Source organism: Borreliella carolinensis, assembly GCF_032595855.2.
Taxonomy (GTDB): domain Bacteria; phylum Spirochaetota; class Spirochaetia; order Borreliales; family Borreliaceae; genus Borreliella; species Borreliella carolinensis.
Window position 1 is genome coordinate 403701 of sequence record NZ_CP132453.1, and the last position, 57671, is coordinate 461371.

At 30.3% G+C, this 57671-nt stretch carries 50 protein-coding genes, 4 tRNA genes and 5 rRNA genes (2 of these 59 cut by a window edge); 25 read left to right on the plus strand and 34 right to left on the minus strand.

Annotated features, from left to right (window positions below):
* The 12 genes from rpoB to QIA46_RS01960 all read right to left on the minus strand — a co-directional run.
* A protein-coding gene (gene rpoB, locus QIA46_RS01905) for a DNA-directed RNA polymerase subunit beta (protein WP_317268243.1) crosses the window boundary here: on the minus strand, positions 1-359 show its beginning. 3109 nt of this gene lie to the left of the window's left edge; the window shows 359 of its 3468 coding nt (coding positions 1-359); its start codon is at positions 357-359; the stop codon falls past the left edge of the window.
* An 84-nt stretch (positions 360-443) separates the two neighbouring features.
* Positions 444-818 (minus strand): 50S ribosomal protein L7/L12, encoded by a 375-nt coding sequence (gene rplL, locus QIA46_RS01910; RefSeq protein ID WP_316256156.1) that lies wholly within the window; start codon positions 816-818, stop codon positions 444-446.
* A gap of 70 nt (positions 819-888) precedes the next feature.
* Positions 889-1377, minus strand: a complete 489-nt coding sequence (rplJ, locus tag QIA46_RS01915) for a 50S ribosomal protein L10 (protein WP_317268244.1) — start codon at positions 1375-1377, stop codon at positions 889-891.
* Positions 1378-1381: 4 nt separating this feature from the next.
* Positions 1382-2062, minus strand: a complete 681-nt coding sequence (gene rplA / locus QIA46_RS01920; RefSeq protein WP_317268245.1) for a 50S ribosomal protein L1 — start codon at positions 2060-2062, stop codon at positions 1382-1384.
* Entirely contained in the window at positions 2062-2493 is a 432-nt protein-coding gene (gene rplK / locus QIA46_RS01925; protein WP_317268246.1) for a 50S ribosomal protein L11, read from the minus strand. Before rplK ends, rplA begins: the two co-directional genes overlap by 1 nt.
* A 51-nt stretch (positions 2494-2544) precedes the next feature.
* Positions 2545-3099 carry a transcription termination/antitermination protein NusG gene (gene nusG / locus QIA46_RS01930; RefSeq protein WP_317268247.1) on the minus strand — a complete coding sequence of 185 codons (555 nt, stop codon included), beginning with the start codon at positions 3097-3099 and terminating at the stop codon, positions 2545-2547.
* A 23-nt stretch (positions 3100-3122) separates the two neighbouring features.
* The gene (gene secE, locus QIA46_RS01935) at positions 3123-3293 is read right to left on the minus strand and encodes a preprotein translocase subunit SecE (protein WP_002556990.1); all 171 of its coding nucleotides are present in this window, start codon (positions 3291-3293) and stop codon (positions 3123-3125) included.
* Positions 3294-3320: 27 nt separating this feature from the next.
* Positions 3321-3393 (minus strand) — tRNA-Trp (locus QIA46_RS01940).
* A gap of 8 nt (positions 3394-3401) precedes the next feature.
* The gene (gene rpmG / locus QIA46_RS01945) at positions 3402-3581 is read right to left on the minus strand and encodes a 50S ribosomal protein L33 (RefSeq protein ID WP_002556991.1); all 180 of its coding nucleotides are present in this window, start codon (positions 3579-3581) and stop codon (positions 3402-3404) included.
* A 27-nt stretch (positions 3582-3608) separates the two neighbouring features.
* Positions 3609-3681 (minus strand) — tRNA-Thr (locus QIA46_RS01950).
* Positions 3682-3754: 73 nt separating this feature from the next.
* Entirely contained in the window at positions 3755-4603 is an 849-nt protein-coding gene (locus QIA46_RS01955; protein ID WP_317268248.1) for a hypothetical protein, read from the minus strand.
* A gap of 13 nt (positions 4604-4616) precedes the next feature.
* On the minus strand, positions 4617-5648 hold the full coding sequence (locus tag QIA46_RS01960; protein ID WP_317268249.1) for a hypothetical protein: 1032 nt from the start codon (positions 5646-5648) through the stop codon (positions 4617-4619).
* 339 nt (positions 5649-5987) lie between these two features.
* On the opposite strand from QIA46_RS01960, the gene QIA46_RS01965 reads away from it, so the two are divergent.
* Complete coding sequence (locus QIA46_RS01965) at positions 5988-6647, plus strand: ankyrin repeat domain-containing protein (RefSeq protein WP_317268250.1); 660 nt, start codon at positions 5988-5990, stop codon at positions 6645-6647.
* Between the two features lie 9 nt (positions 6648-6656).
* On the opposite strand, the gene QIA46_RS01970 is transcribed toward QIA46_RS01965, so the two are convergent.
* Complete coding sequence (locus QIA46_RS01970) at positions 6657-8207, minus strand: hypothetical protein (protein WP_317268251.1); 1551 nt, start codon at positions 8205-8207, stop codon at positions 6657-6659.
* 105 nt (positions 8208-8312) lie between these two features.
* Between QIA46_RS01970 and QIA46_RS01975 the strand changes: the two genes are divergently transcribed.
* Entirely contained in the window at positions 8313-9515 is a 1203-nt protein-coding gene (locus QIA46_RS01975; protein ID WP_317268252.1) for a dicarboxylate/amino acid:cation symporter, read from the plus strand.
* Positions 9516-9526: 11 nt separating this feature from the next.
* Here QIA46_RS01975 and proS read toward each other — a convergent pair whose 3' ends face one another.
* Both proS and QIA46_RS01985 read right to left on the minus strand, forming a co-directional pair.
* Positions 9527-10993: a proline--tRNA ligase gene (gene proS / locus QIA46_RS01980; RefSeq protein WP_317268253.1), complete on the minus strand. Its 1467-nt coding sequence runs from the start codon at positions 10991-10993 to the stop codon at positions 9527-9529.
* A gap of 52 nt (positions 10994-11045) precedes the next feature.
* Positions 11046-11723 (minus strand): DUF2259 domain-containing protein, encoded by a 678-nt coding sequence (locus QIA46_RS01985; RefSeq protein WP_317268254.1) that lies wholly within the window; start codon positions 11721-11723, stop codon positions 11046-11048.
* A gap of 165 nt (positions 11724-11888) precedes the next feature.
* On the opposite strand from QIA46_RS01985, the gene QIA46_RS01990 reads away from it, so the two are divergent.
* From QIA46_RS01990 to QIA46_RS02000, 3 genes are read left to right on the plus strand one after another with little or no spacing between them, the layout of a single operon-like run.
* Positions 11889-12305: a hypothetical protein gene (locus QIA46_RS01990; protein WP_317268255.1), complete on the plus strand. Its 417-nt coding sequence runs from the start codon at positions 11889-11891 to the stop codon at positions 12303-12305.
* Positions 12302-12913: a DUF3996 domain-containing protein gene (locus tag QIA46_RS01995; RefSeq protein ID WP_301341552.1), complete on the plus strand. Its 612-nt coding sequence runs from the start codon at positions 12302-12304 to the stop codon at positions 12911-12913. Before QIA46_RS01990 ends, QIA46_RS01995 begins: the two co-directional genes overlap by 4 nt.
* 10 nt (positions 12914-12923) lie before the next feature.
* On the plus strand, positions 12924-13535 hold the full coding sequence (locus QIA46_RS02000; protein WP_317268256.1) for a DUF3996 domain-containing protein: 612 nt from the start codon (positions 12924-12926) through the stop codon (positions 13533-13535).
* 49 nt (positions 13536-13584) lie between these two features.
* On the opposite strand, the gene manA is transcribed toward QIA46_RS02000, so the two are convergent.
* Positions 13585-14700 carry a mannose-6-phosphate isomerase, class I gene (manA, locus tag QIA46_RS02005; protein WP_317268257.1) on the minus strand — a complete coding sequence of 372 codons (1116 nt, stop codon included), beginning with the start codon at positions 14698-14700 and terminating at the stop codon, positions 13585-13587.
* Positions 14697-16574: a fructose-specific PTS transporter subunit EIIC gene (locus QIA46_RS02010; protein ID WP_317268258.1), complete on the minus strand. Its 1878-nt coding sequence runs from the start codon at positions 16572-16574 to the stop codon at positions 14697-14699. Before QIA46_RS02010 ends, manA begins: the two co-directional genes overlap by 4 nt.
* Before the next feature lie 171 nt (positions 16575-16745).
* Here QIA46_RS02010 and QIA46_RS02015 point away from each other — a divergent pair, with 171 nt between their 5' ends.
* Genes QIA46_RS02015 through QIA46_RS02025 form a run of 3 tightly spaced genes read left to right on the plus strand, consistent with a single transcriptional unit; the run spans position 16746 to position 19026 of the window.
* Complete coding sequence (locus QIA46_RS02015) at positions 16746-17375, plus strand: hypothetical protein (protein WP_317268259.1); 630 nt, start codon at positions 16746-16748, stop codon at positions 17373-17375.
* Positions 17372-18250 carry a DNA/RNA non-specific endonuclease gene (locus QIA46_RS02020; RefSeq protein ID WP_317268260.1) on the plus strand — a complete coding sequence of 293 codons (879 nt, stop codon included), beginning with the start codon at positions 17372-17374 and terminating at the stop codon, positions 18248-18250. The genes QIA46_RS02015 and QIA46_RS02020 overlap by 4 nt, the downstream gene beginning before the upstream one ends.
* A complete protein-coding gene (locus QIA46_RS02025; RefSeq protein ID WP_014023646.1) occupies positions 18247-19026 on the plus strand; it encodes a hypothetical protein in 780 nt (259 codons plus the stop codon). The genes QIA46_RS02020 and QIA46_RS02025 overlap by 4 nt, the downstream gene beginning before the upstream one ends.
* Here QIA46_RS02025 and QIA46_RS02030 read toward each other — a convergent pair.
* Complete coding sequence (locus QIA46_RS02030) at positions 19014-19634, minus strand: diacylglycerol/polyprenol kinase family protein (protein WP_317268261.1); 621 nt, start codon at positions 19632-19634, stop codon at positions 19014-19016. The two genes, QIA46_RS02025 and QIA46_RS02030, sit on opposite strands and share 13 nt — an antisense overlap.
* Positions 19635-19882: 248 nt before the next feature.
* Here QIA46_RS02030 and QIA46_RS02035 point away from each other — a divergent pair, with 248 nt between their 5' ends.
* From QIA46_RS02035 to QIA46_RS02055, 5 genes are read left to right on the plus strand one after another with little or no spacing between them, the layout of a single operon-like run.
* On the plus strand, positions 19883-20740 hold the full coding sequence (locus QIA46_RS02035; protein ID WP_317268262.1) for a protein-glutamate O-methyltransferase: 858 nt from the start codon (positions 19883-19885) through the stop codon (positions 20738-20740).
* A gap of 32 nt (positions 20741-20772) precedes the next feature.
* The gene (locus tag QIA46_RS02040; RefSeq protein ID WP_317268263.1) at positions 20773-21900 is read left to right on the plus strand and encodes a chemotaxis protein CheB; all 1128 of its coding nucleotides are present in this window, start codon (positions 20773-20775) and stop codon (positions 21898-21900) included.
* Between the two features lie 24 nt (positions 21901-21924).
* Positions 21925-23139, plus strand: coding sequence for a TraB/GumN family protein (locus QIA46_RS02045; RefSeq protein ID WP_317268264.1), 1215 nt, complete (start codon positions 21925-21927; stop codon positions 23137-23139).
* 36 nt (positions 23140-23175) lie between these two features.
* On the plus strand, positions 23176-23832 hold the full coding sequence (locus QIA46_RS02050; RefSeq protein WP_071983393.1) for an adenylate kinase: 657 nt from the start codon (positions 23176-23178) through the stop codon (positions 23830-23832).
* The gene (locus QIA46_RS02055; protein ID WP_317268265.1) at positions 23811-24860 is read left to right on the plus strand and encodes a hypothetical protein; all 1050 of its coding nucleotides are present in this window, start codon (positions 23811-23813) and stop codon (positions 24858-24860) included. The genes QIA46_RS02050 and QIA46_RS02055 overlap by 22 nt, the downstream gene beginning before the upstream one ends.
* A gap of 18 nt (positions 24861-24878) precedes the next feature.
* On the opposite strand, the gene rrp1 is transcribed toward QIA46_RS02055, so the two are convergent.
* From rrp1 to QIA46_RS02095, 8 genes are all read right to left on the minus strand, one after another.
* Positions 24879-25802, minus strand: a complete 924-nt coding sequence (rrp1, locus tag QIA46_RS02060; RefSeq protein ID WP_317268266.1) for a cyclic-di-GMP-producing response regulator Rrp1 — start codon at positions 25800-25802, stop codon at positions 24879-24881.
* Positions 25803-25804: 2 nt separating this feature from the next.
* A complete protein-coding gene (locus tag QIA46_RS02065; protein WP_317268267.1) occupies positions 25805-30286 on the minus strand; it encodes an ATP-binding protein in 4482 nt (1493 codons plus the stop codon).
* Positions 30287-30384: 98 nt separating this feature from the next.
* Positions 30385-30495 (minus strand): 5S ribosomal RNA (rrf, locus tag QIA46_RS02070).
* A gap of 23 nt (positions 30496-30518) precedes the next feature.
* A 23S ribosomal RNA gene (locus tag QIA46_RS02075) occupies positions 30519-33447 on the minus strand.
* Positions 33448-33628: 181 nt separating this feature from the next.
* Positions 33629-33739: ribosomal RNA gene (rrf, locus tag QIA46_RS02080) — 5S ribosomal RNA — on the minus strand.
* 23 nt (positions 33740-33762) lie between these two features.
* Positions 33763-36691 (minus strand): 23S ribosomal RNA (locus QIA46_RS02085).
* A 200-nt stretch (positions 36692-36891) separates the two neighbouring features.
* Positions 36892-37731, minus strand: a complete 840-nt coding sequence (locus QIA46_RS02090) for a Cof-type HAD-IIB family hydrolase (RefSeq protein ID WP_317268268.1) — start codon at positions 37729-37731, stop codon at positions 36892-36894.
* A gap of 131 nt (positions 37732-37862) precedes the next feature.
* Positions 37863-38423: a DNA-3-methyladenine glycosylase gene (locus tag QIA46_RS02095; RefSeq protein WP_317268269.1), complete on the minus strand. Its 561-nt coding sequence runs from the start codon at positions 38421-38423 to the stop codon at positions 37863-37865.
* A 357-nt stretch (positions 38424-38780) separates the two neighbouring features.
* Here QIA46_RS02095 and QIA46_RS02100 point away from each other — a divergent pair.
* A tRNA-Ile gene (locus tag QIA46_RS02100) sits at positions 38781-38854 on the plus strand.
* Between the two features lie 1000 nt (positions 38855-39854).
* On the opposite strand, the gene QIA46_RS02105 is transcribed toward QIA46_RS02100, so the two are convergent.
* The 4 genes from QIA46_RS02105 to rsmI form a co-directional block, all read right to left on the minus strand.
* Positions 39855-39928, minus strand: a tRNA-Ala gene (locus QIA46_RS02105).
* A gap of 166 nt (positions 39929-40094) precedes the next feature.
* Positions 40095-41630 (minus strand): 16S ribosomal RNA (locus QIA46_RS02110).
* A 208-nt stretch (positions 41631-41838) separates the two neighbouring features.
* Entirely contained in the window at positions 41839-42387 is a 549-nt protein-coding gene (locus tag QIA46_RS02115) for a 2'-deoxyribosyltransferase (RefSeq protein ID WP_317268270.1), read from the minus strand.
* A gap of 94 nt (positions 42388-42481) precedes the next feature.
* On the minus strand, positions 42482-43177 hold the full coding sequence (rsmI, locus tag QIA46_RS02120) for a 16S rRNA (cytidine(1402)-2'-O)-methyltransferase (protein WP_418905858.1): 696 nt from the start codon (positions 43175-43177) through the stop codon (positions 42482-42484).
* Positions 43178-43364: 187 nt separating this feature from the next.
* On the opposite strand from rsmI, the gene QIA46_RS02125 reads away from it, so the two are divergent.
* Positions 43365-43682, plus strand: a complete 318-nt coding sequence (locus tag QIA46_RS02125) for a hypothetical protein (RefSeq protein WP_317268272.1) — start codon at positions 43365-43367, stop codon at positions 43680-43682.
* Positions 43683-43711: 29 nt separating this feature from the next.
* Here QIA46_RS02125 and QIA46_RS02130 read toward each other — a convergent pair whose 3' ends face one another.
* Positions 43712-44101, minus strand: a complete 390-nt coding sequence (locus QIA46_RS02130) for a DUF1893 domain-containing protein (RefSeq protein WP_002557021.1) — start codon at positions 44099-44101, stop codon at positions 43712-43714.
* A gap of 113 nt (positions 44102-44214) precedes the next feature.
* Between QIA46_RS02130 and QIA46_RS02135 the strand changes: the two genes are divergently transcribed.
* The 3 genes from QIA46_RS02135 to QIA46_RS02145 all read left to right on the plus strand — a co-directional run bounded on the left by QIA46_RS02135 (position 44215) and on the right by QIA46_RS02145 (position 46397).
* On the plus strand, positions 44215-44802 hold the full coding sequence (locus QIA46_RS02135; RefSeq protein ID WP_317268273.1) for a YigZ family protein: 588 nt from the start codon (positions 44215-44217) through the stop codon (positions 44800-44802).
* 126 nt (positions 44803-44928) lie between these two features.
* Entirely contained in the window at positions 44929-45681 is a 753-nt protein-coding gene (locus QIA46_RS02140; protein ID WP_317268274.1) for a ParA family protein, read from the plus strand.
* A gap of 2 nt (positions 45682-45683) precedes the next feature.
* Positions 45684-46397 carry a hypothetical protein gene (locus QIA46_RS02145; RefSeq protein ID WP_317268275.1) on the plus strand — a complete coding sequence of 238 codons (714 nt, stop codon included), beginning with the start codon at positions 45684-45686 and terminating at the stop codon, positions 46395-46397.
* Between the two features lie 266 nt (positions 46398-46663).
* On the opposite strand, the gene QIA46_RS02150 is transcribed toward QIA46_RS02145, so the two are convergent.
* The 3 genes from QIA46_RS02150 to gyrB form a co-directional block, all read right to left on the minus strand.
* A complete protein-coding gene (locus QIA46_RS02150) occupies positions 46664-47446 on the minus strand; it encodes a ParB/RepB/Spo0J family partition protein (protein WP_317268276.1) in 783 nt (260 codons plus the stop codon).
* A 117-nt stretch (positions 47447-47563) separates the two neighbouring features.
* A complete protein-coding gene (gyrA, locus tag QIA46_RS02155) occupies positions 47564-49996 on the minus strand; it encodes a DNA topoisomerase (ATP-hydrolyzing) subunit A (RefSeq protein WP_317268277.1) in 2433 nt (810 codons plus the stop codon).
* Positions 49997-50007: 11 nt separating this feature from the next.
* A complete protein-coding gene (gene gyrB / locus QIA46_RS02160) occupies positions 50008-51912 on the minus strand; it encodes a DNA topoisomerase (ATP-hydrolyzing) subunit B (protein ID WP_317268278.1) in 1905 nt (634 codons plus the stop codon).
* 187 nt (positions 51913-52099) lie between these two features.
* On the opposite strand from gyrB, the gene dnaA reads away from it, so the two are divergent.
* The 7 genes from dnaA to jag all read left to right on the plus strand — a co-directional run.
* Positions 52100-53554 (plus strand): chromosomal replication initiator protein DnaA, encoded by a 1455-nt coding sequence (dnaA, locus tag QIA46_RS02165; protein WP_317268279.1) that lies wholly within the window; start codon positions 52100-52102, stop codon positions 53552-53554.
* A 239-nt stretch (positions 53555-53793) separates the two neighbouring features.
* A complete protein-coding gene (dnaN, locus tag QIA46_RS02170; RefSeq protein ID WP_317268280.1) occupies positions 53794-54951 on the plus strand; it encodes a DNA polymerase III subunit beta in 1158 nt (385 codons plus the stop codon).
* A gap of 89 nt (positions 54952-55040) precedes the next feature.
* Positions 55041-55340: a hypothetical protein gene (locus QIA46_RS02175; protein WP_317268281.1), complete on the plus strand. Its 300-nt coding sequence runs from the start codon at positions 55041-55043 to the stop codon at positions 55338-55340.
* 91 nt (positions 55341-55431) lie between these two features.
* Positions 55432-55587: a 50S ribosomal protein L34 gene (gene rpmH, locus QIA46_RS02180; RefSeq protein WP_075552119.1), complete on the plus strand. Its 156-nt coding sequence runs from the start codon at positions 55432-55434 to the stop codon at positions 55585-55587.
* Positions 55568-55918 carry a ribonuclease P protein component gene (rnpA, locus tag QIA46_RS02185; RefSeq protein WP_301341591.1) on the plus strand — a complete coding sequence of 117 codons (351 nt, stop codon included), beginning with the start codon at positions 55568-55570 and terminating at the stop codon, positions 55916-55918. Before rpmH ends, rnpA begins: the two co-directional genes overlap by 20 nt.
* Positions 55915-57549 (plus strand): membrane protein insertase YidC, encoded by a 1635-nt coding sequence (gene yidC / locus QIA46_RS02190; RefSeq protein ID WP_317268282.1) that lies wholly within the window; start codon positions 55915-55917, stop codon positions 57547-57549. Before rnpA ends, yidC begins: the two co-directional genes overlap by 4 nt.
* 11 nt (positions 57550-57560) lie before the next feature.
* A protein-coding gene (gene jag, locus QIA46_RS02195) for an RNA-binding cell elongation regulator Jag/EloR (protein WP_317268283.1) crosses the window boundary here: on the plus strand, positions 57561-57671 show its 5' portion. 618 nt of this gene lie beyond the right edge of the window; the window shows 111 of its 729 coding nt (coding positions 1-111); its start codon is at positions 57561-57563; its stop codon lies beyond the right edge, outside the window.

Consider the following 57671-nt stretch of genomic DNA (forward strand, 5'->3'; position numbering starts at 1 on the left):
CCCATGTATACGTCTTTTTGCCTTATTTCCCCAGTAGTCAAAAATTGCAAATTCAGTCTTACTTTTAAAACAGCCTCATAACTTTGACCCTTTCTTTTACATTCTTTTTCTGTAAAATTAAGTGCATCATTTTCCATATAGTATCTTTCATACTCAAGAGCAACATCGCCATTTCCACTTTTGATGGGAAATATATTTCTAAAAACAGATTCAAGGCCTTCATTAAGTAAAGGTTTTTTATTTTTTAATTTATCAAGTTGTAAAAATTTTTCATAAGAATTTAATTGTATTTCTATCAGGTTAGGTAGGTCTAAAATCTCATCAGCTCTTCCTTGTCCCAGATGAACTCTTTTTATCATTAAAAGACTCCTTTTTTAAGACATAACAAGCCGCATATCATAACGACATGCGGAATATAACAACTTTGATATATTTTTAATTTTTTATTTAACTTCAACTTTTGCGCCAACTGCCTCAAGTTTCTTTTTTAATTCCTCAGCATCTGACTTAGAAAGACCTTCTTTAATAGCTTTAGGAGCAGCTTCAACTAACGCCTTAGCTTCTCCAAGACCAAGTCCCGTAATAGCTCTAACCTCTTTTATAACATTTATCTTGCTATCCCCAAAAGACATAAGAATTACATCAAATTCAGTTTGTTCTTCAGAATCAGCTGAACCTGCTGAAACAGCTCCCCCCACACCAGCAGAAACAGCTGCAGTTACTCCGAACTTTTCCTCAATAGCTGTTACAAGGTCAACAACTTCCATAGTTTTTGCACCCTCAAGCCAGGTTAAAATATCTTCTTTATTTAGTGCCATATTAACTCCTTATATATTTTCATTTTACAGTGATAGCATGCACTCAAAAATTAAGACTAACACTGCCATGTTAATTTTTAACATCAGCCAAAGCTTTCAATGTTCTTGCAAGCTTAGAAACTGGCGCTTTTAACACGCTAGCAAATAAAGAAATAGATTCTTTTTTGGTAGGAAGTTTGCTATAAGTTTGAACTTTAGCCTCATCATAAAACTCTCCTAATACAAAACCGCCCTTTACTTTTAAAGTACTACTTTTTACAAAATCATAAAAAATTTTTGCTATTACATTAGCCTCTTCTAATGCAGTAACAACAACCGTAGGGCCAACCAAACAAGAATCAACAACATTAATATTCTTTTCTTTTAAAACCATCTTCATTATATTGTTTTTAACAACTTTTAATGCTCCATGTTCTCTCTCTATTTTATTGCGAAGTTCTGTCAACTGAGCTACATTTAAACCTCTATAATCTAAGAAAAAAAGATTTTGTTTGTCATCTACAAATTGTTTTAATAAATCAAACATTTCCAACTTTTTAGAATTTATCTTTGCACTCATAATGTTACCTCCAAACAAAATTAACTTTTATAGAAGGCCCCATAGTAGATGAAATATAAATACTATCTATAAAAGCTCCCTTTAAATCACTCGGTCTTTTTTTAATAACTTCCTTGATAAATTCTTCATAATTTTCTTTTATCTTTTCATTATCCATAGAAGATTTACCAAAAGAAAAGCTTATTACGCCATTTTTATTTGCTCTAAATTCTGTTCGCCCTTTTTTAAGACTGTTGATTGCATCTTTAAGATTATTTGTGACTGTTTGGGTCTTTGGATTGGGCATTAACCCCCTTTTTCCTAAAATAGGGCCAAGTCTTCCAACATCCTTCATCATATCAGGAGTTGCAACAACAATATCAAATTCATCCCAACCACCTTTAATCTTATTTATAAGATCATCATCGCCAACATAAGTTGCACCAAAAGCTCTAGCTTCATCTGCTCGATCACCTTTTGCAAAAACAAGTATTCTTTTTGGCTTCATAAACTGATTTGGCAAAACTATAGTGTCTCTAACAGTATGATTCTTTTTTAAATTAAGGTTAATAGATATATCTATGGTTTCATCAAATTTGGCAAATTTAATTTCTTTCAACAGTGAAATTGCATCTTCAATGTTATAAAATTTATTCTTATCTACTTTGGAAAAAGCTTCAATATATTTTTTACCTTTTTTTGACATTACTTCTCCACCTCAACACCCATTGAACGTGCACTTCCTGCAATAATTTTAAACGCTGCTGACTCTGACTTTGCATTTAAATCAGGCATTTTAATTCTTACTATCTCCATCAACTTTTCTCTTGATATAGTCCCAACTTTATCTGTATTAGATTTTTTAGATCCTGATTCTATCCCAATAGCTTTTTTAATTAAAATCGAAGCTGGGGGAGTCTTTATAATAAAAGAAAAACTTTTGTCGCTATAAACAGTAATAATAACAGGAACCACAATGCCAGGATCCATCTTTGCGGTTCTCTCATTAAATTCTTTTACAAACTGAGGACCACTAACTCCATGAGGACCAAGCGCTTGCCCTATTTTGGCTCCTGGAGCCGCTTGAGCAGCTGGAACCTGTAATTTAATCCAAGAAATTGCTTTTTTTTTTGCCATATCATCTCCTTATGGTAATAACGCCTTCAAAGCTCCCATTAGTATTAAATTTTAAATCTTTTCTATATGCTGGAAATCAACTTCAACAGGCGTTGATCTTCCAAAAATTTGAACTGCAACTTTTAATTTCTTTCTTTCATAATCAATAGAACTAATAAGACCTTCAAAAGAGTCAAAAGGTCCACCTTTAATCCTAACCCTTTCTCCTTCTTCAAAGTCATAAAGCATAAAAATGGATTTATTTGCTTTAATCTCACCAGTAAGCATAAAAACATTTTTTACTTCTTCATCATTAATGGGAATAGGCTTTTGCCCCTTACTAACACCAACAAAATTAATAACACCTTGAACTTTGATAATATTAGCAACAACATCTTTCCAGCCTACTTCCGGAAGATCTAGCTCAATAAGAATATAGCCTGGCCAAATTTTTCTCTCTCTTATTCTTTTCTTACCATTTCTTATCTCTTCTACTTTTTCAATAGGAGCCTTAACATCTAATACTAGATCCCCAAAAACACCTTCGCTTATTAAAAGTCTTATGTCCTGCTCTATTTTTTTCTCATATTGAGAATAAGTTTGAACTACATACCAAGCTCTAGACATAATTTACCCTTCTTACAATAAAACTAAAATACATAAGTTACAACAAGAAACATGAGATAATCGACTATACCCAAGAAAATTGAAACAAATAATACCAGCCAAAAAACTTGTTTTCCATTTCCAACCACTTCATTATACTTAGGCCACGTCACCTTCTTAAGCTCTAAGATACTATCTTTGATAAACCTAAACACTTTAAAGCCTCACTTTAATTCTAACAACAGGTCAGGAGGGATTCGAACCCCCAGCATACAGTTTTGGAGACTGTCGTTCTACCATTGGAACTACTGACCTATTATTTATTATTTTATTTTTCCTTCCTTGTGAAGAGTATGTTTTCGCAATTTTGGACAATATTTCATCAATTCCAACTTTTCCTGCTTATTGCGTCTATTCTTAGTAGTGGTATAATTTCTAATTCCTGTCTCTTCACAAATCAAAGATATAAGCTCAACCGCTCCTTTGCCCTTCTTTTTACCCATACAACAAAACTCCTAACTACCAACAAAAGCCCCCAATCGGACTTGAACCGACGACCCCCACCTTACCATGGTGGTGCTCTACCAACTGAGCTATAAGGGCACTAATTCCCTATAAAACTCTTTATTATCTTAGTGGATTGTTTGGAAAAAAACAAGCACTAAATTTAATTTTATTATTTTATTACAACAAGTTTTCCATCTTGCAAAAGTTTAATGTTGTTACTATTTGAAAACAACTTATTAATAGAATGCTCATCAAGTATAATATCTGTATTATTTTTACCATAAATACTTTTGGCAACTAACTTTAAAGGACGATGTCCAACTCTATTTTTATTATTATAAAGAACATCATTGCTATACTCAAGCATTCCCCATTTTTTCAAAGCCTCTGAAGAAACCATTCTCTTATCAAAATATGGCCTAATGTTTTCATCATAAATTTTGATAAAAAAAGAGTCTTCTAATTTTTTAGAACCAAAAGCATTATTGTAAACTTCACCGACATAAATCACAATTCCTGTATAATTGGTTTTATCAACATCAGAATTTACCAATGGATAAAAAGCTTTATAAGGCTTTTCATGTGAAAAAAATAAATTTATAAAATCGGGGAAAAGACTAAGCTCATACCTAACAGTTAGACTTCTTAAATCTTCTGAATATTTTATATAAGATCTTTTCAAAATGCTATTAGGACCTGAAAAATTAAGTATTAAGCTGGGATTCAAGTCAAAATAATTCTTAAAAGTATTTTCAGAATCCATAATTATCTTAAAAAGAGATTCTCTTATTAAAGAGTCTTTAAAATCATTAATGGTTGCTATTAATTTAGACGCCGTATTTAAACCTACTGGTCTAAATTCATTTTCATTAATTTCCTTAACAATGTCAAAACAAATAACCTTCCTATCCCAATCAATTATTCTGTGCACACTTGTCTCAGCAGCTTCATCTTTTATTATAGAAACATTAGAATAAAGTAGAAATAAACAACTAAAAAGAACCTTAATAAAATGCATTATCTCCTTCCTATTATTTTTTACCTAAATAAACGCCTATCCAAGTCCAACCATTATTAATTTCTGGATCTTTAGGATAAACAATTCTTTTAAAAACAAAATACCATTCCCGAATATGATCCCATCCGCTTGATTCAAGATAAGATATATCATCACTAGAATCTGCCTCAAGATGCTTTGCAAATTGTATTCCGTTTTTCCTTCTCCCTCCAAGCCTAATCATCGTAGTTAAAAAGCTATTAGTATTAATAGAATTGCTCTTTCCGCCCTTTTGATCCCAGCTTTGAATAAAAAAATTATTTTTATCCCTTATATTAAGCAATTTAGAAGTATCCCCAGAAAGAATAAAATTTTTAACATCGTGGATCAAATCTCCTAAATTTCTATAAACAACAAACTCTGGATTATTAAAGTAATTAACTTTTGTAACAACATTAAAATAGTCTCTAGAATCTATTTTTAAATGTGATCTTGGAATTGAAAGAAATTTTTTATAGTAAAAATAAGATTCATCGTAATCTTGAGCATCTTCCAAACTTAATGCAAGATTATAAAAATAATTACCCTTTTCCTCATTATTTAAATTATCAATCCCTGTATTCAATATAAATTTGTAATAATTGATTTTATTGATTGAATCAATATTTAAATTGACAATCTTTTTAGCCGCCCTTGTTTTAACTGAACAGTTCTCATAAACATAATCATCAAAATTATCAACAACACACCTGTAAATACTAAAAGCTACAAAATCTTCTCCCATGGAACTATAAATATTGCCCATTAAATAAAGATACAAAGGATAATATTCTCTAGATTCATCATCAATAATTCCGCTATTTACAATTTCTAAAGCGTCCTCATAATTTTTATTTGCAACATATATATTAACCACCCTATCAATAATAAGAAATTTATCTAATCTATTTTTATTAGAAGACTTTAAAAGATGAGTAAGATTTTGAATCTCGCTTTGTTTTTGGTTACAAGAAGAACACAAAAACAAAATCAAAATAAATTTAGCAATTTCGGCCAATAGATTCATAAAAGTATTTTACAATATAAATTATACATAATAAAATGCACACCTCAATTTAAAAAATTGTCAAAATTCTTATAAAGACCAAATTAACATGGCTACATTTTATATTAAAATCAATACAAAAACAGCAAAACAACGAATCTAAAGCCTAAATTTAAAATTTAATATAAACTCAATATTTAAAAAATAATAAAAATCATTTCATAACTTACAATTGTAAACGCAAAAACGTTGAAAAATAATCTTATAATGCCCTATAATAAATGTTAATTTAATGCCTATTTAAAAAAGCAATCGTCTAAAATTAAACGCTTTATTAAAGGAATATAAAACTCGCAAAACATGAAAAAAGAATTCATTATACTTTTACTATTATTACAAATAATAATGAATTTAAATTCAATAAATATCAATACAAGCACTTCAATAGTAAAAGAATTGCAAAAAAAATTATATGTCTTCAATAGTAAGGAATATCAAAAAGATAAAGACACTTTAAATGAATTTATAAATTCAATAAATATAAACGACAAAGAAATCTTACAAGGTTTAGAAAAAGTTAAAAATGAACTTTTTATAATATCTGTTTTTTTCAACAATAAAAAGGGGGTTTTAATTGCACTAAATTTTGGAGCAGAAATAAACTTTAGATATAAAGTATCTCCAATTTCAATTTCAATAATAAACAATGAATTTGAAATCATAAAAATATTGGTGGATTACGGAATAAGCCTTAATCAAATAGATGATACCGGTTATTCTCCGATATTTTGGGCAATATATACTAATAACGAAAAAGTATTTGAATTTTTAAAAGAAAGCGGAGCTGATTTAAGTTCCACACTTAAAAATAGAAAAACACCAATGCAAGCCGCAATAGAAACAGAAAATATAAAATTAATTAAATATCTGGAAAAGAAAAAAATTTATATTGACGACAATTATAAAAAAGAACTTAAAACGCTTAAAAACAAAGAAATAGTTCGAATTTTAGTAAAATAGAAAATAAATTTAATACCCATCAGATACTTGAATATTTTTATCTTTATCAATAAGGTCTTTGTATATAAAAGATTTTTTAGCAAGTGACTCTTTTAAATTTTTAGAAAAGGGTAAATTTCTCCACATTATGCCGCGCACCAATTTCTCAAGTTTTTGAATTCCTTTACTTTCTTTTTCTATCCAAAGAAAATAATCTTCTAGAAAAAAATTTTTAACATTTCCCTTTTTAATAAATTTAACATAATAATCGTAATATTGACCTGTAATTCCTGTTTCCATCCATCTAAAAGAAGCTTGTTCTTTTGCAAGTTCCCAAACAAAATCACCAATACCTAAAATAACCGCTTTTCTTAAGTTTTTAGCATACATAGGGATTAATACTTTACCCCTGCCATTTGCTCTGTTTTTAACATCAATCGATTCCCAGCAAATTCCTTTATCACCATAAGAAGGTATTAATATAAAATAAGGAACTACTCTGATCAAATCTCCTCTATATGCTTTTTGAAAAAGTCTAGGCTGAATATCTTCGATTTCCCAAACAAGCTGCATAATTCTTTCTCTGCTTCCAAAAAATTGAGGGTTAGCAACTATATTATTTTTCAAAAGAATAGGAAAATGATTGCCTCTTGGCCCTATTGCAAGTTTATTGGCGCTTCTGATAACTTCAACTTCATCATGTGCAATAGCCGATTCAACAGACATCCCAATATTATTCATTTTATTTTGAATTTCTAAAAGCTCTCTGTTAGTGTCTTCAATTTTATTAATAAAAACATTAATATCTCGATTTGATTTAATAAGATCATCAACATAATTATTAGCAAAATTCAAAGGCTTTAAAATTGAATTGGGATAAGAACTCTGCACTCCGTATTCAGTCATATAAGTTAAATCGTTTTGAATATTATTTGAAAACAAAAATTCAAACATACTTCTTAACTTATTAAGAGCCTCTTCTCGGATTTTATCAGTTCTCTTAAGACTGCTTTTTGCAAAATCAATATTTGCCAAAAGTTTTTCTTTCTTATTAAGTAAAATTTTTTCCAAATCTTCTTCTTTAAAATTATCCGTTGGCAAATCGGTTGCTAATCTACTAAGCTTAAAACTATTAACCCCATAAAGCCATTCATCAAAATAAATAAAAGACTCATTATAATGATTGTCCCAAATGGTTTTTGAAATCAATAGCTGAATTTCAGATCCAAGTGCATTTGGAATAAGGGCAGCAAATCTAAATAAAATTTTCTGCTCCATAGTCAATTGTGAAATGTTTTTTGCAATTGATCTGAGAAAAGACCAATAAATGTTAATCACTTGATTATATTTTAAAACCCTATCAACCTCTTCTGACTGTGGATTTAAATAGTCTACTAAAACTTTATGAAGCTTAAAACCAATTTCTTTACTGCTTGAAATAAGATTTTTATAAAAATCCTTAGTAAAAAAATTCTTATCATGCTCTTCTAAAGTTGAAATATTAGGCAATCTTGAATCTAAATCTGTATCTACAGAATCAGGATACTTATACAAAAAACCCCCAAAAACACCCACAAGCAATATAACAACACAAGTACAATTGTAACTCTAAAGTTTATATTTACAAAAAAATTTAGTACTATTTATTATAACAGTGTACCTTAAATCTCTGAAAGGGGAAGTCGTATGAATATAAAAATCAATTTTTTTTTCACTCTGCCTATTGGAATCTTTTTAGGATTATTTTTCCCTCTTGGGATTTATAGCTCTTTATCACATGCTTTTATAAGATTGTCATATTTGTCTCTTATTCCCTTTTTAATATTTTCAATTCCATTAGGAATTGAAAATATTATTGAAAATAAAAACTTTAAAAAACTTTTTGGCAAAACAATTTATTACGGAATTTTAACTAACATATCTGGAGTTGTTGTATCAATAATAGCTGCAACAATATATCTTCCGCAAAGAATCCCAATACTAGAAAAAACAACACAAAATACACATTTCTTTGAAAAAGAAGCTTTACTAGAAACATTTTTCCCAAAAAATATTTTCAAGATATTTACATCTAGTAATCCAAATCTACTAAGCATATATATGATCTCAATAATAATAGGTACAAGCTTTTACTATGCAAAACAAAAAGGAAGAATAGCCAGAGAGCTAATGTTAAGCGCATCTAATCTTTTTTACCATGCAAATGGGTTTATTGTAAATATATTAAATATAGGAATCATTTTTATAACAGCAGATTATGCTGCAAACTTAAAAAACTTTAAAGATTACCAAAATTACACAAATAGCATAACATTCTTTTTGGCATGGACAATTGTAATTTTATTCGTGATATTGCCAACAATTAGTTATAGATTAACAAAAAGTTTTAAAATGATATATAAAGGAATCCTTGTATCATTTCAAAACATAATATTTTCAGGACTTGCAAAAGATTCTTATTCACCTTATGTGATGTTAATAGAAGATATTAAAAATGAAAGAATAAATATAAAAAAATCCATAATTATAAATATACCTTTAATAAATTTTGTATCTAAATTTGGCACTATTTTTGTTTCAGTAATATCATTTTTCATAATCTTAAAATCATATTCTAGCTTGCCCATTTCTATCTATGAAATAAGCTATATGAGCGCTTTATCATTTTTTTTTGTATTTGCATTTCCTCATATACCAAATAGCCTAATTTATATAATTACAATGCTTTGCTCTACCTATACAAAAGGAATAGAGCTAAATGTTTCTAACATAACGCCAATGCTACCGATATTAATCTCTTTAGCCTTACTAATCGATTTTGCTTTTAACATTGCAATCATTCATATAATAAATTTCAAAGAGTTGAAAGATCAAGAAAAAATTAATTAAAGCCAAACAAATTAATAAGATTTGGCAAATAAAACAAAATATTTGGCCCTAGAAGAACAATAAATACAAGTCATGCCCGTTAAATCTCTGGTATTAAAATCATCAGGAATACATCTTATTGTGGCTTTAGTTTCATTTTTAATAATATTTTCACAATTCAAACCCCCACACCAACAAGAAAGCACAAATCCAGAACAATCATTCACATGGGCTTTGAATACCTCATAACTATCCTTGCTGCTTCTAAAAATCTCCTTGGTATTTAAGGTCCTAAAATTCAATGCTTTTTCAAATAAATCTTTTTGCATTAAATCAAGCTCCAACTTGACCTTGCTTATAAGAGAATCAAGTGATATTTGATACTTAAATTTTTTGTCTTTATCTCTTCTTGAAATAGTAACAGAATTTAAAAGAACATCATTTATCCCTACTTCAAGGCGTATTGGAATTCCTTTAAACTCGGCAGATGAAAATCTAAATCCTGGGGTACTTCTAATATCCTTATCAATTTCAACCCTAAATTCTGCTTTTTTTAAAGTACTCACAACACAATCAGAATAATCCAAAATTTTTTTATTAATTTCATCTTCTTTTTTAAAAATAGGAATAACAATAATTTCTATTGGAGCAATGCGGGGTGGCAAAATTAAACCTTTCTCATCAGAATGAGCCATAATCAAAGCACCAATCAATCTGGTAGAAACACCCCAGCTACTAGCAAATACATGCTGCATCTTGCCATCTTTGTCTTGAAATTTCACATCAAATGCTTTTGCAAAATTTAAACCTAAATAATGGGATGTAGCGGCCTGAAGTGCTTTTTTATCCTGCATTAATGCCTCAATTGAATAAGTAGAAACAGCACCCGCAAATTTTTCTTTTTCAGATTTTTTACCACAAAAAACCGGAATAGCTAAATAGTCTTCTATAAATCTTTTATATACATCTAAAATAAGTAAGGCTTCTTCTAATGCCTCCTCTTCAGTAGCATGAGCAGTATGCCCCTCTTGCCACAGAAATTCGGTAGTTCGCAAAAAAGGCCTTGTTCTCTTTTCCCAGCGAACAACATTTGCCCATTGATTAATTTTAATAGGAAGATCTCTGTAAGACTTAATCCACTTGCTATACATATTCCAAATAATTGTCTCAGAAGTAGGCCTTAAAACTAAAGGCTCTGCCAAACTCTCTCCACCAGCATCCTTAATAATAGCAAACTCGGGCGAAAATCCATCAATATGGTCCTTTTCTTTTTCTAAAAAACTATAAGGAATAAGCATGGGAAAATATGCATTCTCATGTCCTGTCTCCTTAAATTTTTTATCAAGTATGCTCTGAATTTTGCTCCAAATAGAATACCCATAAGGCATAATTACCATACATCCTTTTACAGGGCTATAATCAGCAAGCTTTGCTTTCTGAACTATATCTAAATACCATTTAGAATAATCATCTTCTTTTGATGCTATAAAATCACTCATACATTATCCTTAATAAAACATTACACTTATTTTAAAAACTAAATAATTATATTCAATATTTTTTAACTTCAACCATAAAGCGCTTATACCTATTCCCATAAGAATTTAACATTATTTTTTCTAAAACAAAAATAATTCCATCTTCATTTGGGAATAAAACAATCTCCCTTATTCTGTAATCAATAACATTCTTTCTATAATAATTTCCTCTTCCAACAGTCAAATGTTTTTCTAGAGCCGAATTACAATATCTTACAGATAAAAAAATATTAAAAGAAGAAGAAAGTTCTTGAGAATTAATATCCTTATTTACAAAAACTTGATATTCGTTTCCTGTTTTAAAATCAACAAAATTTAAAAAATCTGTTTCTGGAATTTCGCTCTTTACATAAAAATAAATTTCACGCCCTCTTCTTAAATGATTAATTTTAAATTCTTTAACTTTAAAATTAATAATCTTTAAAAGCTCATAAAGACCTTTATCATAACTATCTAAATACTCAATGTGCTCCTTAAAAATTTTAGAATGTACTCCAGAGTTTGCAAAATTATTTTTAACAACATCAACAAAGTATGCAGAAGAGTAATAATATCCATTTTCAAAACCATACTCGCCAAACATAAAACATTTATCATTATTAGAAAATCCTAAATTTTTAAAAAAAATATTTTCTGAAAACCCCAATAAAAAAGAAAAAAAATAAAAAAAAACGATATACAGTTTAATCATAAGCTTTGTATAAATTTAATAACAATAAATTATGTACTAAATCTTATTTATAATTAATTTACTCTTACTTAAAATAATATCAAAACAACATTTCAAATTCAAAACTTTGATATACTATTTGTTTATAGATTAAAAATTTAATATTCAAATTTTTGGGATAAATTTTTGAAAAAAAGAATTAATAGCCTAAAATTAACTTCAAAGGCCTTAAGGCAAATAAAGTTTTTTTTCAAGAGCTTTAATATAAAACATTGCAAAAAAACTTATTTATTGCAAATTAATAAACTTATATTTTTTTCAAAGGCCAAAAAATCACCACAAAAATATATTTCCAAAAATCCTATACAAACAAACAAGATTAACATCAATATACAGTCAAGTAGTATAATAATACCTGTATTTGTGATTAAAAATTTTTTGATAACCAAAACTTTGATACACAAAACAATAAAAAATTTAACAATAAAGTTTTGCTATCAAAATAAGCAAATAAATATCGATATTTTTAATTTTTTATGCTTTATTAAAAATATTGTAAAAATAATATCTAAAATTGAAAGTAAAAAAGGAGAATTTCAATGAGAATGCTATTAGCAACAATAATACTTATATTAACAACGGGCTTATTAACTGCCCAATCAAAAAGCAAAAGTATAACCGAAGATGACTTTGATTTTGACAAACTTCTTGCAAAAGAAGAGTCTGTACGCCGTTTATTTGGCATAGGTTTTGGAATTGGATATCCACTTACAAACATTACAATATCTGTTCCATATGTAGACATAGACCTTGGCTACGGAGGATTCGTAGGCCTTAAGCCCAACAATTTCTTACCCTATGTTGTGATGGGCGTAGATCTTTTATTTAAAGATGAAATACATAAAAACACTATGATTTCTGGAGGCATTGGAATAGGTGCAGATTGGTCAAAAGGAAGTCCTGAAAAATCGAATGAAAAAACTGAAGAAGAGGAAGAAAATGAAGCACAACAAGTAGCTTCTCTTCAAAATAGAATAGGGATTGTGATAAGGCTACCTTTGGTAATAGAGTACAGTTTTCTTAAAAATATTGTGATTGGATTTAAAGCTGTTGCTACTATTGGAACAACCATGCTACTTGGCAGTCCGATGTCATTTGAAGGAGCTAGATTTAATTTCTTGGGCACAGGCTTTATAAAAATATACATATAATGGAGAATAAATGATAAAAAATTTTAAAAAAATACATATTTTAACACTAATATTAGGTGTAGTACACCTTTCTTTTGCATCTGACAATTATATGGTCAGATGCAGCAAGGAAGAAGATTCAACTACCTGCATCGCAAAGCTTAAAGACATAAAAGAAAAAAAAAGTTATGACTTATTTTCAATGGGTATCGGAATAGGAGATCCTATTGCAAACATTATAATTACAATTCCTTATGTAAATATTGATTTTGGATATGGAGGTTTTATTGGCCTTAAGTCGAACAATTTTGAAAATTATCTAAACGGCGGAATAGATATTATTTTTAAAAAACAAATTGGACAATATATGAAAATCGGCGGTGGCATTGGAATAGGTGCAGATTGGTCAAAAACATCCCTTATACCTCCTGATGAAGAGGAGGAAACGGATTATGAGAGAATAGGTGCGGTTGTAAGAATTCCTTTTGTAATGGAATATAACTTTGCAAAAAATTTATCCATAGGATTTAAAATTTATCCTGCACTAGGGCCAACAATATTGCTAACAAAACCAAGCATTTTATTTGAAGGAATTAAATTCAATTTTTTTGGATTTGGATTCATAAAATTTGCATTTAATTAACCAAATAATTAATTGGTAATTAAAATTAAGCTCATAAGCAAGCTTAATTTTAATTAAAACCAGCAATAAAAGCTTGGCCATCCCCATCAACAAACAAATTTTCGGCTTTTTTGCCTATAAATATGCTCTCGCCTTTCTTAAGGTTTAAGGATTTATTTATAATCACGCACCCATCTAAAACCAGCAAGATCATTGCACTATTTCTATTTATACAAATGTTCTCATTCATTTTTTTTTGAATTAGTTTCAAATTAGTATTTGGGAGTCTAAACACGCTAAAATTATCTTGAAAATCAGGACTTAGAAATGACAACCTTCCTTCCTCAAATTTACCAACTCTTAACATCTCTTTTTTATCAATATACTTGGTAGTAAGACCGGACCTAATAACATTGTCAGAATTGGTCATAAGCTCGATACAATCTCCCTTAAGATATGCGTGAACCTCCTGACTATTTGTATAAACAACTTCTCCCGGCTTTAGTTTAAAAATATTCATGCCCAAAAACACTAAAAGTCCAACATCTATACCATAAATATTGTAAATTTCATTAAACCAATAGCCCCTAAAATTATCAATAAGATCCAAATTTTTTAAAACTTTTTCAATAATCTTCTCAAGTTCATGCGCTTGCAAATCAAAAATGGTCTTCACAAAATCTTTATGTGATTGAAAGTCAAAATCTAATTTCAACATTTCACAAATTTTTTCAATCTCACCCAAAGGTAAAAAACCTTTAAGCGCATAAAAATCACTCAAGGCATATATAAGTTCAATTTTGGGGTTTTTATCTTTATATATCCTTTTAGAATCATTAATATCTATCCCTTTATTATTCTCTAATTCATACCCTTTTAAAGCAATGTCTTTAGAAGGATGGATTTGGATAGATAAAGGTTTATTTGCAGACAATACCTTAAATAAAAAAGGAAATTCGCCATCACAGCCTAAAAGCTCTTTATGGTCTTCTAAAAAATCGCTTAAAAGAACATATTCATTTTTATATAAAATCTTGCTAGAAAATGTCTTGTGTGCTCCAAGCCACATTTCAGCCTTAGGCTTTCCATCAATCTTATCTCCCAAAAGATTGGGAATAAAATTAATTCCTCCCCAATCATATTCTTTAATATTATTTTTCATTAAAAAAATATTATCTTCATTCATTCAGATTCCTTTAATTTTAAAGATTTCAAAAAAATTACCAAAGCTGTTGCAACTGCAACTCCAACAGCAATTGCAATAATAAACTCAAATTTATTATCAATAACAGGAAGCACTATTGGTCCTCCGTGTGGAGCATGATTAGCAACACCTAAAAAAGCAGCAATAATGCTTGCCACAGCTCCTCCTACCACTATTGAAGGAATTACTCGTCCAGGATCACTAGCAGCAAAAGGAATAGCCCCCTCGCTAATACCAATAAATGAAATTAAAAAGGCTATTTTGCCAGATTCTTTTTCTTCATTTTCAAATAATTTAGGCGCCAAAAAAGTTGCAAGCCCCATAGCCATAGGAGGAACAGGAATTGCTGCCGCTACCATTCCCATTATTTCTGGCACTTGAGGAATCAGTCCTACACCAAAAAGAAATGCCACTTTATTAAAAGGCCCACCCATATCAACAGTAATCATTGAACCTAATACTAAGCCTAAGAAAATTTTGCCCAACACGCCAAACGTTTCTGAATTGCTTTGCAAAGATTTAAGCCCACTCTCAAGCACCCCCATAAATTCTCCAACATAAACACCAATATACAACATAAAAAACCCAACAATAATAGTGCTTATTAGCGGAATTACAAATATGGGCATAACAGGTCTTAACCATTCAGGAACAGATCTTCTTGCTAAAAATCTTGCAACATAGCCTGCAAGAAACCCTGCAAATATTGCACCCAAAAACCCTGCTTTTACATTTCCAGACATTACTCCGCCAACAAGACCGGGCGCAAGACCGGGCTTATCAGCAATTGACATTGAAATAAAACCAGCAAGCACAGGAAGCATCAGCCCAAAAGCAACAGAGCCAATATCTGCAATCTGCTTATAAAATGGGTGCTCAGAAAAATTAGGCCCATCAGGTCCAATCCCAACAAAAGCAATGCTAAGAGCAATTAAAATTCCCCCACTTGCAACAACAGGAATCATTGGAGATACTCCACTCATTAAATATTTATAAAAACTACCCTTACCTGTTGCAATCGAAGCCTGAGAAGCGCTATTAGCACCAGAGTCTTTGCTTTTAAATACTGGCGCATTAAAAGATTCATTAATAATATTTTCTGTATTGTTTATCGCTTTTACAGTTGAAACTTTATAAACTCTCTTACCTTCAAATCTCTTCTCATCAATATCCTTATCAACAGCAAGTATTACAACCGCTGCATTCCTGATTTCCTCTTCAGTTAGGGCATTTTCAATGCCAATAGATCCTTGGGTTTCTACTCTAATGCTGTAACCCTGCTTTTTAGCTTCATTTTCAATTTTCTTTGCTGCAATATATGTGTGGGCAACTCCAACAGGACAAGCAGTTACAGCTACTATTTTTTCTGCTTTTGTAGCTCCAAAAACCTCTTCTTTGGCTTTTCTTTGAACATTTTCTATATAATAATAAATGTCATCAGTAGTAACAAACCCGCTTAAAGCATTTTGAAAAGCATCATCTTCAAAAAGTTTAGCTATAAAAGCAATCGCTTTAAGATGCTCATTGCCTTGTTGCTTTTTTGACATACAAATCAAAAATATTAAATTAACAGGAGGATTCTCTTCAGACCACTTAACCCCAGCGCCCTTAATACAAAGCAACGAAATAAAACTGGTCTTAACGACATCCCCTATAAAATGAGGAATTGCAACCCCATTTTCCCAAGAAGTGTCACCTATCTTTTCTCTATCAAGAATTCCTTGAAGAAACTCTTGTTTATTGTCTATATATCCCTTATCATTGATTTTTTCAACTAAAAAATCAATTACATCTTCTTTTGAATTTACTTCTGGCAAAATAAATACAAGATCTTTTTTCAAAAAATTAAAAAACATATCTGTGGACTCCTAGTAATTAAACATATTGTATAATATACAATAAAATTACATACTACAGCCACCTAATATAAAAAATATTTTTTAAGCTAACCAAGAAATTCTTTCCAAATACACCTAATAATATTGAAAAGGAAAAACAATTTTTATATTATTTAAAATAATCTGTTTATGAAAAAAAATCCAAACATTTGTATTTTATTAACATTGCTTATCATTCCCACTTTAAATGCACTTGCAAACGAAGAAGACAATGCTAATGAAAAAAATAATCAACCCAAACAAAGTTCTAATTTTTTTAGCCCCAAAAGAGGATTCACATATTCAACAGGAATTGGAATTGGAATTGGATTTTTTCTAAATTCAAATATTAAACACCTTATTTTTAGACCCTATTATACATTTTCTAATAATACTTTTGATTTTTTAATTGTTGCTATGATATTAACAAAAGAAAGCCTTAATATCCCCCAAAAAATGCAATACTTTAAATCTTATATTGGAGGAGGAATAAACTGGCACATTGCAAACTTAATTAAAAAAACAAAATATTTTTCAGCTACCATTGGCATAGGTGGTCGTTTTTACCTATCTACAAACTTTATAGGAGACATTCGATTTTACGAAAAATTGCCTTATGTGATAGAGCCTTATATGTTTATTGAAATTTCTTCTAAAAAGGCAATTCCTTTAATGGGGTTGGACTTTAAAATTGATTTTTTATTTTTAGATACATTTAACATTTCTTTTAATTTTACTATTAGATATAATTTTAAGGACGAAAACAAGTTGGAAATATGAAAAAAAGGTCAAAATTTCTTCTTTACTGCTATATTTTATGCCTAACAGGATTTTTATTTTTTTCCTTAAATCCCAAAGCCTTAAAACAAATTAAACACAAAATTTCTGACTATTTAGAAATAATAGAAAATAAATACATTACCATTACAAAATCTATTCCAATAACAGAATCTCAATTAATACCAAAGGGATATCTTACTACTCAAATAATAAGCAAAAAACACTACACCTTAGGGTATGCTGAAAGCGCAAGACAATCCGAATGGGCTGCTTATCCACTTAAAAGAGAAATGGTAGAACTAGCATTAACTTTGTTAAAATCAAAAAAAATTAAAAGAAGCACCAAATTCTTTGAAGACACCAACATCAGGGGTACTTTCCCAAAACTTGAAGATTACTTTAAAAGCGGTTATGACAGAGGGCACATAGTAAGTTCTGCAGACATGTCTTTTTCTGAAAATGCAATGAAAGATACATATTTTTTATCAAATATGTCACCTCAAAAAAGCGAATTCAATTCTGGAATTTGGTTAAAACTTGAAAAATTAGTAAGAAAATGGGCAATCTCAAAAGGATATATATATATCATTAGCGCTGGAATTTTAACAGAAAATAAAGGATTTATTGGTAAAAACAAAATTTTGATACCTAAAAATTTTTATAAAATAGTACTGACAATTAATAATAATTATTATGACATAATCTCTTTTATTATCCCAAATGAAAAAGCAAAAGACTTGGATTTGAAAAATTATGTTGTTAGCGTCGATTCAATTGAAAAAAAAACAAAAATAGATTTTTTTGAAAAACTTGATTCAAAAATTAAAAAAAAGATTAAAAAAATACAAAATATGCATTCTTGGAAATTTAAATGAAATCAATATTCGCAAAGTTAAACTCTTCTATTAATCTCTTTCTTTTTATAATTTTTATTTTAGCAACACTCGTTATACTGACTTTCTCTTATAAAATAAAATATAATGAAAATTATCAAAATTATATTCTAGAAATTTACAATAATAATTTTATAATATTGGTTAATAAATTAGCCATATTTATTGCTGGAATCATAGGCTCGCTGTGGTCATATATTAACTACAAAAGAACCAACAATATACAATTTATATTTTTCTATTGTTTTATTAGTTCATATACATTAGAACCTATTTTGGTCTCTGAAGATTTTTTTTTAAAAAATAACCTAAATTCAAGTTATTATTTATTTACAAAATTTATCCTTTTTGTAAATACTTTTTCATTATTAAATTTATTTTTTCTAAGTTTATATATATGTGATTTCAAAATAAAATCAATACATTATACAATTTATATTATTTTGATCTTTGCCTGCATATATAGTTACACAATGCCTATTAATTCGTACGAAAATAGTCAAAACCACGGCATTCTTAAAATCGAAAGTACAAAATTTTACATAGACGCATTCTTATTGCTTATTTTAACAAACTTTATAGTAGCCTTTTTAAGAAAAAAAAGCTTTGATTATTTTTTACTTTTTGTTTCAATGCTCTTAATATTAAGTGGAATTTATTTGAATTTACTAAAAATACCTTATGCCTTTCTCCCAATCTCAATTGGCATACCAATCTACTTAAAAAAATCAGGAAAAATTTTCTTTTACTGGCTATAAAAAAAGGAAGTTAAAAAATAGGACGAAATTGAAACAACAAGTGGTAAAAATAAATTGTCATAATTAGCAGAATCAAAAAGCTCTACCAATACTGCTAAAATCCCAAGAATTAAAGCTGCTGTTAAATAAGGAAAAAAATAATAATATGAAAAAAAAGTAACACAAAATACAACAAGACTTCCAGAAATCGTTTTATTATTTACAAGCTTAAAAGAAGGAATTAACTTCCCAACAAGACTTGCAAATCCATCGCCAAGACATACCGAAAATATTCCAATATAATTAAAAGGATGCATAGCCAAACAATATGACATCAATATGCCTAAAAACAAAAAAACGGGCGAAAAAGATACTTTATTGGGCAATATTTTTCTTGATTTTAATATTATGTTTGAAATATTTTCAAAAAAAAGTAATTTTTTGTTAGTAATTCTAAAAATTTCAGAACTTAAATATAAAATCATAAAAAGTATATTAGAAACAAGTCCTATCCAAAAATTTATTCCATAAAAAACCAAAACTATTAAGCTAAAAACATGAAAAAATTTTCTAAAAATTTCATACTTAATATCTTCTCTAAGAATTGTTCTTTTAATCCTATTAAACATCGTTTGATTTTTTTAAATGCATATTAAATAGACATTTGCAAATATTTTTTCCAACATTCATTAAATTCCTCATTTATTATTGCAAATAAATTAAAATAAACAAAAACATTTTTATAAAAATATGCCTTATAATAAAATTACTTGTATTAATTTTACAATTTTTTTCAAAAAAAATATTCTTACCTAGAGATTTATTATAAATAGGTAATACTTATTTATAAAGAGAAGAATTAATCGGGTTCCCAAAAATGCTAGAAATTGAAGATAAACTATTTTTAAAATTTTGCGATTTTATATATAACAACAGTGGAATTCGTTTTGATGAAAAAAATAAATTTGTTCTTCAAAGCAGAGTGAATGACGCAGTAAGAGATCTTGCTCTTGAAAGCCCATCACAACTTTATAATTTAATAATTAGTGAAAAATTAAAAAAAGAATATTTCTTGGATTTAGTCACAACTAATTTAACAAGATTTTTTAGAAATTCACTACATTTTCAAACTTTTGAAAAATTTGTAATTCCCAATTTAATTAATATTAAAAACGCAGAAGAAAAAAATAGGATTATTATCTGGTCTGCAGGATGCTCAACAGGAGAAGAACCTTATTCATTAGCATTTGTACTCAAATCAAAACTTCCAAAAGAAATAGATTTTGTTATTATTGCCTCTGATTTAAGCTTAAAATCTTTAATGATAGCAAAAGAAGGATATTATTCATCAAATAAATGTGAAAATATTCCTAAAGAATACAGGCACTATATATATCCTCATTCAAACGGATATAAAATTAAAAATGAAATTAAAAATCATATAAGATTTGACTATCATAACCTAAACTTTGAAAGTAATTTTTCACAAATTGATGTTATTTTTTGCAGAAATGTATTAATATACTTTGATGAAAAATCAAAAATTAAAGTACTTAAAAAATTTTACAACAATATGTCTAAAAATAGTTATTTATTCATAGGGCACTCAGAATCACTTTTTGGGCTCAACCTTCCTTTTAAATTTTTAAAAACACCTTGGGCAATAATATATGAAAAAAAAGATACTAGCGGTCAAAAAGAAAAATCCAAATCACAAAATAAATATAAGTTATAATTAAACAAGAATAAAATAGGGAAAAAGTAACGGTGGAAACAAAAATTTCTGTACTTATCATAGAATACTTTGCTGTAAAGAGAAAGCTTATATCAGACCTTATCAATTCGTCTCCAAAACTCCAAGTCATTGCAACTGCTTCTAATGGCAAATTTGCAACAAATAAACTTAAAAAACATAACCCCGAAGTAATATTAATGAATTTAGAAGAAAATAATATTAAAGACATTCTATTTTTGGAGAAAAAAAACAATATAACCAAAACAATACCAATTGTCGTCACTTCTTCAAATCAAAACCTAATAAATATTGCCGCTTTAAAGGGTGCCGATGCTCTTATTTTAGTATCTAAAAATAAAAAATCACATGAAATCAAAAAAGAACAAATTATTAATTCGCTTTTGGTCTATGGATCGATATCTATAAAAAACAAAATTGTTTGCAATAAAAATGTGAATACAAAAAACTATGAAAGAGCTAATTTTTTTTTAAATCACAAAAATGACATTTCTTCATTAACTCAGCTTGAAGAACATGCAAAAGCAAAAATATTAAATGAAAAAGAAATAAAAAAACTTAAACTGCGAAAATTTGACATAATAGCAATTGGAGTATCAGCAGGGGGCCCCGCAGCCTTAAAATCAATATTACCAGAAATACCTGAAAGCTTTCCCCCAATAATAATTGTTCAACACATGCCTAAAGGATTTACAAAAGAATTTGCAAAAAATCTTAACAATCTTTGCAAAATAAACGTAAAAGAAGCCACGAATAACGAAATATTAAAGCAAGGACATGCATACATTAGCTCAGGCGGATATCATACAAAAATAAAAAAAATCTATGGCAACTATCAAATACAAACCCTTGATGGCAAACATATAAATGGTCACAAACCATCTATTGGGGTATTATTTCAATCTATAGCAGAGATTGCAAAAGACAAGGCAATTGCTCTAATAATGACTGGAATGGGAAATGACGGATCAAGAGAAATTGGAGATATAAAAAAAGCTGGGGGACTAACTATTGCGCAAGATCAAGAAAGTTCCATGGTTTTTGGAATGCCAAAAATAGCAATAAAGGAAAACAATATAGACTATATAGTTCCACTAAACCATATGGTAAAATTATTAAAAGCTATACTAATTAATAGCTAAATTTTTTTAAACAAGGAATATTTTTTGGACAATAAACAAGAAAACACCAAAACAGAAGACTGTTTTTCTCATGTAAGCAAATTTAATATACACAATAAAACAATATATATACTTGGAACTGCTCACGTGTCAAAAAAAAGCTCAGAAGATACTGCAAGTTTAATAGAAATCTTAAAGCCAGACTATATTGCCGTTGAACTTGATGAGGCTCGCTATCATTCGATCTTAAACACTAATGAAAATGAAAAATGGAGAAACTTAGATATAGATAAAGCCTTAAAACAAGGAAGAGCCTTCTTTCTCATAATAAACATAATTCTTAGCAACTTCCAAAAAAAATTAGCAAAAGAACAGGGAATAAAGCCTGGCGAAGAAATGAAAACAGCTATTTTAAAAGCTAAAAAACACAATATTCCACTAATTCTTGCTGACAGAAAAATTGAGACAACTCTAAAAAGAGCTTGGGTATCTATCCCAATATTTGAAAAAGCAAAAATAATCTCAAGCCTTTTTTCCCTAACAGATGCAAAAATTACAAAAGATGAAATTGAAAAACTCAAAGAACAGGACGCTCTTTCAAAAATAATGGAAGAACTTTCCAAAGAAATACCCAAAGTAAAAAAAGTTTTAATTGATGAAAGAGACGAATTTATTACAAACAAAATACTTGAAGGAACAGGCATTATTCTTGCTGTTGTGGGCGCAGGTCATGTAAGCGGAATAATTAGAACTTTAAAAGAAATAAGTCAAAATAATAAAATAATAAACGTTGAAGAACTCGAGATAATCCCCAAAAAACATTTTTCATTTAGCAAGATGCTATCCTACTTTATTACAATTTCAATCATTTTACTAATAGTGGGCTCTTTTTACTTTAAGGGGTTTGATTTTGCTTACAAAAATTTAAAGCTTTGGATAATATCTAACTCTCTTTTTTCAGGCATAGCATCCATTTTATTAAAATCTAATCCTTTAACGATTTTAACAGCTGTTGTAGGTTCTCCAATATTCTCCTTAATACCATTTATAGGAACAGGAATGGTAGCCGGACTTGTTGAAGCTTATATAAACAAACCAAAGGTCAAAGATTTTGAAAATCTACAAGAAGAATTGTCGACAATAAAAGGATATTTCAAAAACAAAGTTACAAGAATTCTATTAATAGTGCTTTTTGTAAATCTTGGATCTACAATTGGAACAATTGTAGGACTTAAATTTTTATTAAATGTTTTCAAATAAACCCTTAAAATAATAAATAGTTACACAGGAGTATATATGGGGCTTGTATTCTTAGGTCCTCCAGGTTCTGGAAAAGGGACTATTTCAAAAATTATTTCTAATGAATTTAAATACCAACATATTTCAACAGGAGATTTATTTAGAGAAAATATTTTAAATTCTACGACTCTTGGGAAAGAAATAAAAAAAATTGTTGAAAGGGGAGAACTGGTTCCTGACCTAATTACAATAAAAATAGTAGAAGATAAAATTAAATCTATTAAAAATAACAAAGATTTTATTTTAGATGGATTTCCGCGCAATATTTGTCAAGCTGAAGCTCTTGACAAATTTTTGCCAAATGTAAAAATAATAAACTTTTTAATTGATGAAGAGTTGGTAATAAAAAGACTCTCGGGAAGAAGAATTTGCAAATCTTGCAATAATATTTTCAATATATATACCCTAGCCACAAAAAACATTGGTATTTGCGATGTTTGCGGAGGAGATCTTTACCAACGAGAAGATGACAAAGAAGAATCCTTAAAAACAAGGCTTAAAGAATATAAATTACAAACAAAACCATTAATAGAATTTTACTCAAAATGCTCTAGACTTAACAATATTGATGCATCAGTTAAGATTGATGAAATGAGAAAACAAATAATTAAAATAATGTTAAAAAAAATTAAATGGAAAAGGTATTCAAAATAAAAATGTTAAAAAAAATTTGCTTTTGCTTGTTAATTTTGCAAGCAAAAATAATTCTTGCTCAAAATCAGCAGAACCTAGAATTCAATAATGAATATTTTTACCTTAATTTTCAATCTGCTTATTATCCTCCCCATGAAATGGGAACAAATGTAAGCAGCTTTTCGCGAAGCTTTAAACAACCTAACTTCCAAAATATTAAACCAAGTTTAAAAATTCCAGTCAATTATTGGGGGGGAATAAAACTAATATCATATTTGGGCTACTATAAAAATTTTAAAGCTTTGCACAATCCCAATTCTATATTTTTTAAAAATAATGGCATAGACATAGATTTAAATATTGGATTGTCTCCTGTAAGCGTCTCATTTAAAAGTAAAGTAAGCTTTACTCCTATTGCTTTTTTAAATTTATATGCATCAAATGAACTTGGTATAGGTTGGCAAGCTTTTGGATTTAAGGGAGTTGGCGTACACATTGAAAATGGAAAATATTCAAATGCTGTTGAATTTTATTCAGAAATAATAGCAGGGGGACGATTCCAATTTGACTTAAACGCTATTTTTCAAGGAAAATGGACACATATTATTACAGTTATTGGAAATGATTTTACATACTTAATCAATCCCCATGCAAAAAACGGCCAACTTTGGAAATATAAAGCAGATGATGGTAAAAATATAAATGGTATGTTAATAAAACCTTACGCTCTTTTAGCTTACAAAATGCCAATAACTCTTAACACTATAGGGCTACTTTACGAGGGAAAAACACAAATTGGCAAAGACAGAAACATAAGCCCTTGGAGAAACAAGGGCTGGGGAAGTGATATTTTTTATCACAACATTTCTATTGTTGCTAATTTTGAAGTTATCAAACCTTTAACACTTGGCCTTCAATTTAAATTATCTACAAGCCCCACATACACAAGTAACACAGCTGGACTGGCTGATATTTCAAAAAGAATAGCAACCGGCAATTCTTATTTTTATTATGATTCCATTGGAATCTCTATAACTTATAAATACTAAAGTCTAATAAATATAAATTTAATATCTAAACTGATTTCTTCCAGAAACTTTAGCCTCATAAAGCTTGCGATCAGCAAGCTTTATGATATTGGTAAAATTATTATCAATAGGAATTTCTTGAGCAAGGCCAATTGAAACAGTCACAATGCTAGAAACACTACTGTGCTCATGAACTATTTTTAAGAACTTTATATCATTAATCATTGTTTTAATAATGCCAATCATTTCATTTAGACTCTTGTTAACAGAAAAAAAAATAAATTCTTCTCCTCCATATCGAGCAACATCTATTTTATATTTTAAAGAAACCTTATATAGAGCTTTAGCGATCAATTTAAGACATTCATCACCATTTGTGTGACCATAATTATCATTGTAATTTTTAAAATTATCAATATCCAACATCCCAACAATTATTATTTCTTTGCTTTCTAAAGCTTTCATCCATGATTTAGAAAATTTATCCATAAAAAATCTTCTATTTGGAATTTGAGTAAGCCCATCAATTCTAGACAAGCTTTTAAAATAATCTCTTAACCTCTTTAATTCAAGATGCGTTTTAACTCTAGCATCAATTATTCGACTATTAAAAGGTTTTAAAATATAATCTACTCCACCAACGTTAAATCCTTCAAGTTGAGCATCTGTAGAACTCTTTGAACTAATGAAAATTACAGGGATCTCTTTAGTATCAGGATCACTTTTTAACTTCTTGCATACCTCATAGCCGCTAATATCTGGAAGTCCTATGTCAAGAAGCACAAGATCCGGACTATCTTTTTCAACCTGCTTTAAAGCATCAAGCCCATTTGTTGCAACCTCAATCTCATAAGCATCTTGCAATATGCTTACCAATAAATCTAAATTGGTGGGAGAATCATCCACAATTAAAAGCTTCTGACTCTCTGCTTCAAAAGCTTTATCTTTAATTATCATTTCCACTGCTAATATCTCTTATTATTAAGCATTTCAATAATCTCTTCAAGAATCTTAGAGCTCTCAGCAAATCTATATAGCCTTAAATTCCTGCGAAGATCACTAAATAATACCTTAATATTATCGTCTAAAACATACTTGTCAATGCTCTCAAGAATTTCTCTGTATTCTCTTGGCTTTCTAGTCTTAATGCCAATTAAAAGTTTATTGAGAAGGTTTAAAAATTGATCATTATTTTTAAAATATAGCTTATTCTCATTAACAATCTTAGAATAAACTAAAACATTTTCCTTTATGTCGCTTATTAGTTGACATAAATCATCTTTTACAAAAAAATACATTTTTTTCAACTCATCAATTGAATTTTTGCTTGTTTCAATTTTTTGAAAATCTTTATACAATTCACTACGCATATTAGAAAGAGCTCCAGAGATTGAATGAGATATATCCTTAACTAAAGACAAATTTTCCTCATCAAAAGCTTTTTCTAAATCAATAATATTAATAGAGATAAAATCAACAAGCCCTCTACATAATTCAGAATATGATGCATATGAAAGATTTAACTCTTTTAAGGCCCTATTAACATCTAGATTGGGAAACTTAACAGGTTGATTGAAATCTTCATTCTTCCAAATATCATTAACTTCAAATTGCAAGTATTTTTTTAATATAGTTTTAATTGAACTTATGTGTATTGGTTTTGAGATATAATCATTCATACCACTTGCAAGACACCTGTCTTTATACTCTTGTAAAGCATGTGCTGTTACAGCAACCAAAACACACGGTTTTAAATTCTTATCCTTTTCAAATTTTCTAATTTCCTTAGCCACTGAAAATCCATCATATCTTGGCATTCGTATATCAATAAAAGAAATAGCATATTTTTTATCTTTTAAAGATTTTAAAGCCTTTACTCCATCATCTACAACATCAATAAAATTCTCATCAATGCCTATTACAACAAGAATATCTTTCAACACTTTTTGATTTACCTGATTATCTTCAGCTATTAAAACATTAATGGGTTCTTTTATCTTAAAAGCACTATCTATTGGAATCAAGTCTTCAAAATTCATTTCTGGGTTACGCTCTTTTTTATAAATAGAACATATACTAAGCCCCATTAAAGGCTTTTTAACATACATATATTTTAAATTTTTCAAAGCTTTATTATCTAAATAATAAAATAAAAAAATAATTTGCACATCAGAGCTTAGTCTTTCAATATTATTGGCAAATCGAATACTCTCTTGAATATTATCGTTATTTACATTTACATAAACAAAACTATAAAAAGGATATTCCTTGAAAACTTTATAAGCATCCTCAAAAGACGCTACATAGCGCACATTAGAAGAACACCCCAATAAAATCGAACAGTGTTCAAAAATTTTAATAGCTTTTTGGCTTAAAAGCACATTTAATACTTTATTATCATCATTTATTGATTGAGATTTATTGATTGACAAATTTTTATTTTTAAGCTCGCCGCCCAATAAAAAGGGCAACATAAATGAAAAAGTGGTGCCCTCCCCCACCTTACTATCGACAGCAATGCCAAGGCCACCCATTAGTCTTACAAGCTCTCTAGATATTGACAATCCCAATCCTGCACCCTCATGAACCCTTGAAGAAGAATCGTCCTCTTGTTTGAATATTTCAAATATCTTAGAAAAATTCTCTTTTTCAATACCCTTGCCTGTATCTATTACCTTAAATTCAACTGTAACTAAAGTCCTATTGCCATCAGCTCTTGTTCTACATATTTCTTCATAGTTTAAAACAACAACACCATCATCTGTAAACTTAAAAGCATTTCCTATTAAATTAATTAAAATTTGTTTAATTTTTGCAATATCACCTTTTATATAATTTTTAAAAATAGATTTAGAATAAGAGAATAAATCAATATTTTTCTTTGCGCATTGAGATTGAAAAGTTTTTAAAACCATTTCCATTTCACTCTCTAAATCAATCTCTTGACTCTCAACATATAATTCATTGACATCTATTTTAGACAAATACAATATATCATCAATTAAAGAAAGCAAAGAATCAGATGAATAATTTATCATCCTAACATAGTCTTTTTGAGCATTTGTAAGAGTGGTTGTATCTAAAAGCTCAGTAGCCGCCATTATTCCGTTAATAGGGGTACGAATATCATGACTGACGTTAGCTATAAAAATGGTTTTAGCAGCATTGGCAGCCTCTGCAATCTTTTTTTCATTCATCACAAAAGAATATCTTCTTTTTTGCTCAAATGATAATCTGAACATAAATATTATTACAAATCCTAAAAAAGTAAAATAAAATAAAATGACTGTTGACACTAGAAATTTAAAATTATTAACCCTGCTACCTTTGGATTTATAATAAATATCAAATTTCCAATCATTTAAATACATCTGACTGCCAACATTAGAACGCATAACAACTTTTTGAATAATTTCTTTCAAGATATAATCCTGATTATAAATAGCAAGACTCAAATCAAAAGCCAAGTCTCTAAAAGTAGGAAGTTTCTCAACATCAACAATATTTAATTCTTCAAAAACAGCAGCAGCTGTATACTCATCGCTAATAATCCCATCTACCTTTCCCTTATAAAGAAGAAGAAGGGCCTCTTTAAAGCTACTTACCAGAATAAGCTTTGATTTAATATTAGAGGCCAAATTCTTACTATATAAAAATTCAAGTACAGCAAACCTTTCCAAAGTTCTAGATGGAAGCACCCTTTTTTTATTTGAAAAAATATAAAGTGGAATCCTAGAATTTAATTTTATATTGAAAACATTATCTAAATTTGAATCGGTTGCATTAGTATTTAGCATATCAATTTTTCCAGATTTGATTAATTTTTTAAGATCTAAACTATTTTGCGCTTCAATTATGTTAAATTCTAAACCTGAAAACATTCTAATCTTATCAAGCAAGAATTGATTTATTCCTTTATAATTATTTGCTTCAACATAATCTATTGGATACCAATTTTTAACAGCAAGATTTAATTTATTATTTTTTGATAACCAAATTTTTTCTTCTATATTAAATTTAACCTTATTCATAATTTTATAACTATTTATTCTAGAACTATTAATCTCTTCTTTATCTAACCAATTTTTATCTATTTGAAGTAAAGATTCAAATGAAATATCATCAAATATAGAATTAAGAATATATTTAATAACCTTGTAAACCCTGTTATCAATAGCTAATACTAAAAACCTATTTTTATTAAAAATCGAATCGTAAGATTTTAATCTGCCATTATATCCATTTAATTTTAATAAATATTTTGTTGTTATTGAATTTTCTATAAATCCATATGAATTATTAACAATATCTGTAAAGTTATTAACAATATCTTTATTCTTATTTAATTGAATGTTATTAAAATTAAAATCAATAAACTGAGAGTTTATTGAACCAGCAGCACTATTTAGGTCTTTAGAATAAAATTTAAAATTAAGAGGATATATTGGCTTACTTACTACATAATTAACATTTTCAAATACACTATCATTGCTAATAATTCCTCCAAAAATGCCTACCGACTTTCCATCTAATGATTTCTTAATATCCTCTTTAGGAAATCCCTTAAAAATAGGCTTAAAGATATGTTGCCTTGAGAGAAGATTCCACAAATCCACTAAAATGCCAGATAATTTTCCCTGTGAATTAATAAAACTCAAAGGAGGATAATCATTATATAAACCAACATCAACAAAATTTCCCTTAGAAGTATTATCTAAAAAAGAAATAATAAGTTCTTCGGGCATTTTCATCAAATAAGAAAACAAATCTAAATTCAAAGTCTTTACTATTTCAGGCGCATTTCTACTAATAGCCACTCTATTTTTGATACTATAAAAAACATCTCCAGGAAAAATCACAAGGTCTTCACCTAAAAACCGCTTTGCAATATAATGTAAAGTCTTACAATCACCATATATATAATCAACCTTATTATTTTTTAAAGCCAATACTAACTCTTGAGAACTATCAGCCAAAAAAATAGTGTTAGCACTTTTTAGCCTTAAGATATCTTCATATATTGTATTTTTAATAACTCCTATATTAAAATTGGATAAAAATGTTGAATGGGTATTTTTATATTTTTTATTAGAGCTTTTAGAAAATAAAATTGAAATGCTCCTAGCAAGCTCATTTTTAAAATAAAAAAAATCATTTAATTTTGTGTTATAAGTCAATCCTAAATATATTGCTTTGTCTTCAATTTCACTTTCATTTAAATTATCAATATGCTCAACTCTGATATCAGCATTATTGTCTTTTGCCCATTTATCTAAAATAGAAAAAATAAGCCCTTCATATTCTCCTTTATTATTCTTATAGTAAAAAGGAAAAAATTGATCTATAAGCTTAAACTTGAAAAAATCCTTGGAAAATAAATTGGTATTGACAAAGCAAACCAAAAGTAAAATTAAAAAATTAGTACTTAAAAAGTTTGCTTTTTTCATTTTATTTTAAAATTTCCTTATTAAAATACAATACTTTTATCCCCGTATAAAAATAAATATACACAATAAATTTAAGGTTTAAAATATAAAAATAAAAACCCTGGCAATAACCTACTCTCCCGCGAACTCGCAGTACCATCAGCGAAAAAGAGCTTAACTTCTGTGTTCGGAATGATAACAGGTGTTTCCTCTTTTCTTTAACCACCAGGGTTTTTACAAGGAAGACAAAAATATGGCCAAAGATACGGGTAATTAGTATTAGTCAGCTTAATATATTACTATACTTACACCTCTAACCTATCAACCTGGTATTCTTCCAGGACCCTTAAAGGATATCTCATCTTGAGGAAGGCTTCCCACTTAGATGCTTTCAGCGGTTATCCTTTCCGAACGTAGCTACCCAGCACTTACCCTTGGCAGGATAACTGGTACACTAGAGGTTCGTCCATCTCGGTCCTCTCGTACTAAAGATAGCTCCTCTCAAATATCCAACGCTTGTGGCAGATAGGGACCAAACTGTCTCACGACGTTCTGAACCCAGCTCGCGTACCGCTTTAAATGGCGAACAGCCATACCCTTAGGACCTGCTCCAGCCCTAGGATGCGATGAGCCGACATCGAGGTGCCAAACCCTTCCGTCGATGTGAACTCTTGGGAAGGATAAGCCTGTTATCCCCGGAGTACCTTTTATTCGTTAAGTGACGGCGCTTCCACTTGCCACCGCCAGATCACTAAGACCTACTTTCGTATCTGTTCGACTTGTCAGTCTTACAGTTAAGCTACCTTATGCCTTTACACTTACAAAGTGATTTCCAACCACTCTAAGGTAACCTTTGCGCACCTCCGTTACTCTTTAGGAGGCGACCGCCCCAGTCAAACTACCCACCTGGCACTCTCCTCATATTTCTATAAGTTAGAAACCTAATTAAACAAGGGTGGTATTTCAAGATTGACTCCACTACCCCTAACGAGATAGCTTCAAAGTCTCCCACCTATCCTACACATATTTAATCAAATCTCAATACCAGGCTATAGTAAAGGTTCACGGGGTCTTTCCGTCTAACCACAAGTAATCGGCATCTTCACCGATACTTCAATTTCACCGAGCTCCACGTTGAGACAGCGTCCAAATCGTTACACCATTCGTGCGGGTCGGAACTTACCCGACAAGGAATTTCGCTACCTTAGGACCGTTATAGTTACGGCCGCCGTTTACTGGGGCTTAAATTCAATGCTTCGAATAAACTAACATCTCCTCTTAACCTTCCAGCACCGGGCAGGTGTCAGTCCCTATACTTCTCTTTGCAGATTTGCAGAGACCTGTGTTTTTGGTAAACAGTCGTTTGGACCATTTTTATGCTACCTAATTGCTTAGGTCGTACTTATTCCGAAGTTACGTACGTATTTTGCAGAGTTCCTTAACGTGGATTCTCTCGCGCGCCTTAGAATTTTCATCCCACCTACCTGTGTCGGTTTGCGGTACGGTCCCTTATAGCCTAACCTTAGAAGTTATTTCTTGGCACCTTGACTACCTACATTTCGTGCCACCTAAATAGCACTCATCATCACATCTTAGCTCTCTTAACGGATTTTCCTATTAAGATCATCACCTTAATGCTTAAACTAGGACAACCATCGCCTAGCAGTAGTTAACCTCATGCGTCACTCCATCGAAACTATAAGAGGTACGGGAATATTAACCCGTTTCCCATCGACTACACTTTTCAGCTTTGCCTTAGGGGCCGACTAACCCTGGGAAGACGACCTTTACCCAGGAAACCTTAGGTTTTCGGCGAATGGGGATCTCACCCATTTTTTCGTTACTCATACCTGCATTCTCACTTCTGATACCTCCATCAAACTTTCCAGTTTAACTTCTCTGGCTTACAGAACGCTCCCCTACCATCTTAACGAAAGTTAAGATCCAAAGCTTCGGTAATGTGTTTAGCCCCGTTACATTATCGGCACTTAAGTACTCGACCAGTGAGCTATTACGCACTCTTTAAAGGTATGGCTGCTTCTAAGCCAACCTCCTGGCTGTTTACGTACCTAAACCTCCTTTTCCACTTAACACATTTTTGAGACCTTAGCTGTTGGTCTGGGTTGTTTCCCTCTCGACTATGAACCTTATCGCCCATAGTCTCACTCCTATTCATCATTTAATAGCATTCGGAGTTTAACTGAGTTTGGTACCCTTTGACAGGCCCTAGCTCAATTAGTGCTCTACCTCTATTAAACTAAAATAAGGCTGAACTTAAATCCATTTCGGGGAGAACCAGCTATCTCCGAGTTTGTTTAGCCTTTCACTCCTATTCACAGCTCATCCCTGCCTTTTTAAACAGACTAGAGTTCGGCCCTCCACTTGGTTTTACCCAAGCTTCAGCCTGGCCATAAATAGATCACTCGGCTTCGGGTCTACCACATCTAACTAAATCGCCCTTTTAAGACTCGCTTTCGCTTCGACTCCAGCACTTCTATGCTTTAATCTTGCTAGACATGATAACTCGCAGGTTCATTATGCAAAAGGCACGCCATCACCGCAATTAATTACGGCTTTGACTGCTTGTAAGTCTACGGTTTCAGTTCTATTTCACTCCCCTCCCGGGGTTCTTTTCACCTTTCCCTCACGGTACTCTTCACTATCGGTAGCTTTTTAGTATTTAGCCTTGGAGAGTGGTCTCCCCAGCTTCAAACAAGGTTTCTCGTGCCTCGTCCTACTCAGGAACATTTTAAAAAGATATTTACATTTAAATTACAGGACTATCACCTTCTTTGGTTAATCTTTCCAGATTATTCTTCTATATAAATATTTTGTAACTTTTTTGCTTATCACAGACTAAGCTTAAACGTCCTACAACCCCATAAATGCAACGCTCTGCAGCTTGACACATTTAAAGTTTGGGCTACTCCCTTTTCGCTCGCCACTACTAAGGGAATCTCTTTGATTTCTTTTCCTCAGGGTACTTAGATGGTTCACTTCCCCTGGTATCGCCTCTATTATTTAAATAATAGATAGCTAGCATCTTGCTAACTGGATTACTCCATTCGGTAATCTTGGGATCAATAAATGTTTGCTTCTCCCCCAAGCTTTTCGCAGCTTACCACGACCTTCTTCGCCTTAAAGCTCCTAGGCATTCACCATAGACTCTTATTACTTTGACCATATTTTTATCTTCCATCTCTATTTTGCCAATTTGTTTATGCAACATAAAATAATATATATCTTTGTTTAATTCATGTCAATATATATTTTATTTTTTATATAATTTAAATAACATATTCAAAAACACTAACATTTAAAAAATATAAAATAAAATTAAGGTTTAAAATATAAAAATAAAAACCCTGGCAATAACCTACTCTCCCGCGAACTCGCAGTACCATCAGCGAAAAAGAGCTTAACTTCTGTGTTCGGAATGATAACAGGTGTTTCCTCTTTTCTTTAACCACCAGGGTTTTTACAAGGAAGACAAAAATATGGCCAAAGATACGGGTAATTAGTATTAGTCAGCTTAATATATTACTATACTTACACTTCTAACCTATCAACCTGGTATTCTTCCAGGACCCTTAAAGGATATCTCATCTTGAGGAAGGCTTCCCACTTAGATGCTTTCAGCGGTTATCCTTTCCGAACGTAGCTACCCAGCACTTACCCTTGGCAGGATAACTGGTACACTAGAGGTTCGTCCATCTCGGTCCTCTCGTACTAAAGATAGCTCCTCTCAAATATCCAACGCTTGTGGCAGATAGGGACCAAACTGTCTCACGACGTTCTGAACCCAGCTCGCGTACCGCTTTAAATGGCGAACAGCCATACCCTTAGGACCTGCTCCAGCCCTAGGATGCGATGAGCCGACATCGAGGTGCCAAACCCTTCCGTCGATGTGAACTCTTGGGAAGGATAAGCCTGTTATCCCCGGAGTACCTTTTATTCGTTAAGTGACGGCGCTTCCACTTGCCACCGCCAGATCACTAAGACCTACTTTCGTATCTGTTCGACTTGTCAGTCTTACAGTTAAGCTACCTTATGCCTTTACACTTACAAAGTGATTTCCAACCACTCTAAGGTAACCTTTGCGCACCTCCGTTACTCTTTAGGAGGCGACCGCCCCAGTCAAACTACCCACCTGGCACTCTCCTCATATTTCTATAAGTTAGAAACCTAATTAAACAAGGGTGGTATTTCAAGATTGACTCCACTACCCCTAACGAGATAGCTTCAAAGTCTCCCACCTATCCTACACATATTTAATCAAATCTCAATACCAGGCTATAGTAAAGGTTCACGGGGTCTTTCCGTCTAACCACAAGTAATCGGCATCTTCACCGATACTTCAATTTCACCGAGCTCCACGTTGAGACAGCGTCCAAATCGTTACACCATTCGTGCGGGTCGGAACTTACCCGACAAGGAATTTCGCTACCTTAGGACCGTTATAGTTACGGCCGCCGTTTACTGGGGCTTAAATTCAATGCTTCGAATAAACTAACATCTCCTCTTAACCTTCCAGCACCGGGCAGGTGTCAGTCCCTATACTTCTCTTTGCAGATTTGCAGAGACCTGTGTTTTTGGTAAACAGTCGTTTGGACCATTTTTATGCTACCTAATTGCTTAGGTCGTACTTATTCCGAAGTTACGTACGTATTTTGCAGAGTTCCTTAACGTGGATTCTCTCGCGCGCCTTAGAATTTTCATCCCACCTACCTGTGTCGGTTTGCGGTACGGTCCCTTATAGCCTAACCTTAGAAGTTATTTCTTGGCACCTTGACTACCTACATTTCGTGCCACCTAAATAGCACTCATCATCACATCTTAGCTCTCTTAACGGATTTTCCTATTAAGATCATCACCTTAATGCTTAAACTAGGACAACCATCGCCTAGCAGTAGTTAACCTCATGCGTCACTCCATCGAAACTATAAGAGGTACGGGAATATTAACCTGTTTCCCATCGACTACACTTTTCAGCTTTGCCTTAGGGGCCGACTAACCCTGGGAAGACGACCTTTACCCAGGAAACCTTAGGTTTTCGGCGAATGGGGATCTCACCCATTTTTTCGTTACTCATACCTGCATTCTCACTTCTGATACCTCCATCAAACTTTCCAGTTTAACTTCTCTGGCTTACAGAACGCTCCCCTACCATCTTAACGAAAGTTAAGATCCAAAGCTTCGGTAATGTGTTTAGCCCCGTTACATTATCGGCACTTAAGTACTCGACCAGTGAGCTATTACGCACTCTTTAAAGGTATGGCTGCTTCTAAGCCAACCTCCTGGCTGTTTACGTACCTAAACCTCCTTTTCCACTTAACACATTTTTGAGACCTTAGCTGTTGGTCTGGGCTGTTTCCCTCTCGACTATGAACCTTATCGCCCATAGTCTCACTCCTATTCATCATTTAATAGCATTCGGAGTTTAACTGAGTTTGGTACCCTTTGACAGGCCCTAGCTCAATTAGTGCTCTACCTCTATTAAACTAAAATAAGGCTGAACTTAAATCCATTTCGGGGAGAACCAGCTATCTCCGAGTTTGTTTAGCCTTTCACTCCTATTCACAGCTCATCCCTGCCTTTTTAAACAGACTAGAGTTCGGCCCTCCACTTGGTTTTACCCAAGCTTCAGCCTGGCCATAAATAGATCACTCGGCTTCGGGTCTACCACATCTAACTAAATCGCCCTTTTAAGACTCGCTTTCGCTTCGACTCCAGCACTTCTATGCTTTAATCTTGCTAGACATGATAACTCGCAGGTTCATTATGCAAAAGGCACGCCATCACCGCAATTAATTACGGCTTTGACTGCTTGTAAGTCTATGGTTTCAGTTCTATTTCACTCCCCTCCCGGGGTTCTTTTCACCTTTCCCTCACGGTACTCTTCACTATCGGTAGCTTTTTAGTATTTAGCCTTGGAGAGTGGTCTCCCCAGCTTCAAACAAGGTTTCTCGTGCCTCGTCCTACTCAGGAACATTTTAAAAAGATATTTACATTTAAATTACAGGACTATCACCTTCTTTGGTTAATCTTTCCAGATTATTCTTCTATATAAATATTTTGTAACTTTTTTGCTTATCACAGACTAAGCTTAAACGTCCTACAACCCCATAAATGCAACGCTCTGCGGCTTGACACATTTAAAGTTTGGGCTACTCCCTTTTCGCTCGCCACTACTAAGGGAATCTCTTTGATTTCTTTTCCTCAGGGTACTTAGATGGTTCACTTCCCCTGGTATCGCCTCTATTATTTAAATAATAGATAGCTAGCATCTTGCTAGCTGGATTACTCCATTCGGTAATCTTGGGATCAATAAATGTTTGCTTCTCCCCCAAGCTTTTCGCAGCTTACCACGACCTTCTTCGCCTTAAAGCTCCTAGGCATCCACCATAGACTCTTATTACTTTGACCATATTTTTATCTTCCATCTCTATTTTGCCAATTTGTTTATGCAACATAAAATAATATATATCTTTGTTTAATCCATGTCAATACTTATTCCAATATTTTAATAAATAAATTTACAAAAATACATTATAAATAAAAATTTATATTTTAAATAGAAAATTCTGCTAAAAATAAACCAAATACATTAAACACTCGAATACAAATTAATACTTAATATTAAGCTCAAAAAAATCAATTAAAAACTTAGCAACACCATCCTCATTATTACTAAACTTTGTCATTTCGTTATTCGCTAAATTAATTTTAAGAAATTCATTGGCATTTTTCATTAAAACCCCTTTGCCAAGATTTTTGAGCATCTCATAATCATTATTATTATCTCCAAAAGCTAAAACATCATACAATGGAATGCTTTCAAGAAAAGCAATATTTTCAATAGCATTATACTTATTAGCATTAATATTGGTAACCTCTAATAAATCTTTAGAAGAAAAAAACACCCTTATGTCCTTGAAATCCTTATCCCTAATCTCATTGTCAAGTTTATTGAGAATTGCCAAATCATCACAATAATAAACAATCTTAGAAACAGAGTCAACGTTTAATTTAGTCAGATCTCCAATAGTAACATTCAGGCCTAAATCCCTAATAAAATGTTTCATAATAGGACTTTTAACATATGCATTAGAATACCAAGTATCAAAAGTATAAAGATTAACATCAACATTGTCTTTATGTATCTTGAGAATTTCTTTTGCCAAGCCATAACTCATTGCATGTCTAAAAATTAAATTTTCTTGCAAAAACACTTCCGCCCCATTCGCCGTTACAAGATAATTTTCATTAATACTCATTTTTTTTAATTGATTCCTAATATTTTTAACTTCACTTAATCTTCTACCGGTTGCAATAATTATTTTAAAATCTTTCTTCAAAGCCAAAAGAACTTCAAGGGTTAAAAAAGTAATCTCATGATTGTTGTTCAATAAAGTGCCATCAAGATCAAAAACCAGCATTTTATATCTCTTATAATTAGAATTCATATATAAATCTCTCTTGTAAAATATACTATCACAAGTAATTTATTCTCAATAAATTACTCTTAAAGAATAAAATAATCAAATTTAATAATATTATATTTTTAAAATTTTTTTAAAATATATTTAAATGAAAATCAACGCCTTGAAACAAATTTGTTATCTTTGATATAAAATCTCCAAGGCTTGTTTATATCACTATCTTGTGCATAATTAATATTGATTCTTTTTGAACAAACTATATTAAAATCTAGATTCATGCCTCTTTGTAAAAAAAGCTCATTATTTCCAATAAGATCAACTTTATTAAAAGCTAAATCAATGTTTAAAAATTTTGTAAGTTTTCCAGGACCATTGGTAAGAATACTTTTCTCCCCCAATAATGGAGAAATGGGCTCTACACTTCTAATTAAAACAGCTTGGGGATTATTTTTATCTGCAGTCACAATGTTAAACATGTAATGCATGCCATATATCATATACACATAAGAATATCCCCCAATGCTATACATAGAACTTGTACGATTTGTTATCTTGCCGCCATAAGAATGACAGGCACTATCTGTTATCCCCATATAAGCTTCCGTTTCAACAATTCTGGTAACCACTTCTTCTTTGTCGATCTTTCTGATCAACAAATTACCAAGCAATAACTTTGCAACGATAGTAGCATCTTGCAAAAAAAAATATCGATCCATAAACCCAATTTTAAAACAAAAAAATAATAAAAAAAATTATTGCCAAAACACACATGCAAAACATAAAAGTATATTGCCCACAATAAAAATAAAAACTAAAATAATTTAATTATCCAATTAATACTATTTTAATAAATTTTTTAGATTTTTAATCCAAAAAAACTTAAAAAGCTAAACTGATTCAACTTAAATCATCTTATATGAAAATGCTAATCTAAAATATAAAATAGAGGACATTGATACATATGTAAAAAATTATAAACTATACACAATATCTCTTATATCTTTTAAAGGTATAAGAGATATTGACAAAGTCATAAGATTTAAATAAAATTTGTAAAAGAATTGTATGTTTAAGGGATCATAGCTCAGGTGGTTAGAGCGCAGGTCTGATAAACCTGAGGTCGGATGTTCAACTCATCCTGGTCCCAATGTATTTCATCGTTTTAAATATGGCAATATTGCTTTAAGCTATAATTAATAATATAAAAGCCCTTCACCCTAAAATTGTACCTGCTATCAAACAATAGCTTAATTAAATATAAAGCCAAATACTGCCAAACACCTGCTAAAGATTTATTTTTTCTAAATTTTAAACTAAAAATTTACCCTGACTTCAAAGATTTTTTCATCAAAATAAAAGTACAAAGAATCGTCAATAGAATTAGCCTTAATTTGTCTTTCTTCTACAAAGAGGCTAATTCAGCCATACCGGAAAATGCGATCGCCTTGTTGCTACTTCACCCTCCTCCTCCTTAAACATACTTAAAGCGCCCCCCTTACGGGTTAGAATAACAACTTAAGCCATCTTCAACTCAAATGGTGTGACGGACGAGTGTGTATAAGGTCTGAAAACATATTCACCGTATTATTCTGATATACAATTATTAGTGATTTTAACTTCATGAAATCGAATTTCAAACTTCAATCCAGACTTAGCTCGCTTTAAGCTTTTGCTTCAAATCACTGTTTCTCTTCGCTTTGTACAGAACATTGTAAACACGTGCGTAGGATATAAGAGTAACAACTTGAACACAAGCCTTACCCTCCACCTTATAACCAAAATCTTATACAAATCCCCATCATTACATAGTGGTAACGATAACAAAAGTTGCGACTCGCTACAAAACTTGCCCCCCCAGACATCACGCTTTAACGACTCACATTAATTCCTAATTAAAAGCTAGTAATGAATGTGGGATGTTTAAAATAGACTACTAGAAAATGTAATCTTGTTTAATTCTTATGATTTAATGACACACCGTAAGTTTTTATAAGAGGCTTGCTTTTGTTTTTAGACATTCTTCTTAGTATCAAAAGATCCCACCTTTAACCCAGAAATTCTAACTTCCTCTATTTCATCTTTAAAATAATCTCTCTAACAAAGTTACTTGAAAAAATGCTTAATCACAATCCAAGGCAAATGCCAAATGGAGGTTAAGGGACTCGAACCCTTGACCCTCGGCTTGCAAAGCCGATGCTCTAGCCAACTGAGCTAAACCCCCAAAATGATCTAAACTTAATAGAGCGCTTTAATATCATTAATAAAAAGCTTAATACATAAATTTCTATTAAACTTAAAAAAATAACACCGGTTTAAAAAATTCTTTTATCAAAAGAAGAGAGTAGGGAAGAGTTAATGGAATTAGCCTTAGTTTATCTTTCTCTTAGAAAGGAGGTGATCCAGCCGCACTTTCCAGTACGGCTACCTTGTTACGACTTCACCCCCCTCACTAAACATACCTTAAATACCTTCCTCCCTTACGGGTTAGAATAATAGCTTCGGGTATCCTCAACTCGGGTGGTGTGACGGGCGGTGTGTACAAGGCCCGAGAACGTATTCACCGTATCATTCTGATATACGATTACTAGCGATTCCAACTTCATGAAGTCGAGTTTCAGACTTCAATCCGGACTGAGACCTGCTTTATGCGTTTTGCTTCACATCACTGTTTCGCTTCGCTTTGTACAGGCCATTGTAGCACGTGTGTAGCCCAGGACATAAGGGCCATGATGATTTGACGTCATCCTCACCTTCCTCCGACTTATCACCGGCAGTCTTATCTGAGTCCCCACCATTACATGCTGGTAACAGATAACAAGGGTTGCGCTCGTTGCGGGACTTAACCCAACACCTCACAGCACGAGCTGACGACAACCATGCAGCACCTGTATATAGACCCCAAACGGGGAATAATTATCTCTAACTATATCCTATATATGTCAAGCCCTGGTAAGGTTCCTCGCGTATCATCGAATTAAACCACATGCTCCACCGCTTGTGCGGGCCCCCGTCAATTCCTTTGAGTTTCACTCTTGCGAGCATACTCCCCAGGCGGCACACTTAACACGTTAGCTTCGGTACTAACTTTTAGTTAACACCAAGTGTGCATCGTTTACAGCGTAGACTACCAGGGTATCTAATCCTGTTTGCTCCCTACGCTTTCGTGACTCAGCGTCAGTCTTGACCCAGAAGTTCGCCTTCGCCTCCGGTATTCTTTCTGATATCAACAGATTCCACCCTTACACCAGAAATTCTAACTTCCTCTATCAGACTCTAGACATATAGTTTCCAACATAGGTCCACAGTTGAGCTGTGGTATTTTATGCATAGACTTATATATCCGCCTACTCACCCTTTACGCCCAATAATCCCGAACAACGCTCGCCCCTTACGTATTACCGCGGCTGCTGGCACGTAATTAGCCGGGGCTTATTCATAAATTAACGTCATCACTTTATCATTTCCTACAAAGCTTATTCCTCATTTATAAAAGAATTTTACAATCTTTCGACCTTCTTCATTCACGCAGTGTCGCTCCGTCAGGCTTTCGCCCATTGCGGAAGATTCTTAGCTGCTGCCTCCCGTAGGAGTCTGGACCGTATCTCAGTTCCAGTGTGACCGTTCACCCTCTCAGGCCGGTTACTTATCATCGCCTTGGTAGGCATTTACCCTACCAACTAGCTAATAAGACGCAGACTCATCTACAAGCGAAGCTTTAAAGGCTTCCTTTCATCAATCAACAAATTAATTGACCTTATTCGGTATTAGCTACTATTTCTAGTAGTTATCCCCATCTCATAGGTAGATCATCCACGCGTTACTCACCCGTTCGCCACTGAATGTATTGCTACATTCCGTTTGACTTGCATGCTTAAGACGCACTGCCAGCGTTAGTTCTAAGCCAGGATCAAACTCTTCGTTATTCTTACTTTTTATTTAAAAAATTAACAGGTTTTGTTTATTCTTTTGGCTTTTAACCTTACTTAACTCTTCCCTTCTCTCATCTTCCAATAATCATTTCAACCTTTAATACTTTAACAAAAGAAGAAACATATTGTCAATACCTTTTCATTATTTTATTAATATAAAATGTAAAAAAATAAATTTTATTAATAAGCCGTGCTAAAAGCATTAACAACCACATTTTTCATTAACAGGCAAAGTTGTAAAAATTTTTTTCAATTTATTTCCCAATTTAGCTTTTAAATAATCAAAGAAGGTTCTGAAATTTTCATTATCTCCTTTAAACTTAATCCACAATTCTTTAAAAGTCAAAATTCCTTCCCTAAGATCCTTATAATTAGAAAAAGCAGCATTACAGTCACTATACATTAAATTATAAAAATCAGAATCTTTTTTATCTTTAAAAAAATCTATACTTGGTATTTTTTTAGCAAAGGCAAAACCTCTCTCATAGGCCGTACCCGCATCAACATAATTAACCAAGGCCAAAACAATATCACTACTAACTAGCTCTTTTAAATCTATTTCTCTTATCTTCTCTCTTATATCTCTATTTGCAAAGTTATCATCAACCTTCTCAAGCAATCCCATCTTTTTAACAGCATGATGTTCTGGAGAAAACACATCTAAATTAAACTCTTCAAGAAATTTCAAAACTTCATCCCTTAGTTTAATTTCCTCTTCGGTAAAAAATGGAGAAGCTAAATAAATCTTCATAAAAACCCCTATCAAAATTCAAGTATAGCATAATAAATTAATCAGATAAAATCAACAATAAATAAATTTTTGAAATCTAAGTAGAAAACATTTATTATGAACGGCTTCTGCTGACTAAAATAGTAAACTCTCCTTTAACCTTATCCTTGCTCGATTCAAAATATTTTTTTAATTCTAAAGGTCTGCCAATTTGATATTCTTCATAAACTTTTGTCATCTCGCGACCAACAAGAACCTTCGCATCTAAACTAACAGAAGAAATTTCAACAAGCAATTTCAAAATTCTATGGCCAGATTCAAGCAGAACAAAAGCATCTCCTCTTTTATATAGTTCAGCAATTCTTTTAAATCTTTTAAGACCTTTGTTGGGCAAAAATCCCTCAAAAAATACCGACTTATCTCTAAAAGGATTAACACTTACAATTGTATTAAAAGAACTTACTCCGGGAATCGGACAAACTTTATATCCTTCTCTAAAAGCAGCAGCAACCAATAAACTACCAGGATCACTAAGCCCCGGAGTACCGGCGTCACTAACAAAAGCAATAGAATTTCCTTTTGCCAAATAATCCAATAGCAAGCCTATCTTCTTGTTTTCTGTCACAGCATTGCAAGAAATCATTTTTTTGTTAATTTTATATCGCGACAAAAGTTTACTAGTGACTCTCGTATCTTCTGCAAAGATAACATTTACCGATTTTAAAACATCAATTGCTCTATAAGTAATATCTTCTAAATTGCCTATTGGCGTACCAACAATATATAACACGGCTCCTTTTAATTCCTCCAAAAAAACAAAAATAAATATATTAAAAACATTTTTCTTAATTATAAAAATCTAAAACCCTTTATTCACCTAATACAAAAATAAGATATAAGCTAAATTTTATATGTCTATCAAAATACTTGCTTTTGTATTACATTTAGTTATATCATTAAGTATTAATGATTAAAAAGTTAAAAGAAAGGGAAAATTTATGTTTGCATTAATTAGAAAAATATTTATGATCTATTTTCTATGCATCACTCTTACAGGTTTTGCCATGATTTTTATTGACAGCAAATTTACCGAGCAACCTGATGCTAAAGAAAATCAAAACAAAATTAATCAACATACAATCGAACCTAATTTAATAATGTTTACATCTTCTATAGGAGGATTTTTAGGTATTTATGCTGGAATTTGGATTTTTAACTATAATAAAAGCAATTTTTACCTAAATTGGGGAAATTTAATAATATTAATATACAATATAGCCCTAATTATTACTGTATACTCAAAATCACGTAGCTAGCTAAAACATAGATCAATTATTTTCATAATTTATAAATTATTGACTATAATGCCTCTTTTAATCATATACTTATAAACCTCTTCGGGATTTTCCAAGCTTTCAATCAAACTTTCTGCCCTATCATTTATTTTTTCTACCAATTTTTTATAAGCCACTTTTATTCCTCTGCTTTCTAAAAAATCCTTTGCGGGTTGAGAAACAACCCCGGCCTGAACGTTTTGAAGCCCTATATTATAAATAATAACGGCTGCTGCCTTGCCTACAACTTTATCATAAATTTCAAGTCCTTCTTTATTCTGGATATATTTATTGATAAAATTATCTACTTCTAAAAGGGGCTTTAATCCCCTTTCCATGTTAGAATAAAGTATTTTATGATCTTTAAATAACCTTAACGTTGGATTCAAGCCTGATATCATTTTTACCTCTTTTCTGGATATTTATAACAATCAATAATAAAAACAAACACTATTAATAATATACATAAACAATAAATACTGCAATATCTAAAAAGATAGTATACTTACGTTATATGATATTAGTGCCAAAAAACAATAGTAATTCTAAAATTGAAATAAGGAAATCCATCTTTGTTTCATATATTTTTAACATTGAAAAAAAAGACGATATAAATAAAACTATTAAAAAATATAAAATAAAATTTAAAAATGCTACGCATGTGGTTTATGGATTTAGAATAGGAAATAAAAACTCGTTCTTAAATGGAATGAGTGATGACAGAGAGCCTAATTTAACGGCTGGAAAACCAACACTAGATGCCATAATACATAATAATTTAACTGATACTTTAATAATCACATTGCGATATTTTGGAGGTACTTTGCTTGGCAGAGGGGGATTAATCAAAGCATATTACAAGTCTGCCAAAGAGGTTATTAATAATACATCTACAATAGAAAAAGAGGAATTGGAAATTTTAAGCTTAAATTTAACTTACAACCAATACAACTCACTATTAAAAATGAAAAATAAACTTGAAATAGAAATAATAGATTCAAACTTTTCAAACAAAATAAACACTTCAATTAAATTCAAAACAAACAATAAGCAAAAAATATCAGAATTTTTTATAGAAAATGGCTTAATTCAAAAAATTTAAAAGTTTCATAAAGAATAATATGCATGCCAAATAATCAAATATTTAAAAAATATCTAAAATATTATTATTTTTTCTATTTATGTTTTAAAATATAAAAACAAAAACAAATAAAAAGAGAAAATTTATATGAAAATAATATCTGTAATCAATCAAAAAGGGGGCGTAGGAAAAACCACAAGCGCCATTAATGTTTCTTATTCAATGACCCTGCTTGATAAAAAAATTCTTCTAATAGATATTGATTCACAAGGAAACTCCACTAGCGGCACAAACACCTCGGAGAATATAGCCGAAAACTCAAGTTATGAACTAATTAATAAAAAAATAAAAGTCAAACCTTTAAACCATTTTAAATTAGACATAATTCCTTCTAGCATTAAATTAGCTTTGCTAGAAAAAGAATTAATAAATGAACTTTCAAGAGAAAATTTTTTAAAAAATGCATTAACACTGTATGAAAAAGATAAATATGATTTTATTATTATCGATTGCCCTCCTACACTTTCAATATTAACTATAAATGCCCTTATTGCAAGCAATTATTTGTTAATACCAATTGAAACAGAATTTTTTGCATTTGAAGGCATAAATCAACTAATAGATACAATAAATACTGTAAAGCAAATAAATAAAAATTTAGAGATTACGGGTGTTTTTATAAATAAATACGACATAAGGAATAAAAGTAAAGAAAAATATATAAGTTTATTAAAAAAAGTTTTCAAAGAAAAACTTTTAAATACAAAAATAAGGAAAAATATAAGCATTTCAAAATCCCAAGAAGCAAAAATGCCTGTATATGAATATGACAAAGAAAGCAATGCTGCAAAAGATTTTTTAGAACTCTCAAAAGAAATAATAAACAAAATTAAGGAATAGCTATGTCTGACAATTTAGAAACTTTAATGTTTCTAATGGGTAAAAAATTAGAAACATCTTCGAACAATTCAGAAAATATTGAAAAAAAAGAAATTCTTTCAATTGAAAGAAAAAACTTTGACTACAATAAGCTAGATAAAGATATTTCTGATTTTTTAAAAAAAAAGCAATATGAAATTTTCAATATTTTCAACAACACTTATACAAAAATTGGAAAGATACTTAAAGACGCCCAGGACAAATTAAAAGGAAACAATCAATATAATGGACTTTTTTATCAGTGGTTCAAAAGCATGGGATTTAAAAAAGACAAGGTTTACGCCTTAATATCAAGATACAATCTGCTTATCGAAAATTCCGACAAGCAACTTAATATAGAAAAATTACCTTTATCATTATCATATGAAATATCCAAAAAATCTTGTCCCTCTATTTTAAAAGCTGAAGTTCTAAATGGCAAAATAAATTCTTTAAAAGAATTTAAAATTGTTTATAAAAAAAGTTTTGATTTAAAAAGCACTCAAAAATCATTACTTAAAAACCCCGAAAAATATGAAAACGACATAAAAGAAGCGCTGGATTTCATATTAAAAAATATAAAAGAATTTAAAAATATAGAATTTAAAAAATTAAAGCAAGAAAATTTAAAATTATTTTTTCATTCTATTTTAGAAATAAAGAAAAAAATAAAACATATTAAAAATAATTCTATCTAACTTTAGCGCTGCGCCAACAAGAATATATAAAATATATTCTTACTATTCATTTTTCAAATATTAAATTATTTTTTACTTTTATATTTAGTTATACATAACAAAATATAAAACTTTTCCCTTCATTTAAAGCTTAATATTTTTTATAGAAACTAAACAATTTTAAAACAAACTTAAAAAATTTATGTGTTGTGCCAAATACCTAATAAATCAAAAATCTCATAAAATTAAGAAAAGATATTTTACAATCTTTAAATTATACAAACAATTTAGCTAATATGACCAAAAAAAGAAACAATTCTTCTTAAATCACCCGAAGTAAAATACTCTATCTCTATTTTGCCTTTATTTTGATTTCCTTTAATATCTATTTTTGTTTGGATTTTATCAAATAAAAATTCTTTTATATTGCTTAAAAAAGGATCTTGTTCTAGTTCTCTTTTTTTTACTATGGATTTGTATAAATTTTTAACATATTTTTCTGCATCTCTTACAGAAATTTTTTTTTTCAATATCATTAAATAAAGATTATACCTATCTTGCTTATCCTTTAAGGATAAAATAATTTTAGCATGCCCAAAAGAAATTTCTTTCCTATGTACTGCATTTAATATTTCTTGTTCAAGATCTAAAATCCTAACTAAATTTGAAATATAGGTCCTACTTTTGCCAATTTTTTCAGATAAATCCTTTTGAGTTAAAGAATATTTATTCATTAAATTTTTATAGGCATAAGCCTCCTCAACAGGCGTAAAATTTTCTCTTTGAATATTTTCAACCAAAGGCATAAAATCTCTACAGGATTCTTTTATGTTAACTTCGATAACAGGAATATTTGTCATCTGAATAAGTTTAGCGGCTCTAAACCTTCTTTCTCCTACTATTATTTTATATCTATCATTTGCTTTACAAACAATTAAAGGTTGCAAAATTCCATTTTCTTTTATAGAAATGCTTAGCTCTTCTAATTCAACAAGACTAACAGATTTCCTTGGCTGATCATCATCAATATCTAAAAGATGAATATCTATCATTTTAAAAACTCCATCCATATTATCAGAACCTCCTACAACACAAAATTTTACCAGGTTATAATATTGAATTACAATTTAAGAATAAAAAAAAGAATGTTCCACGTGGAACATTCTTAAATAAGAAAAACCAATTCTTTACTTAATAAATTTTGAAACAGAAATCAAGCTGTCATTATCAAGGGACAATACTTGAATTCCTCTAGCATCTTTACCTTGTTCAGATACTTTTCCAGCTACTGTTCTTAAAGCTTTTGAACGTTTACTTACAAGCAAGACTTCATCATCCTCTGAAACTGCTATAGCATCAACAACACTACCCGCTTTTTTATCAGATTTTTTATAACTAGTATAACCAGTGGCGCCTCTTTTAAGCTCAGATATTTTAGACATACTTAATCTTTTTCCATACCCATTTTCAGAAATAATCAAAAGATAAGGATTTTCTCTAACTGCTAAAACTTTAACAAAAACATCGCCATCTTTTAATTTCATTCCACAAACACCTTGGGTACCCCTATTGGTAAGCCTAACATCTCTTGAATTAAATATAAACGCACTACCCTTTTTAGAAAGACAAATTATTTTTTCATCCTTAAAAACAATCTCTGCACTTGTAACAAAATCTTTATCATTAAGTTTAATAACAATAACACCTCGTGACTTTACTGTTTTAAAATCTGCAGATTCAAATCTAGCTATCTTTCCACTTGCAGTTGAAAGCAACAAATAAGCATCATCAGTAAAATCCTTACTATTCTTAATAGTTAATATTTCTTCTTGATCTCCCAAATTAATAAGTTCACTAATATTTTGACCTTTTGAAGCTCTTGAAGAATCTTTTATTTCATAAGCATTGATTAAATAAAGCTTTCCTTCATTTGAAATCATAAATAAATGATCATGAGTATTAACACACAAAGCAATAACAATCTCATCTCCATCATTTAAATCAAACGAACTGAGACCTTTTCCTCCCGTACCTTGCAATTTATACTCATTCTGTGAAAGTCTTTTAAGGAACCCCTTCTTTGTAAGCATAACAACAATATTTTCTTTTTGCATTAAATCCGACATACTAGTTTTTAAAACCTCCTCATCATAAATTATTTTAGTTCGACGTTCATCGCCAAATTTCAAACCTAAATTAATAGTTTCTTCTTTTATAATATTAATAATTCTTACTGGATTCAAGAGAATATCTTCATAATCTTTTATTAAGCTTAACAGCACATTAAGTTCCTCTTCAAGCTTAAAAATCTCAAGAGCTGTAAGTTTTTGCAACTTCATATCAAGAACTGAATTGGCCTGAATCTCTGAAAGACCAAAATTTGAAACAAGCCTCTCCTTTGCATCTTTTGCTAATTTAGACGCTTTAACAATCTTAATAACCTCATCTATATTATTTAAAGCAATATTTAACCCCCCAAGAACATGTGCTTTCTCTTTTGCCTTTCTCAAATCAAATTCAATACGTCTTTCGATAATATTTTTTCTATGCTCAATAAATTCAAATAATAATTCTTCTAAATTCAACTGTTTGGGAATGCCATTAACAAGAGCTAAATTATTTATACTAAAATGCTTTTTAAATTCAGTATATTCATAAAGCAAGTTCATAATAACATGAGGATCAAATCCTCTTTTAACTTCAAGAACTATCCTAATGCCTTCTCGATCAGATTCATCTCTTATATCTAAAAGTCCTTCCAGTTTTTCTTCTTTTGCCAAAAACGCAACTTTCATAAGAAGTGCAGATTTATTTACCGTATAAGGTATTTCTGTAACAATTATAGCATTTCTATCTTCTGTTCTTTCTTCAATATGATATCTTGCCCTAATAACAACACTTCCCTTGCCAGTTTTGTATGCTTTAATTAAATTATCATTATAAACAATCTCTCCAAAAGTTGGAAAATCAGGACCTTTAACTATCTTAAGCAAATCAAATATAGAAGCATTCTCATTGTCCAACATATAAACAATAGCATCACAAATTTCCCTTAAGTTATGAGGTGCCATATTAGTAGCCATTCCAACAGCAATTCCACTAGAGCCATTAACCAAAAGAAATGGAAATGATGAAGGCATAATCTCAGGCTCACTTAAAGAATCGTCATAATTAGACTTAAAATTAACAGTCTCTTTGTCTATATCCTTAACAATATATTCAGTTATTTTTTCCATTTTGGCTTCAGTATATCGCATAGCAGCAGGAGGATCTCCATCAATAGATCCAAAATTGCCCTGCCCCCGTATTACCGGATATCTAAGTGAAAAATCTTGAGCAAGTCTTACAAGAGCATCATAGATTGATTGATCTCCATGAGGATGATATTTCCCAAGAACATCTCCCACTATTCTACCAGCTTTTTTAAAAGCTTTATCAGAACGAAGTCCCATCTCATACATAGAATAAAGTATTCTCCTGTGAACTGGCTTAAGACCATCTCTTACGTCTGGAAGAGCTCTGGAAACAATAACTGACATTGCATAATTTAAATAAGACGTCTTTATTTCATCTTCTATCTTAACATTTAATATTTGTTCTTTATTTTCTCCAACTGCCATTAACGCTCCAATTATACATCAAGATTAATTACATTAAGTGCATTCTGTTCAATAAATTCTTTTCTAGGTTCAACTAAATCTCCCATAAGAGTAACAAAAATTTTTTCAGCTTCAATAGCATCATCTACATTCATCAATCTCATTTTTCTTCTAGCAGGATCCATAGTCGTTTCCCAAAGCTGCGTTGGATTCATCTCCCCAAGCCCTTTATATCTCTGAAGAGAAATACTATTGCGATTTTTAGTTTCAATAGAATCTAAAAATTTTTCTTTTTCTTTTTCTTCATAAAAATAATAAATACGATTGTCATACTTTATTTTATAAAGAGGAGGCATGGCTATATATATATAACCATTTTCAATTAAATCTCTCATATATCTAAAGAAAAAAGCTAAAAGCAAAGTTCTAATATGAGATCCATCAACATCAGCATCTGCCATAATAATGATCTTATGATAACGAAGTTTTGTAATATCAAAAGTTTTACCAACCCCTGCACCAAGAGATGCAATTATGGGAATAAGCTTATCATTGGTAATTACCTTGTCTTCTCTCGTTTTTTCAACATTAAGCATTTTCCCCCATAATGGCAAAATGGCCTGAAAAAATCTATTTCTACCCATTTTAGCACTTCCTCCAGCAGAATCCCCCTCTACAATATAGATTTCCCTTTCCAAAGGATTTTTAGAAGCGCAATCGGCTAATTTTCCAGGTAATGCCAAGCTTTCAAATGCATTTTTTTTTCTTTCTGATTCTCTTGCTTTTCTTGCAGCTTCACGAGCACGAGCAGCTTTTATTGCTTTTCCAAGAATAGTGTCTATCTCTAAAGGATTCAAATTAATAATTTCCAATAAATGCTCATATACAATAACATCAACTATTTTTCTTATCTCAGAATTACCAAGCTTACTCTTTGTTTGGCCTTCAAATTGAGGTTCTGGAACTTTAACAGAAATAACAGCTGTAAGACCTTCTTTAAAATCATCTCCTGTGAGATTTGGAACATCTTTTTTGCTTATTTTTGAATTTTTAAAAGCTTCGTTCATAGCCTTAGTAAGGCCACTTCTAAAGCCCACAACATGAGTCCCCCCTTCTCTTGTATTAATGTTATTAACAAAAGAAAGAATGTTATCAGAATAGCTTTCAGTCCATTTAAGCCCTACATTAACAATAACATCATTGAGAAAGCCATCAATATAATAAGGTTCTGCTTGAAAAGCTTTACTATCATTGGTTAAATAATCTACAAAAGATTTTATCCCACCTTCAAAATAAAATTTTGAAGATTTTTCTTTCCCAATTCTTTTATCTTCTATTGAAATGTATATTTTATCATTTAAAAAAGCAAGCTCTTTAAGCCTTTTTTCAAGAACATCAAAATTATAATCTAAAGTTTCAAAAATTTCAGAATCTGCCAAAAAAGTAACTTTGGTCCCCGTAATAGAAGATTCCCCCACAACTTCTACTTTAGAAGTTGGAATGCCTTTTGAAAAAGTTTGCCTAAAAATTTTTCCATCTCTATTAACATAAACTTCTAAAAACGAAGACAAAGCATTTACAACCGAAATTCCAACACCATGAAGCCCCCCAGAAACTTTATAAGTGCCTTTATTAAACTTACCACCAGAATGTAGCTTTGTTAAAACAAGTTCAAGGGCACTAATACCCTCCTCTTCATGAATATCGGTAGGAATCCCTCTCCCATTATCAACAACGGTTATGGTATTATCTAAATTGATAATAACATCTATTCTATCACAAAACCCAGCTAAAGCCTCATCAATACTATTGTCAACTACTTCATAAACCAAATGGTGCAACCCATTAACAGAAATAGAGCCTATATACATGCCAGGCCTTTTCCTAACAGCCTCAAGTCCTTTTAAGACCTGAATGTTACTAGCAACATAATTCATAAACCTTCCATTCATTTAATCAAAATCTAGACACAGATAAATTCTACATTAAAAAAAAAATAATATCTATTACATAGAAAGTACCAAAAACTTTTAAAAATTCACAAACAATTTAGATAGAATCTTAATCTAACTTTATACTATATAATGTTAAAAGTATAGTGCTAAAACCAACAAGGACAAAAAAATGGAAAAATCAAAAAATATATGGAGCTTAATTTTAACAGAAATAAAAAAAGAACTATCAGAAGAAGAATTTTATGTTTGGTTTGAAAATTTGTACTTTTTAGAATCAATAGGTGACAATATTAAAATATCTACTCCAAATTTATTTCATAAAAATCAAATAGAAAAAAGATTTACAAAAAAAATTAAAGAAATCCTCATAAAAAATGGCTACAATAACGTAGTCATTGAATTCACAAATCAACAACCCAAAACTCATTCTGACAAACAAGAAAGCAAAAAAATGGATTTTAACGAAACTTTTCCGAGTTTCAACAAACTTAAAGAAAAAACAATCCTTAAAGAACCAATTCAAAGCATTCAAGATCGTATAAAAATGTATATTAAAGAAGAAGAACCCACAAATTTTAAAAACCCCTTTCTTAAAAAAAGATATACATTTGAAAATTTTATCATAGGGCCAAATAATAAACTTGCATACAATGCAAGTTTGTCAATTTCAAAAAATCCTGGGAAAAAATATAATCCATGTTTAATTTATGGTGGAGTTGGGCTTGGAAAAACACATTTGCTTCAAAGCATAGGAAACAAAACAGAAGAATTGCATCATAACTTTAAGATATTATATGTTACGGCTGAAAATTTTTTAAATGAATTTGTAGAAAGCATAAAGACACACGAAACAAAAAAATTTAAAAAAAAGTACCGATACTTAGACATGCTGCTTATAGACGATATCCACGACTTACAAAAAAAAGAAGGCATACAAGAAGAGCTTTTTCACACATTTAATGCACTTTATGAAGATAACAAACAATTAGTATTTACATGTGACAGACCTCCTTCTGAACTTACAAATTTTACAGATCGACTAAAAAGTAGATTCACAAGGGGACTAAATGTTGATATATCAAAGCCCAATTTTGAACTCAGAGTCGCCATTGTCGAAAAAAAAGCAGAAGAAGATGGTATAAGGGTCCCTAAAAATATACTAAATCTAGTTGCTCAAAAAGTTACAACAAATGTAAGAGACCTTGAAGCTGCCGTAACAAAACTAAAAGCATATATAGATTTAGACAATATAGAAATTGACATTGACATTGTTGAAAAAATAATCAAAGAAATAATAATTTACGAAAAAGAAACAACCAATGAATCAAGCAATAAAATTAATATTGAAAATATTAAAAAAATACTCTTAAGAGAGTTAAAAATTACACACAAGGATATTGAGGGGCATAGCAAAAAACCAGAGATAACAAAAGCTAGACATATTTATGCATACCTTTTGAGGAATTTTACAGGACTATCAACAATTGAAATTGGAAAAATTATTGGAGGGAAAACCCACTCAACAGTGCTTTATTCAATAAATAAAATAGATAGAGACAGAAATAATGACAAAGAAATTAACAATTTAATCACAGAACTTATGAACAAAATAAAAAAGAATTAAACCTAATTGAAAAATTAAGAATTCTTTTAAACAATTGAAACAAATAATTTATCAAAAATGTAACAAAAAATACCCGATAATTTAACAAGGTATTTTCTTATGTTACATAGCATTATATACAATTAGACAATCAAACAGAGACTTACTACTACTATTACTATATATCTATAAAAACTAAAAATGAAAAATCTATGAAATCTCACAAAGATAAAATGTAATAAAATATATAAGGAGGCATTATGCTAAATAACACATTTTTTATTTGCGAAACAAATCAAATTATAAATGAGATAGAAAAGGCAAAGGGAATAATATTAAACAGGAACATGAATGATATTTGGAGTGCATTGCTAATAGAGGTAAAAAAATCTAATCTAATAATTAAATCAACAGACAGAAATATTTTTTTTGAAAGCACAATTTCAATTGTTTCAGAAACAGATTTTAAGGTATTAATTAATGCTTCAAATTTTTATGACGCAGTAAAAGCATTCAGTTTTTATAAGAAAATCAAAATAGTTTTTAATGAAAATAATAGTAAATTAGAAATTATGGGAGAGTTAAAAGATGTGAAAGAAGAATACGAGGATCATTTAAAAGAACCCACTTTTTCATACGAAGAAATCGAAAACTACAATTATGATATGGTTAATGAAGATTACACTTTTGAAATTGAAATAAAACAAAAATCTTTTAAAAAAGTAATAAATAGAATAGCTTTTTCAGCACATTTTGATGAATCCAAGAATGTATTAAATGGTGTGTATTTTACAAAAAATGAAGATTCTAATTTACTGCTTGTTTCTACCAATGGCCACAGAATGTCTATCTGTAAAACAGAAGTCATGGTTGAAGAAGATGTGAATTTTATAGTTCCTGTAAAAATATTTAATTTTTTGAAACATCTTATGTCAGGAGAAGGTATGGTTAAAATAAAGTCTTCGGATAAAAAATTTTATGTTGAATTCGACAATTATAAAATAGCTTGTAGCTTGATTAACGGTAATTATCCGGATTATAAGAGCATTATACCTAAGGAACAAAAGAATAAATCTTTGGTTTCGCTAAGCATTTTAAAAGATAGACTTGCAAGAGTTAATTTGTATGTTGATAAATCAAGAAAGTTGGTTTTAACTTTTTCTGAGCTTCAATTAAAACTTCTTGGAGAAGATTTGATTACTGGAAGAAAAGGTGAATTTTTTATTAAAGACCCCAACTATCTGTATGACGGAGCAGATGAGGTTATGGCTATTAATATTTCATATTTTGTTGAAGCTATTAATGTTTTTGAAACTTCAAAGATAGAAATACAATTTAATTCGGGCAATGTATTGAAATTGAGTGAACCTGAAAATTTCAATTTTACGCACTTGATAATGCCGATGTCTTTAGGTTAAAGTGAATTATTAATGTCATTTTGAATATTAAAATAAGCTTTTCTAAGTTTATTTTATATTGTTTTTTGCATTGTGGTATAAAAAATGCTATGAGTGATTCTGCTTTTAAAAAAATAAGCAATGTTCTTAAAGATTATTTAGAATCCAATTTGCTTGTTAATAAAAAGATAAGTTCAAAATTATTGATTGCTGATAAATGGAATCAGATATTTGAGGCTTTATCAGATGATGTAAAATTTTTAGATTTTAAAAATGAGCAGATACTTTTTATTGAGGTAAGCAATTCAAGTATTTTATATAGTATATCAATCAATAAGTCAAAGATAATAAATTCAATAAAAGAATTAACGGGGATTAAAATAATAGATATAAAGGTTTTGGTAAAGTAATTATTATTGACAATCGCATTTATATGCTATACCATGGTAGTGTTCAACTTTCAGCTTAGTAGCATAAAATTGTTTATAATGGAGGAGTGTTTTGAAAAGGACTTATCAGCCCAGTCGTGTAAAAAGAAATAGAAGGTTTGGGTTTAGAGCTAGAATGAAAACTAAAGGTGGAAGACTTATTCTTTCAAGACGAAGAGCAAAAGGAAGAATAAAATTAACTGTTTCTGATGAGAAAAAGAAATATTAGTCTAAAATCAAAAATAGAAATTCAAAAAATTTTCAAAGAAGGCGATCTGATTAGATTTAGCAATCTTAATCTTAAAATGTTTTATAAATCAAATCATTTGGTTTATTCTAGAATTCTTGTTACCTTTTCTAAAGGTTTTAGGGGATCTGTTAAAAGGAATCGCATTAGAAGGCTTTTTAAAGAAGCTTTTAGAAAAAGATTAGAATTGTTAGACGGGATTGCTTTGGATATTATTTTTGTAGTTTCTTACAACGGGTTAACTTTGACTTATTTTAGTATTGAATCTCTTATGAAAAGTTTGGTTTTAACGGTGTGGAAGGGGCAAAAGTGAATCAAAGTAGAAAAATTTTAAGGACAGTTTATTTGTCTTTATTTTTAATAGGTCTTTTCATGCTTATTAACGATATTTTTTCTTCAAACATTTTAAGTTCTAAGTCTTCTGACAAGGAAGTGCAGTTTGATTTAAATAAAAGCTTTGATGATAATGAAATGTTTTCAAGTAAGAGCAATAACTTTAATTTGATTAATAAGTCTCAAGATATTGTTGTAGAAACAGATATATATGTTGCTACTTTTTCTACATTTAGAGGAAATTTGGTTTCATTGAAGCTTAAAAATCATTTAAATTTGGAAAAAGGTCCTACAGATTTAATTAATATCGATTACAAAAATGAAACTTTTTTTGATGTTAGTTTTGACTATTTAGTAGAAGATTTGTTTTTGTATAAAAAGATAGATGATTCTAATCATGAATTTAAAGCTTATTTTAAAAATAATGGTAAAACTTATGAATATGTAAAGAAGTATACATTTTCGGAAAAAAATGAGTATTTGATGAAATTTAAAGTTACTGTAAATGGTTTTGAGGATTATAACTTATTTGATATTGATTCTTATAAAGTTATTTTTAGTTCTGAGATTGAAAGGTTGAGTGATAAAGCAAAGCTACAATATAATAATTATTTATCTCAAATAATTTATTATGATAATAAGCTTAAATATGGTAAAGATGGTCTAAGGATTAGCAATCCTAGATGGCTTGGTTCTAGTACTAAGTATTTTGGGGTATTGGTTTCTAAAGAAAATATGGAAGTTGAGTTTAAGAAGGAAAGAGGAATCCTTAAATCGTTTATTATTAATGATGTTAGAAATAAAAAAAATATTAGCGATGAGTTTTTTATTTATGCTGGACCCAAGGATAATAGATACCTAGATGTTTTTGACAAGAGTGATGATAATACCTTTGGTTTGTCTGATATTTCTTTTGGAATGTCAGTGGAAAAGAGTTTGTGGTATTTAATTCAAGTTCCTATGCAAATGGTAATGCAAGTTTTTTATGATGTTATTCCTAATTGGGGACTTTCAATTATTTTTTTGACAATTGTTGTTAGAATACTTATATTTCCTTTGACGTTTAAGGGATTTAGAGCTACTGCGGAGCTTTCCAAGCTTCAACCTAAAATGAAAGAGCTTCAAGTAAGGTTTAAGCATGATCCTAAAAAGTTGAATGAAGAGATGGGAAGGCTTTATAAAGAAGAAGGAGTTAATCCTCTAGGAGGATGTTTTCCTGTAATTTTGCAGCTTCCTATATTTTTTGCTCTTTATTCACTTGTAAATAATTTATTTTTATTAAGAGGGGCCAGTTTTATTCCAGGATGGATTGATGATTTATCTATCGGTGACAGTGTATATCATTTTGGATATAAGCTTTATTTTGTTTCTTGGACCGATATTAGAATTTTGCCTTTTATTATGATGTTTACTCAATTAGGATCTACAATTGTTAGTTCTAATATGGATTTAAAAAATCTTGGATCACAGCAGAAATTTTTATATTTTGGAATGCCTATTATGTTTTTTTTCATACTTTACAATATGCCATCAGGGCTTTTGATATATTGGATTACAACAAATATTTTTACTATTTTACAGCAATACTATATAAAGATGCATTTGTCTTAAGGGGGAATAATATGAGCTATGAATTTTACGGAAAAACCGAACAAGAAGCAATAAAGAAAGCAATGAGAGATCTAGAATTAAAAGAAGGTGAGTTCGATGTAGAAATTTTAGATAAAGAAAGA

Bases quoted from the DNA above. Each gene is read 5' to 3' on its own strand.
- rplL (WP_316256156.1), bottom strand. From the start codon at position 818: ATGGCACTAAATAAAGAAGATATTTTAACCTGGCTTGAGGGTGCAAAA.
- rplJ (WP_317268244.1), bottom strand. From the start codon at position 1,377: ATGAGTGCAAAGATAAATTCTAAAAAGTTGGAAATGTTTGATTTATTA.
- rplA (WP_317268245.1), bottom strand. From the start codon at position 2,062: ATGTCAAAAAAAGGTAAAAAATATATTGAAGCTTTTTCCAAAGTAGAT.
- rplK (WP_317268246.1), bottom strand. From the start codon at position 2,493: ATGGCAAAAAAAAAAGCAATTTCTTGGATTAAATTACAGGTTCCAGCT.
- nusG (WP_317268247.1), bottom strand. From the start codon at position 3,099: ATGTCTAGAGCTTGGTATGTAGTTCAAACTTATTCTCAATATGAGAAA.
- rpmG (WP_002556991.1), bottom strand. From the start codon at position 3,581: ATGGGTAAAAAGAAGGGCAAAGGAGCGGTTGAGCTTATATCTTTGATT.
- QIA46_RS01955 (WP_317268248.1), bottom strand. From the start codon at position 4,603: ATGCATTTTATTAAGGTTCTTTTTAGTTGTTTATTTCTACTTTATTCT.
- QIA46_RS01960 (WP_317268249.1), bottom strand. From the start codon at position 5,648: ATGAATCTATTGGCCGAAATTGCTAAATTTATTTTGATTTTGTTTTTG.
- QIA46_RS01965 (WP_317268250.1), top strand. From the start codon at position 5,988: ATGAAAAAAGAATTCATTATACTTTTACTATTATTACAAATAATAATG.
- QIA46_RS01975 (WP_317268252.1), top strand. From the start codon at position 8,313: ATGAATATAAAAATCAATTTTTTTTTCACTCTGCCTATTGGAATCTTT.
- proS (WP_317268253.1), bottom strand. From the start codon at position 10,993: ATGAGTGATTTTATAGCATCAAAAGAAGATGATTATTCTAAATGGTAT.
- QIA46_RS01985 (WP_317268254.1), bottom strand. From the start codon at position 11,723: ATGATTAAACTGTATATCGTTTTTTTTTATTTTTTTTCTTTTTTATTG.
- QIA46_RS01995 (WP_301341552.1), top strand. From the start codon at position 12,302: ATGAGAATGCTATTAGCAACAATAATACTTATATTAACAACGGGCTTA.
- QIA46_RS02000 (WP_317268256.1), top strand. From the start codon at position 12,924: ATGATAAAAAATTTTAAAAAAATACATATTTTAACACTAATATTAGGT.
- manA (WP_317268257.1), bottom strand. From the start codon at position 14,700: ATGAATGAAGATAATATTTTTTTAATGAAAAATAATATTAAAGAATAT.
- QIA46_RS02010 (WP_317268258.1), bottom strand. From the start codon at position 16,574: ATGTTTTTTAATTTTTTGAAAAAAGATCTTGTATTTATTTTGCCAGAA.
- QIA46_RS02015 (WP_317268259.1), top strand. From the start codon at position 16,746: ATGAAAAAAAATCCAAACATTTGTATTTTATTAACATTGCTTATCATT.
- QIA46_RS02020 (WP_317268260.1), top strand. From the start codon at position 17,372: ATGAAAAAAAGGTCAAAATTTCTTCTTTACTGCTATATTTTATGCCTA.
- QIA46_RS02025 (WP_014023646.1), top strand. From the start codon at position 18,247: ATGAAATCAATATTCGCAAAGTTAAACTCTTCTATTAATCTCTTTCTT.
- QIA46_RS02030 (WP_317268261.1), bottom strand. From the start codon at position 19,634: ATGTTTAATAGGATTAAAAGAACAATTCTTAGAGAAGATATTAAGTAT.
- QIA46_RS02035 (WP_317268262.1), top strand. From the start codon at position 19,883: ATGCTAGAAATTGAAGATAAACTATTTTTAAAATTTTGCGATTTTATA.
- QIA46_RS02050 (WP_071983393.1), top strand. From the start codon at position 23,176: ATGGGGCTTGTATTCTTAGGTCCTCCAGGTTCTGGAAAAGGGACTATT.
- QIA46_RS02055 (WP_317268265.1), top strand. From the start codon at position 23,811: ATGGAAAAGGTATTCAAAATAAAAATGTTAAAAAAAATTTGCTTTTGC.
- QIA46_RS02065 (WP_317268267.1), bottom strand. From the start codon at position 30,286: ATGAAAAAAGCAAACTTTTTAAGTACTAATTTTTTAATTTTACTTTTG.
- QIA46_RS02090 (WP_317268268.1), bottom strand. From the start codon at position 37,731: ATGAATTCTAATTATAAGAGATATAAAATGCTGGTTTTTGATCTTGAT.
- QIA46_RS02095 (WP_317268269.1), bottom strand. From the start codon at position 38,423: ATGGATCGATATTTTTTTTTGCAAGATGCTACTATCGTTGCAAAGTTA.
- QIA46_RS02115 (WP_317268270.1), bottom strand. From the start codon at position 42,387: ATGAAGATTTATTTAGCTTCTCCATTTTTTACCGAAGAGGAAATTAAA.
- QIA46_RS02125 (WP_317268272.1), top strand. From the start codon at position 43,365: ATGTTTGCATTAATTAGAAAAATATTTATGATCTATTTTCTATGCATC.
- QIA46_RS02130 (WP_002557021.1), bottom strand. From the start codon at position 44,101: ATGATATCAGGCTTGAATCCAACGTTAAGGTTATTTAAAGATCATAAA.
- QIA46_RS02135 (WP_317268273.1), top strand. From the start codon at position 44,215: ATGATATTAGTGCCAAAAAACAATAGTAATTCTAAAATTGAAATAAGG.
- QIA46_RS02140 (WP_317268274.1), top strand. From the start codon at position 44,929: ATGAAAATAATATCTGTAATCAATCAAAAAGGGGGCGTAGGAAAAACC.
- QIA46_RS02145 (WP_317268275.1), top strand. From the start codon at position 45,684: ATGTCTGACAATTTAGAAACTTTAATGTTTCTAATGGGTAAAAAATTA.
- QIA46_RS02150 (WP_317268276.1), bottom strand. From the start codon at position 47,446: ATGGATGGAGTTTTTAAAATGATAGATATTCATCTTTTAGATATTGAT.
- gyrA (WP_317268277.1), bottom strand. From the start codon at position 49,996: ATGGCAGTTGGAGAAAATAAAGAACAAATATTAAATGTTAAGATAGAA.
- gyrB (WP_317268278.1), bottom strand. From the start codon at position 51,912: ATGAATTATGTTGCTAGTAACATTCAGGTCTTAAAAGGACTTGAGGCT.
- dnaA (WP_317268279.1), top strand. From the start codon at position 52,100: ATGGAAAAATCAAAAAATATATGGAGCTTAATTTTAACAGAAATAAAA.
- dnaN (WP_317268280.1), top strand. From the start codon at position 53,794: ATGCTAAATAACACATTTTTTATTTGCGAAACAAATCAAATTATAAAT.
- QIA46_RS02175 (WP_317268281.1), top strand. From the start codon at position 55,041: ATGAGTGATTCTGCTTTTAAAAAAATAAGCAATGTTCTTAAAGATTAT.
- rnpA (WP_301341591.1), top strand. From the start codon at position 55,568: ATGAGAAAAAGAAATATTAGTCTAAAATCAAAAATAGAAATTCAAAAA.